This is a genomic window from Nocardia amikacinitolerans NBRC 108937, assembly GCF_001612615.1.
GTDB classification, from domain to species: domain Bacteria; phylum Actinomycetota; class Actinomycetes; order Mycobacteriales; family Mycobacteriaceae; genus Nocardia; species Nocardia amikacinitolerans.
Genome location: NZ_BDAU01000031.1, coordinates 111,450 through 169,120 on the forward strand (window position 1 = coordinate 111,450; position 57,671 = coordinate 169,120).

Here is a 57,671-nt window from a genome sequence, read left to right on the forward strand (position 1 = left end):
CGGCGCTACTGGATCGTGCTGCCCTACCTGCGCGCCACGCTCTCCGCGGAGCTCACGTGGCTGACCGGTTTCCTCGACGAATTGGCTTGCGGCGCACTGGAGTGGGAGAAGTTCGACGCGCGCACCGGTGCGCGGCTGGCCGGATCCGAACACCCCTGGGCCGACAATCCCCCGGAGCGACCGCCCGTGCCGCGGCGCTCGGCGGGGGCCACGTCGTGACGGCGCCGAACGATCAGACTCGTCGACCCTCCTGGAGAGGAACGAAAACCGTGTCCACAGAACGCAACCCGTGGCCCGCGCTGCTGGCGCTCGTCGTCGGCTTCTTCATGATCCTGCTGGACATGACCATCGTCGCGGTCGCCAATCCGGCGATCATGCGGGATCTGCAAGCCGACATCTCCCAGGTCATCTGGGTGACCAGCGCCTACCTGCTGACCTACGCGGTGCCGCTGCTGGTGACCGGCAGGCTCGGTGATCGCTACGGTCCCAAGAACATCTACCTGATCGGGCTCGCGGTGTTCACCGCCGCGTCGCTGTGGTGCGGGCTGTCGCAGACGGTCGGCATGCTGATCGCCGCGCGCGCCGCGCAGGGTCTCGGCGCCGCGCTCATGACGCCGCAGACCATGGCGGTGATCACCCGCACCTTCGCGCCGGACAAGCGCGGCGCGGCCATGGGTCTGTGGGGCGGCGTGGCCGGCCTGGCCACCCTGGTCGGCCCGATTCTGGGCGGGGTGCTGGTCGACGGGTTGAGCTGGGAGTGGATCTTCATCGTCAACGTGCCGGTGGGCATCGTGGCCTTCGTGCTGGCGGTGTGGCTGGTGCCCGCGCTGCCGACGAGCCGGCACAAGTTCGATATTCCCGGCGTGTTGCTCAGCGGCGTCGGCATGTTCCTGCTGGTGTTCGGCATCCAGGAGGGCAACAGTTACGACTGGTCGCCGCGCATCTGGCTGACGATCGGCGCGGGTCTGGTGGTGCTCGGGATCTTCGTGGTGAACCAGGCGCGCAACACCGGCGAGCCGCTGGTGCCGCTCGCCCTGTTCCGTGACCGCAACTTCGCGCTGTCGAACGTGGCCATCGCCGCGATGGGCGCGACGGTGGTCTCGGTGATGGTGCCCGCCTACTTCTATCTGCAAGCGGTGCGGGAGTTGTCGCCGACCAGGTCGGCGCTGGTCTTCGCGCCCATGGCCATCGTGACCGGCGTCTTCGCGCCGTTCGTCGGCAAGTTCGCCGACCGGCTGCACCCGCGGATCGTGCCGACCCTCGGCTTCGCGCTGTTCGCGGTGTCGATCTTCTGGTGGTCGGTGATCATGACGCCGGACTCGAACCTCGCGTGGTTCCTGGTGGCGTCGGCGCTGGCCGGTTTCGCCAACGCCTGCATCTGGGCGCCGCTGGCCGCCACCGCCACCCACAACCTGCCCGTTCAGCAGGCCGGCGCGGGTGCGGGCATCTACAACACCACCCGCCAGGTCGGTTCGGTCCTCGGCAGCGCCGCCATCGGCGCCCTGATCGCGGCCCGCATGTCCGCCAACGGACTCTCCGGCGGCGCGCCGACCGCGGAAGGCGTCGGCCACGGCCCCATCCCCCCGCAGATCGTCGGCGAATTCAGCTCCGCCCTAAGCGAATCCATCCTCCTCCCCGCCGCCATCCTGCTGATCGGCGTCCTGGCCTCGGCCCTCTTCATCCGCCACGGCGCCGCAACCCCCACCGACGAACCCGCCAAGGTCGACACCGTCAAGGCCTGACCCTGTGCCCGGCCGTCGCATCGCCGCGCCGCGTGGGGATGCGACGGTCACCGGACGAGCCCGGAAAGACGTTCCCAATCCACCTTCAAACGCACCGGCATATCGATGACCTCGGCCCCGCCCGGCTCCAGCACGAGGTGCGGCCGGTACTGCGTCAGCGCATGGCCCAGTACGAAGACCTCGATCGAGTCGACCCGGTTGTCCGCGATCCAGACGTCGCGGACATGTGCGCCCCTTGGGATAGGCCAACTACCTGGACAGACCCTATCCGCAGGTCTCCTGCGAACTCTATTGCTTTCAGTGAACACAATTGATTTCAGTGAAGAATATTGCGTCCGATGCGGGATGGGGGCGCCGGTTCGGGTCAGCCGATGGTGAGGGTGAGGGTGGGGTGGCCGGTGGCGCCGTCGGGGATGACGTCGCGGCGGTCGGCGGTTTGAGTTTCGCCGGTGCCGTCGGTGGCGCGGGCGCGGAGGGTGTGGGTGCCGGGAGTGGCGTCCCAGTCGTAGACCCATTGGCGCCAGGTGTCGATGGACTGTTCGGTGGACAGGCGGGCGGGGCGCCAGTCGCCGTTGTCGATCTGCACCTCGACGGCGGTGATGCCGCGGTGCTGGGCCCAGGCCACGCCGGCGACGGGGATGCGGCCTGGTGGTCTGCGGACGCGCCCGCGCGGCGTGTCGATGCGGGTGCCGGTCTTGATCGGGCCGTGGGCCGACCAGCCGCGGCGGGTCCAGTAGGCGGTGGCGCGGTCGAATCGGGTGACCTCGAGTTCGGTCACCCATTTGGTGGCCGAGACGTAGCCGTAGAGGCCGGGCACCACCAGCCGGGCCGGGTAGCCGTGCGAGACCGGCAGCGGTTCGCCGTTCATGCCGACCGCGAGCAGGGCGTCGCGGCCGTCGGTGAGCACGGCCAACGGGCTGCCCGCCGTCCAGCCGTCCTTGCTGCGGGAGAGCACCATGTCGGCGTCGGGATGCGGACCGGCCTCGGCGAGCAATTCGTCGAGGCGGTAGCCGCGCCACAGGGCGTTGCCGATCAGGTCGCCGTTCACCGGATTCGACACGCAGGCCAGCGTGATCAGCCGCTCCACGACCGGCCGCTCTGCGAGATCCGCCCAGCCGATACTGATTTCGCGGTCCACCATGCCGTGGATGCGCAGCGACCAGTCCTCGATCGACACCTGCGGCAGGAACAGCGCGGTGTCGATCCGATAGAAGTCGTCGTTGGCGGTGATGTAGGGCGTCAGCCCCGGCACCCGCAGATCGGCGTCGGGCAGCAACGAGATCCCCGGCTCGGTCGGCCGCGGCAAGACCACCGCCGCCCGCTCCCCGGAAACGTCTCCGCGCCGCACTCCGAACAACCGGCCACCCACCCCGGCCGCCACCGCCAGACCCCCGGTAATCGCCAGGCCCCGCAACAGATCCCGCCGCTGCGGTTCCACCGCGGTCCGCGCGGCCGCAGCAGGACCGGTTCCAGCATCCGCGTCGGCCTGCGAATCCGCCGAAGGGGATATGGCCTCGGCGTGGGCGGCGGGCGCAGCAGGTCCTGCGGTCCCACCGATGGCAGCACCGTCCGAGTGTGGCTGCGCGCCAATGGTTTCCGGCGGAGCGGCCAGGGACTCGGCGGGGCCTTGGTGAACCTGCGGGGACGGCGGTGGAGCGGGGGTGCGGCCGGATTGTGCCTTGTCCGGCGCAGATGGTGCGGTTGTCGCGCCCTGGAACGCATCCGCGATCTGCTCGGTCAGCACGCGGAGCGCGTAAATGCCTGCGGCAACGCCGATTACGGTCGGTAGCGCGGCGAGAAAACCGTACCGCTCGGCGGCGAGGAAGGCGGCGATCAAGCCGAAGAAGACGAGCAGCGTGGAGCCGGTCGCCCGGTCGACGCGTTCGAGTGCGCCGGCGAGCCCCGCGACGAGAACCGCGACAATCCCCATGCAAACGAACAGCACCGTCTTGTCCGCGGTGCCGAACGTGCTGATCGCCCATTCGCGCAGGCCATCGGGAGTCCGGTCGACAACGGTCGAGCCGAGCACATACATCGGCGCGCTCTCGGACCGAATGAACGCCGCGAACAGCTCCGCCACACCCATTGCCAGCCCGGCGGACAGTATCCCGGCAGCCACCCGCCACCGCAGTACGGCCATGCCGCGAGCCTACTGCGCCCACCCCGCCCGCGCTCGGCCGTCTATTCCTTGTGCTTGCGGTAGTAGCGCGCCACGCGGACGCGGTTTCCGCAGCGGTCGGGGGAGCACCAGCGGCGTTTGGGGTGGGCGGGAGCCGAGCCGGCCCCCACGCAACGCGAAAGGCGCTGCCCGCGAGCCGAACTCGCGAACAGCGCCCTTCGGCGATCAGCCGATCAGCTGTAGATCTTCTCCACCTCGGTGGCGTACTGCTTCATCACGACGGCGCGCTTGAGCGACATCTTCGGGGTGAGCTCGCCGCCCTCCTGGGTCCAGTCGACCGCGAGGATGCGGGTCTTCTTGATCTGCTCGGCGTGCGAGACCTTCTTGTTGGTCTCGGCGATCGCGGCGTCGATCTCGGCGACCAGCTCGGCGTTCTCGATCAGCTTCTCGATCGGGGTGTCGGCGGGCAGGCCGTGCCGTTCCTTCCAGCCGGGCAGCGCCTCCGGGTCGAGGGTGATCAGCGCGCCGATGAACGGCTGACCGTCGCCGACCACCATCACCTGGCTGATCAGCGGGTGCGCCCGCAGCGAGTCCTCGAGCAGCGCGGGGGAGACGTTCTTGCCGCCCGCGGTGACGATGATTTCCTTCTTACGGCCGGTGATGGTGACGAAGCCGTCGGCGTCGATGGCGCCGAGGTCGCCGGTCTTGAACCAGCCGTCCTCGAAGGCGTCCTCGGTGGCCTCGGCGTTGCCCCAGTAGCCGCCGAACACCACCGAGCCGCGCAGCAGCAGCTCGCCGTCCTCGGCGATCTTGGCGGCGTGGCCCTCGATCGGACGGCCGACGGAGCCGACCCGGATCTGCTCGGGGGTGTTCACGGTGATGGCGGCCGTGGTCTCGGTGAGGCCGTAGCCCTCGTAGATGGTCACGCCGACGCCGCGGAAGAAGTGGCCGAGGCGCGCGCCGAGCGGGCCGCCGCCGGAGACGGCCGCCTCGCACCGACCGCCGAGCGCCGCCCGCAGCTTGCTGTAGACCAGCTTGTCGAAGACGGTGTGCTTGAGCTTGAGCACCAGGCCAGGCCCGCCGTTGTCGAGCGCCTCGCTGTAGGCGATGGCGGTGTCGGCGGCGGCGTCGAAGATCTTGCCCTTGCCGCCGTCGTGCGCCTTCTGCTTGGAGGCGTTGAACACCTTCTCGAAGACGCGCGGCACCGAGAGGATGAAGTGCGGCCGGTAGCTGCCGAACTGGTCGACAAGGGTGGACCAGTCGGAGGTGTGCGCGACGATCACCTTGGCGTCGAACGCCGTCAGCGCCACCGCGCGCGCGAACACGTGCGCGAGCGGCAGGAACATCAGGGTCTTCTTGCCCTCGGTGATGTACTTCTTCAGCGCGATCCGGTCGGACTTGGATTCCGCGTAGAGGTTCGCGTGGGTGAGCATGACGCCCTTGGGGCGGCCCGTGGTGCCCGAGGTGTAGATCAGGGTGGCGGGCGAGGCGGCGCCGACCTGCGCGCGGCGGTCGTGCACGGCCTGGTCGTCCAGCCCGGCGCCGCGGGCGATCAGCTCGTCGACGGCGCCCTTGTCGATCTGCAGGGTTTCCCGCAGCTCGGGCAGCGAGCCCGCCTCGATCTCGTCGATGGTGGCGCGGTGCTTGTCGTTGTCGACGACGAGCAGCTTGGTCGCCGAGTCCTGCAGGATCCACTTGGCCTGCTCGGCGGCCGAGCTGTCGTAGATGGCGACGGTGCAGCCACCCGCCGCCCAGATGGCGAAGTCGAGCACGGCCCACTCGTACCGCGTGGGGGCCATGATGGCGACCCGGTCGCCGAGTTCGATGCCGGAGGCGATGATGCCCTTGGCCACGCCGGTGACGGTTGTGGCGAACTCCGCCGCCGTGACGTCGCGCCACCCGCCGCTGCCGTTCGGCACATTGAACAGCACCGCGTTCGGCGTCTGCTCGGCGTGGCGGAAGACGTTGTCGGAATTGTTCGCGTCATCCGGAATGGTGTAGGAAGCCGGGACTTCGAACTCTCGCATCAGTGCCCTTCCACGTGGGTTTACTCGCCAGTAATCTACGACACCTTGTGCCGGGCTGTGTCATCGACTACCGAAAATCTCGCTGCTCGGTAATCGGTCGACACTTCCAGGACTCTTTTTGTCGTCTTATCCTAGGTCGCTCGCCGACACCGGCTGGACGGCATCGCGCAGGAAATCGGATAGTTCGCGCAGCGCGACGGCGGCGGGACGGAACAGTCCGGCCTGCAGTTGCGCGACGTGCCATAGCCCGCGGCTCTCGGTGAACCGCACGTGCACGCCGGCGCCGCGCAGCGCCGCGACCAGCGCGACGCACTGCGCGTGCAGCAGCTCGCTGACGTCGACCTGGACGTAGGTCGGCGGCAGCCCGTGCAGCACCCCGCGCAGCGGCGCGTAGCGGGGATCGTTCACGTCGCCGTCGCCGAGGTAGGCGGCGGCGCAGGCGCGCGACCACGCCTTGTTGATCACCGTGTCGCCGTCGCGATCGGGGATCTCGTTGGGATCGGTCCACGGTGCGATCAGCCCGAGCGCGGCCGGTGTCATCCCGTGCTCGGCGATCAACCGCTGGGCGGTGGCCATGCTCAGGCCGCCGCCCGCCGAATCGCCCGCGACGGCGATCCGGTCGGGGCGAAAACCCTTCTCCGACACCAGTTCCAGGAACGCGGCGACCGCGTCCTCCAGGCCCGTCGGGAACGGGTGTTCCGGCGCCATCCGGTAGTCGAGGACGTACACCGCGCTGCCGGTGTCGCGGGCCAGCCGCGCCGCCAGTGCGCGATGGGTGGCCATCGAGCCGACCGCGTAACCACCGCCGTGCAGGTAGAGCACGGCGGTGGTCGGGTTGGTCGAGTCCGCGATGTGCAGTTCGGCAGGACGAGCGCCGAGCCGCGTCTTGCGCACCGTGACGCCGGAGGGCATCAATTGCAGCGGCGCACCGAGATCCATCAGCTTGCGCTGCACCGTGAACGGCAGTCGAGCGTTCAGCATCAACCGGAACACCGGCTTCAGCAGCACGCGGCCGACGGGCAGCGGAATATCGAACTCTCGCATGGTCGTCAGGGCAGGAAGGGCCGGTTCACCGCGGCGGCGATGCGCTGGTAGCCCGAGGCCGTGACGCGCACGAACATGTCGAGCAGCTTGGCCTCCCAGCCGATCAGCACCCGGCCGTGGCCCTTGCGGACGCCCTCGGTGATGGTCTGCGCGGCCATCTCGGGGGTGTGGATGGCCAGCTTCTTGTCGAACATGGACGCGGCGGACTTGCCGTCGATGCCTTCGGCGTAGGTGGCGTTGCGGGCCACCGCGGTCTTGATGCCGCCCGGGTGCACGCAGGTGACCTTGACCGGGTGCTTGCCGACCAGCATCTCCTGGCGCAGCGACTCGGTGAAGCCGCGCACCGCGAATTTGGCCGAGTTGTAAGCGCTTTGGCCAGGCACGGCGATCAGGCCGAACAGGCTGGACACGTTGACCACGTGCCCGTCGCCGGACTCGATGAGCATCGGCAGGAACGCCTTGGTGCCGTTGACGACCCCCCAGAAGTCGACGTCCATGATCCGCTCGATGTCCTTGAACTCCGAGCGGAGGACCTCGCCGTGGAAGGCGATGCCCGCGTTGTTGTAGACCTGGTGCACCACGCCGAAGTGCGCCTTCACGGCGTCGGCGTAGAGCAGCACCGCCTCGCGCTCTGCCACGTTCAGCCGATCGGACTTGACCTTCGCGCCGAGCTGTTCGCAGCGGCGCACCGTCTCGGCGAGGCCCTCGGTGTCGATGTCGGAGAGCGCGAGCTTGGCGCCGCGCTTGGCCAGGTTCTCGGCCAGCGCGCGGCCGATGCCGGAGCCTGCTCCGGTGATGACACAGACCTTGTTCTGGAAGTAAGCGTCGTTGCTCACTGGTTCACACTGCTTTCGGTTCGGGCGGGCGCGGTTGTCGTCGCGTAGGCGGAGACATCGAATTTCTTTGTCAGCCTACGGAATTGGAAGGTGAAGTCGGGCCACAGCGTCGTATTGTTGCCGTGCTTGTCCAGGTACCAGCTCGCGCAGCCGCCGGTGTTCCACACCGTCTTGCTCAGCTTCGCCTGCAGGTCCTTGTTGTAGCTGTCCTGCACCTCGCGGCGCACCTCGACGGTGCGCAGACCAAGGCGGTCGACGGTGGCGAGCGCGTCGGCGATGTAGTTGATCTGGGATTCGATCATGTACACCATCGACGTGTGGCCGAGGCCGACGTTCGGGCCGAGCAGGAAGAACATGTTGGGGAAGTTGGCGATCGCCGAACCCTTGTAGCCCTGCTGGCCGATCTCGTCGAAGACCTCGCTCAGCGTGCGGCCGTCCTTGCCGGTGATGGTCTCGTAGGTCGGCGAGTCGGTGACATGGAAGCCGGTCGCCACGATCAGCGCGTCGATCTCGCGCTCGGTGCCGTCCTTGGTGACGATCGAGCCCGCGCGGATCTCGCGAATGCCGTCGGTGACCACGTCCACGTTGTCGCGGCTCAGCGCCGGGTAGTACTCGTTCGAGATGAGCATGCGCTTGCAGCCGATGCGGAAGTCCGGCGTGACCTTCTTGCGCAGCTCGGGGTCGCGCACCTCGTACTGCAGCTTGGCCTTGGCGAGCAGCTGGAAGCCCTGCATCAGGGCGGGGAACTTGGCGAGGCCGACGACCTGGGTCTCGCGGGCGGCGTAGATGGCCGCGCGAGAGAGTCGCTGCACGCCGGGCACGTACTTGAACGCCAGTCGCTCGGCCTTCAGGTACGGCCGGTCCATCCGGGGCAGCAGCCACGGCGCGGTCCGCTGGTAGACGTCCAGCGAGGCGACCTGCGGTGCGATCGAGGGCACGATCTGGATCGCCGAGGCGCCGGTGCCGATGATCGCGACCCGCTTGCCGGTCAGGTCGGCGTCGTGGTTCCAGCGGGCCGAGTGGAAGATCTCGCCCTCGAAGGTGTTGATGCCCTTGATGTCGGGCAGGTTCGGCTCGCAGAGCGCGCCGACCGCGGAGACGACGGTGTCGGCAGTGAAATCGCCCTTGCTCGAGGTGATTTCCCACCGCGCGGTGTCGTTGTTCCAGCGCGCGCCCGTCACGTCGCAGTCGAAGATGTGCTTGTCGAGCACGTTGTACTTCTTCGCGACGCCCTGGATGTAGGACTGGATCTCGCCCTGCCGGGAGAACGAGCGCGACCAATTCGGGTTGAGCGCAAAGGAATACGAGTACAGGTGCGAGGGGACGTCGCACGCGGCGCCGGGGTAGGTGTTGTCCCGCCAGGTGCCGCCCACATCGCTGCCGCGCTCCAAGACCAGGTAATCGTTGCGGCCCTGCTGGCTCAGCCGAATGGCGAGACCCAGACCGGCGAAACCGCTGCCGATGACGATCGTCTTGACGTGGCGGACGGGCCGGTCGCCGACAGCTTTGTCTGTAACCTTGCGACTCATGTAAGCGAGACTACGAGCTTATTGAGCGCGAGTCAACAGCTATTGAGTTTCGTTCAGTAACATGAGTCCCGTGAACAGCAAAAGCACCGGTGAGAACGGCAAGCGGACCCGGCTCAGCCCGGACGAGCGCCGTCAGCAGCTGCTCGCGCTGGGTGCCAAGATGCTCGGCGAGCGCACCATCGAGGAACTCTCGGTCAGCGAGATCGCGGCCCAGGCGGGGATCTCGCGGGGTCTGCTGTTCCACTACTTCCCGACCAAGCAGGATTTCCAGCGCGAGGTGGTCCGGCACGCCAACGCCGAGCTGCTCGAGCGGGTGGCGCCGGACCGGTCGCTGAGCATCTTCGACATGCTGCGCGATTCGATCGAGCGCTACGTCGACTACGTCAGCGAGAACCGCACGTCCTACCTCGCGCTGCTGCGCGGCCCGACCAGCGTCAGCCCCGACCTGGTCCCGCTGGTCGACCAGACCCGCGACGCCATCATCGGCATCATCCTCGCCGAGGCCCCGACCCCCATCGACCCCGCCGACCACCCCCGGCTGATGCTCGGCATGCGCGGATGGATCGCGTTCGTCGAGGAAACCACCCTCACCTGGTTGCGCACCGAACCCATCAGCCGCGAGGAACTCGTCGAACTCCTGGTGGAATCCCTCCTCACCCTGGCCCTGGCGTTGAGCCCCGAACTGGCCGCCGCGCTACAGGGGTGAGGGACTCGGTTCCGCTGGCTGCGCTGATCACGATCTGGGCCGTTTTTGGCGCGTCCGTTCGAGTGAGCGAGCTCAGGTGGTCGCCGGGTTGTGTTGCGTCAGCGCCTCGCGCAGGATCGATTCGATGTCCCAGGTCGGGTGCCAGTCGAGTTCCCTTGCGGCGCGGGAGTTGTCGCAGATGAGAGTTGGGGGTTCCTGGGCGGCGGGGTGGTGGTCGACCGGGATGGGGTGGCCGGTGAGGTGGGCGGTGCGGTCGATCAGGTCGTTGATGCTGGTTCCGGTTCCGCTGCCGATGTTGTAGCGGCGGCAGGCGCCAGGGGCGGGGAGGTGGGTGAGGGCGGCGGTGAACGCGCGGGCGGCGTCCTCGATGTGGAGGTAGTCGCGGGTCGCGGTGCCATCGCCGTTGACCGGGAGGCGGGGGCTGGTCCCGGCCGCGACGGCTCGTAGGCGGGGGAGGAGGCGGGTGGGGTCGGTGTCGGCGCCGCCGACGATGTTGGACATGCGCAGGACGATCGCGGCGAGGCGGCCGGTCGCGGCCTGGGCGGCGATGGCGGATTCGGCCGCTTGCTTGCTCGCGGCGTACGGGTGGGGCGGTGCGTCGGGGAGGTCCTCGGTCATCGGCTGGTTGTCGGTGGCGTAGATCGCGACGGTCGACGCGAAGACCATGTTCTCGACGCCCGCACGTGCCATCGCCTCGAGCAGCGCCACGGTGCCGCCGACGTTGACGTGGAAGTACGGCAGCGGGTCGGCGACCGATTCCCTGGCGCGGGTGAGTCCGGCAAGGTGGCAGACGGCGTCGACATCGCGGACGGCCGCGGTAAGCGATTCCGGCGCACGAAGATCGGCGAACCGGAGCGGCAGTTCGGCTGGGAGGCGGTCGCTTTCGCGACGCACCAGCCCGACGACCTCGTGCCCGTCGCGCTGGAGGCGCTCTGCGACCGCGCTGCCGAGATAGCCGCCGGCGCCCGTGACCAGGATTCGCAACGACTTCAGACGAGGAAAGGTGCGAGTTGCGGCACCGCCTCGACCGGATGCTCGGCCTGAATCTCCTCGTCGATCGAGCGGAACTCCCAACCCTGTTGGGTGCGAACGAGTTTGCCCGCGAGGAAGCCGGTGTGCGCGTGGATCTTGCTCAGGTCGTAGCGGGCGATCTCGGTCTCGGTCATGCCATCGATCACCCGGCAGAAGGCGTTCTCGATCTGCTCGAAGGTCTGGCCGGTGTAGCAGGTCACCAAGAAGATCACCGTGGTGACCTGCGGGGTGATGCGTGTCAGGTCGACCGTGATGAGTTCGTTGTCGCCGTCGCCCTCGCCGGTCGTGCTGTCGCCGAGGTGGCGGACCGACCCGTCCTGCGACATCAGCTGCTCGTGGTACACCACGTCGAGGATCGCGTCGTTCGCGAACAGCAATGCCGCCGCGTTGAGATCGATGTCCGCCGCCTTTCCCGGCAGCCACCGCCGTTTGGCCGCCGGATCCCATCCGACGCCCATCGTCACGAGAGTCAGGGAACCCCCACCCGCATTGGGAACCACGCTCCACCAATCCCTTCCGTCGCGCGACGCGCCCATCACGCCACGTCCCCACCCTATGGTCCGCCGCGCCATCCCGCCGGTAGATCCACCCGCGCCACGCCCGTTTCCGCTCGCGGACGGTGCACACCGCCGCAACCGTCACCTACCCATCGACCACCATTCGACTACCGAACTCTGCCCGGCCGCCGCGCGTCGGCCGGGAGCGCACGTGTCAGCTCGGGACACAGCAGCGCGGGCCGCCAACGCACACCAACTACGGACCCGGAAACGGCGAACGCCGGGGCGAAACCGACTGATGGGCCAGTGGTTTCGCGCCCGGCGCTCGGGACAGCTAGAAATTAGCTGGTGGGGGCGAACGCCTCCGCGACGATCTCCGCCTGCTCGACGGCGTGCACCTTCGACGAACCCGAGGACGGGGCCGACATGGCGCGGCGGGAGATGCGGCGGAGTTTGCCGAGGCGCTCGGGGAGCAGCTCGGGGAGGTTGAGGCCGAAGAAGGGCCAGGCGCCCTGGTTGGCCGGTTCCTCCTGCACCCACGCGATGTCGGTCGCGTTCGGGTACCCCTCGAGGGCTTCGTTCAGGCGGAACTTGGGCAGCGGGTAGAGCTGCTCGATCCGCACGATGGCGATGTCCTCGCGCTTCTGCTTGGTCTTCTCGGCGACCAGCTCGTAGTAGAGCTTGCCGCTGGTCATCAGCACGCGCTTCACCTTGCCGCGGTCGCCGATGCCCTGCTCGTAGGTGGGCTCGTCGAACACGGAGTGGAACTTGGACTCGGTGAAGTCCTTGAGGTCCGACACCACGGCCTTGTTGCGCAGCATCGACTTCGGGGTGAAGACGATCAGCGGACGACGGATGCCGTCGTGCGCGTGGCGGCGCAGCAGGTGGAAGTAGTTCGCCGGGGTGGACGGCACCGCGACGGTCATCGAGCCCTCGGCGCACAGCTGCAGGAAGCGCTCGATGCGGCCGGAGGTGTGGTCCGGACCCTGACCCTCGTGGCCGTGCGGCAGCAGCAGCACGACGTCGGAGAGCTGGCCCCACTTGGCCTCACCGGAGGAGATGAACTCGTCGATGATGGACTGTGCGCCGTTGACGAAGTCACCGAACTGCGCCTCCCAGAGCACCAGCGCGTTCGGGTTGCCCAGCGAGTAGCCGTATTCGAAGCCGACGGCGGCGAATTCGCTCAGCGCCGAGTCGTGCACCGCGAACCAACCCGGGTTCTCGCTGCCGATGTTGTGCAGCGGGGTGTACTCGTCGGCGGTCTTGCGGTCGATGATCACCGCGTGCCGCTGGGTGAAGGTGCCGCGGCGCGAGTCCTGACCGGTCAGGCGCACCGCGCGGCCCTCGTCGATCAGCGTGCCGAAGGCCATCAGCTCGGCGAAGGCCCAGTCGACCTTGCCCTCGTAGGCCATCTCGCGGCGCTTCTCCAGCACCGGCTTGACGCGCGGGTGCACGTTGAAGCCGTCGGGCACATTGAGGAAGGCGTCGCCGATGCGCTGCAGCACGGCCTTGTCGACCGCGGTCTGCACGGTCGCGGGCACCTTCTGGTCGTCCTCGACCGACTCGCTCGGACCCGGCGGGAACTTCTCCAGTTCGCGGACCTCGTTGAACACGCGCTCCAGTTGGCCCTGGTAGTCGCGTAGCGCGTCCTCGGCCTCTTTCATGGAGATGTCGCCACGGCCGATCAGGCTCTCGGTGTAGCTCTTGCGCACCGAGCGCTTGGTGTCGATGACGTCGTACATGTACGGCTGGGTCATCGACGGGTCGTCGCCCTCGTTGTGGCCGCGCCGGCGGTAGCAGATCAGGTCGATGACCACGTCCTTGCGGAACTTCTGGCGGAAGTCGACCGCCAGACGCGCCACCCAGTCGCAGGCCTCCGGGTCGTCGCCGTTCACGTGGAAGATCGGCGCGCCGATGAACTTGGCGATGTCGGTGGAGTATTCGGTGGAGCGGCTGTTCTCCGGCGCGGTGGTGAAGCCGATCTGGTTGTTCACCACGATGTGGATGGTGCCGCCGACCCGGTAGCCGCGCAGACCCGAGAGGTTCAGCGTCTCGGCGACAACGCCCTGGCCCGCGAACGCGGCGTCACCGTGCAGCATCAGCGGCATGACGGAGAAGCCCTCGGGGCCGTCGCCCTTGTCGAGCAGGTCCTGCTTGGCGCGGACCAGACCCTCGAGCACGGGGTCGACCGCCTCCAGGTGCGAGGGGTTGGCGGTCAGCGAGACCTCGATCTCGTTGTCGCCGAACATCTGCAGGTAGGTGCCGCGCGCACCGAGGTGGTACTTCACGTCGCCGGAGCCGTGCGTGGCCGCCGGGTTCATGTTGCCCTCGAACTCGGTGAAGATCTTCGAGTACGGCTTTCCGACGATGTTGGCCAGCACGTTGAGGCGGCCGCGGTGCGGCATGCCGATGACGACCTCGTCGAGCGAGTGCTCGGCGCACTGGTCGATGACCGCGTCCATCATCGGGATGACCGCCTCGGCGCCCTCCAGCGAGAAGCGCTTCTGACCGACGTACTTGGTCTGCAGGAAGGTCTCGAAGGCCTCGGCCGCGTTCAGCCGGTTCAGGATGTACTTCTGCTGCGCGACGGTCGGCTTGACGTGCTTCTGCTCGACGCGCTCCTGGATCCACTGCAACTGGTCGGTTTCCAGGATGTGCATGTACTCCACGCCGATGTGGCGGCAGTACGCGTCGCGCAGCACCGAGAGCACGTCGCGCAGCTTCATCCGCTCCTGGCCGTGGAAGCCCGCGACGTTGAACTCGCGGTCCAGGTCCCACAGGGTGAGGCCGTGCTGGGTGACGTCCAGGTCCGGGTGGCTGCGGAACTTGTCCTTGATCAGGCGCAGCGGGTCGGTGTCGGCCATCAGGTGGCCGCGGTTGCGGTAGGCGGCGATCAGCTCGAGCACGCGCGAGCTCTTGTCGACGCCGCGCTCCTTGACGTCCTTGCGCCAGCGCACCGGCTCGTACGGCACGCCGAGGCCGTGGAAGATCTCGTCGTAGAACTCGTCGGAGATCAGCAGCTGGTGGATGGTGCGCAGGAAGTCGCCGGACTCCGCGCCCTGGATGATGCGGTGGTCGTAGGTGGAGGTCAGCGTCATCAGCTTGCCGACGCCCAGGTCGGCGACGCGCTCGTCGCTCATGCCCTGGAACTCGGCCGGGTACTCCATGGCGCCGGCGCCGATGATCGCGCCCTGACCGTTCATCAGTCGGGGCACCGAGTGCACGGTGCCGATGGTGCCCGGGTTGGTCAGCGAGATGGTGACGCCGGAGAAGTCCTCGGCGGTCAGCTTGCCGTCGCGGGCGCGTCGGACGACGTCCTCGTAGGCGGTGTGGAACTGCCCGAAGGTCATCTCCTCGGTGCCCTTGATGGCCGCGACGACCAGCGAGCGGTTGCCGTCCTTGCCGGGAAGGTCGATGGCTAGGCCGAGGTTGGTGTGCGCGGGGGTGACCGCGTTCGGCTTGCCGTCGATCTCGGCGTAGTGCCGGTTCATGTTCGGGAACGCCTTCACCGCCTGCACGATGGCGTAGCCGAGCAGGTGGGTGAAGGAGATCTTGCCGCCGCGCGTGCGGGCGAGGTGGTTGTTGATGACCAGACGGTTGTCGATCATCAGCTTGGCCGGAATAGCGCGGACCGAGGTCGCGGTCGGGATGGCCAGCGACGCGGACATGTTCTTCGCGACGGCGGCCGCGGCGCCGCGTAGCACCTTCGCCTCGTCGGCGGCCTCGGTCGGCTTGGGGCCGCCGGAGGTCGGCGCGGCGTTGGAGGTCGGCGCCGGGGTGGTCTGGGGTGCGCGCGCGGCGGTGGCCTTCGCCGCGGTCGCGGGCTTGGCGGCGGGCGCGGGAGCCGGAGCGGGCTTGGCGGCGGCCGGGGCGGGCTTCGCGGCCGGCGCGGGCGCGGAGTTCTTGGTCGGCGCGGCGGTCCGAGTCGGCGCAGTCTGGGTCGGCGCGGCGTTCTGGGTCGGCGCGGCGTTCTGGGTCGGCGCAGTGGTCTGAGTCGGCGCAGGGGTCTGAGTCGGCGCAGTGGGCTGCGAGTTGGTGGCGTCGCCGCTCGCTTCGGGGGTGTAGTCGGCGAGGAACTCGTGCCAACTCTCATCGACGGATGATGGATCCTGTTTGTACTTCTGATACATCTCGTCGACTAGCCACTGGTTCTGTCCGAACTGGGAAGTTGAGCTGCTCACAGCAGGTGTTCGCCTCATTTCGTTCTTCGCGCTGCGACGTTTGTGACGTGCCCGGCATGGGGATCAGCGGATGCGCGCCGATGGACCCTCTGTCGAGGATATGCCCAGCGGCAAATCGACGAAGCTACCCACCACCGGACAGACCCAAACTCTTCTGTGCAGACTCGTCCGGGTCCGAGAATATTCCTCCCGTTTCGCGGGCCGCCGCCCAGAGGAGGGTATAGGTTCCGCCCGCCGCGACCAGGTCGGCGTGCGTCCCGAATTCCGTGATCCGTCCCCGCTCGACGACCGCGATCCGATCGGCGCGCGCGGCCGTGCCGAGCCGGTGCGCGACGACGACCGTGGTGCGGCCACGGGCCAGCGATCTGCTCGCTACCAGCACCGACGACTCGGTTTCCGGGTCGAGCGTCGCGGTGGCCTCGTCAAGCAGCAACAGGTCTGGACGGACCAGTTCGGCACGGGCGAGGGCGATCAACTGACGTTGGCCTGCCGACAATCCGCGGCCGCGTTCGCCGACCGGTTGCCGCAGTCCGAGGGGTAGCGCGGCGATCATGTCGGCCGCACCGACCGCTGCCGCCGCGTCGCGGATCTGTTCCGGTGTTGCGGATGGTTGTCCGAATGCAATGTTGCTGGCGACGTCGCCGGTGAAGAGGTGAGCTTCTTGGGGGACGATGCCGAGCCGGGAACGGTAGTCGGCGAGGCGGTAATCGCGGAGGTCTACACCGTCGACGACGATCGCTCCGGTGTAGACCTCGCCCGCGCCGGACTTCGCGCGGACCGGCTCGGCGTCGCTCGGCTCGGCGTCCGCGCCGTCGGCGGGCGAGTCGGCGTCGAGAGGTGCGCGCGGTAGGTCGTAGAGCCGGGCGAGCAGCTTGACGATCGTCGACTTGCCCGCGCCCGTCGGCCCGACCAGCGCCAGCGTCGACCCGGCCGGAATGCGCAGCTCGACATCGTCCAGTGCCGGAGTCTCGGTTCCCGGATAGCGGAAGCGCACGTGATCGAGCGCGACCTCGCCGCGCAGCCCGTCGGGGATCGCCACGGCGTCCGGCGGATCCGCGGCGATCGAGGACGGCGTGCGCAGCAGCTCGCCGATGCGGCGCAGCCCGACCCTTGCCTGCTGGTAGCCGTCGAAGACCTGGGACAACTGCATGATCGGACCGAACAGCAGCTCGAGATACAGCACGAAGGCGACAAGCGTGCCCGCGCTGGTCGCGCCGACGGCGACCTCCCGCGCGCCGACGAAAACCACCGCGGCCAGCGCAAGGTCGGCCCAGGCGATGACGAAGGCGAAGTACAGCGCGATCGCCCGCTGCGCCCGCATCCTGGAGTTGCGGTAGCGCTCCGAGTATTCGGCGAACCGCCGCGCCGCGCGGGGTTCGTGCCGGTTGGCCTGCACCGCGCGCAGGCCCGTGACGTTCTCCTGGAAGTCGGCGTTCACCGTGGACACGCGTTCCCGCGAGACCGTATAGGCCGTCGAGGAGAAGCGCCGGAAGACCACCGTGGCCACGACCAGCGGCGGCAGGGCGAGCAGCGCGACCACCGCGAGGGAGAGATCGATGACCAGCAGCGCGACCGCGATGCCGAGCAAGGTGAGCGCGCCGATGAGGGTGGTCGCCACGCCGGTCTGCAGGAAGCTCGACAGCGCGTCCACGTCGGTGGTCATCCTGGTCATGATCCGGCCCGACAGTTCCCGCTCGTAGTAGTCAAGGCCGAGCCGTTGTAGATGCGCGTAACTGCGCACGCGAAGGCCGTAGAGGACGCGTTCGCCGGTGCGCGCGGTGAGCACGATGGTCGCCGCGCCGACCGCGAAGCCCGCCGCGAGCAGCGCGACGCCGAGCGCAGCGGCCCGCAGGAGCGCGTCGGACTGTCCGGCGGTGACGCCCGAATCGATGGCATAGCGCACCAGCGCGGGGAAGGCCACGCCGACGAGCGCGTCCAGCGCGAGCAGGCTCACCACCGTCAGCACCAGCCACCGCACCGGGCGCATCAGTCGCGTCAGCCGGAAGCCGGGGTCGGGTTCGCGCAGCGCGCGGTCGTCGAGACCCGGTTCCTCGGTGGCGGGCGGAAGTTCCTCGATGGTCCGGCGCAGCTCGGGTGTTTCGGCCAGGTCCGCGGCCGCCGCGCCGAAGCCGCCCGCCCGGCCGGTGGCGCGCGGTGTTCGCGTCGGCTCCTCGGGTTCGATCGTCGCGGACACCGGCCGGTGGGCGGGCGCGGGCAGTCGGACGACCCGGTCGGCGTGGGCCAGCGTCGACTCGCGGTGCGCCAGGATGATCGTGGTGCGGCCGCCGCGGTCGGGCAAGGTGTCGAAGATGGCGGCCTCGGTGACCGCGTCCACCGCGGAGGTGGCGTCGTCCAGCACCAGGATGCGCGGACGGGCCAGCAGCACCCTGGCCAGCGCGATGCGCTGCCGCTGACCGCCGGAGAGGGTGAGCCCGCGCTCGCCGACGACGGTGTCGTATCCATCGGGCAGTTCGCCGATGAAGTCGTCGGCGGCGGCCAGCTTGGCGGCCTGCCTGATCTCCGCGTCGGTGGCGTCCGGGCTGCCGAGGGCGATGTTGGCGGCGATGGTGTCGGAGAACAGGAACGGATCGTCGAACACCACGCCGACGGCGGCGCGCAGGTCGGCGGCGGCCACGTCGGCGATGTCGACCGGTTTCCCGGCGTCGGGTCCGTTGCCGAAGAGCCGGATGCGCCCGGAGTCGGGCGCGTAGAAGCGCGGCAGCAGCAGCGAGAGCGTCGTCTTGCCCGACCCTGCGGGTCCGATGATCGCGACCGTCTCGCCGGGGCGCACGGTGAGGTCGAGATCGCGCAGGATCGGCAGGTCCGGATCGAAACCGAAAGTGAGCGAATCGATCTCGACACCGAGCGGGCCTTCCGGCAGCGCGGCGGGCACCGGCGGATCGGCGATCACCGGCGCGGAGTCGATGACCTGGAAGACGCGCTCGGCGGCGGCGCGGGTCAGCTGCGCGAGGATGACCACCGACGACATGGCGCGGGTCGCCGATGTCATGGTCGCCACGTAGGCGGCGAAGGCGAGGAAGGTGCCGAGCCCGATGGAGCCACGCAGCGCCAGCCAGCCGCCGAACGCGATCACCCCGACCAGCCCGGCCTGCGGTATCGCCGCGACCACCGGCGCGAAGCGGGAGTCCACCCTGGCCGCACGCATGCGTTCGGCGAAGAGCCTGCGGGCGTGCCCTTCCAGCACGTCGACCATCCGGGCCTCCTGCCCGAAGCCCTTGACCACCCGCACCCCGGTGACCGTCTCCTCGACGTGCTGGGCCAGATCGGCGGCCCGCTGCTGCGCCGACCAGGTCGCCGCGAACAGACGCGGCCGCATTCGATAGACCACGGCGGCGATGCCGGGCACGACGAGCAGCGCGACCACCGCCAGCGGCGGCGAGAGCCACAGCATCACCCCGGCCGCGAGCAGGAATTGCAACAGCGCCATACCGGAGAGCGGCACCATCGCCAGCAGACCCTGCACCAGCTGCAAGTCCGTGATCGAGCGGGAGACCACCTGACCGGTGCGCAGCGCGTCCTGACCAGCGCCGTCCAGTCGCTGCAGCGAACCGAGCAACCGCACCCGCAGGCCGTGCTGGACGTCGAGCGAGAGACGGCCCGCGAGCAGCCGCCTGCCGAACGCGGCGGCGAACCGCCCGGCGGCGAGCAAGGCGAGCAGCGCGGCGATCACGCCGATCACCTCGGTGTCGCCGACACCGGCCGCGTCGACGGCGCGCTTGGTCAGCAGCGGCGCGGCCACCTCCACCAGCGCACCCGCCAGCACCGCCGCCGCGACGCCCGCGATGGTGCCGGGATGCGACCGGCTCTCGGCCCACAGCCGCCGTATCCAGCCCCGCCCCGTCGTGCTCTGCTCAGTCAATTGCGCTGTTCACCGTCCGTTCCTCATCTCCCCGAAATTCTGCGCGCGGCCCCGGAGGTGCGCATTGGCGCTGCCGAACACAGTCCGCTCTATGCCGCGCGTGGCCGCAGCGCAGGCGAAGGTACGCCTTGTTGGCGCTGCTGGACGCAGTCCATCCATAGCCCGCGCATGGCCCGGAGCGAATGCGGAGGTACGCCCTCGACGGTAATGACGCGCGGCGACACACCGCTTGTTCCCGGAGTCTGCCGATCGGCCTTGGCGTGTCCTCGCGCGCGGATCTAATCTCGCCGCCATGACAACGCAGGGGGATTTCTCACGACGCTTTCACCAGCTCCGGCACGACGTCGACGATGTCTACGAACAGGTCGGCGAACTGCAACGCCAGGTGCACCACGGATTCCGCAAGGTCGACAAGCGATTCGGCAAGATCGAGACCCGGCTCGACGGGATCGATACGCGGCTGGATGGAATGGATTCGCGGTTCGACGGAATGGATTCGCGGTTCGACGGAATGGATTCGCGGTTCGACGGGATCGATGCGCGGCTGGACGGAATGGATTCCCGGTTCGACGGGATCGATGCGCGGCTGGACGGAATGGATTCGCGGTTCGACGGGATGGATTCGCGACTGCACCAGATCGAGCACGGCGTCGGGGAGATTCTCCGGATGCTGCGCGGCGGGCGCGGTGTCGCGCCCTCGGGTGACGGCCGGGTCTCACATATCCCGGCTGCGCAGCTGCCACCAGCCCGCGCCGGCGATGCCGATCGTCCACAGCAGTAGGACGACGAAGGCGGCCGGGGTCGGGGCCAGGATGTCGCTGTCGGGGAAGGAGCCGACCGCCACGGTGGCGACGGTCGCCGACCCCGGCAGCAGGGTGACCACGCCACCGAGCCCGATCCCGTTGGCCACCAACCAGATCAGCGGTTCGACGACGAGCAGCCAGCCGAGGATCAGCGCGACCGCGCCGGTGGATTGGCGCAGCAGCAGCCCGAGTCCGGCGCCGAGCAGCGACCAGCAGACCGCGGCGAGCAGACCGGTGCCCAAGACCGCGAGCAATCGGGTGCCGAATTCGAACTTGCCCCGGCCGAACGCCACCAGGCAGGCGAACGCGCAGACCTCGACCAGCACCGTGACCGCCAGTGTGGACGCGCCGGTGACCAGCAGCTTGGCCGCCGCGAGCCGATCGCGGTCCGCGGTGAACAGCGAGGTCACCGGCATGCTCCGATAGCGGAACTCGCCGCCCGCCCCCGCGGCGCCGAACACGGCGGCGGCCAGGATCGTCGCGGCCAACGCGAGATACAGCCCGATGGTCGCGGCCCCGGTGGCGAGCGCGGATTTCGGGTCCGCGGGCCCGGCCATCAGCGCGGTCACCGTCGCGGCGACCAGCGCGACGGCGGGCAGCGTCACCCCGAGCGCCAGGCACCAGCGCAGCGTGTAGACCTTGCGGACCTCGGAGTTGACCGGCGGCACCAGGTCCGGTGGCAGAGTGATCATCGCGGAATCCCGTAGGGCGTCGGCTGCGGATGGGGTGCGTGCGCCGCGGGCGGCGGGAACATCGGCGCCGCGGTCTTGCTCGGTTTCGTCAGAGAGGCGAGGACCCGGTCGGGGTGGATCGGATCGGGTGTGACGTTGTCCAGCCGCACACCGGCGGCCTTGGCCGCGTCGGCGATCTCGGCCTCGCTCGCCTCGGCCACCGCGAGCCGCCCGTCCGGGCGGATGACCGCGTCGGTGTAGCCGCGCGCGGCGAGCATCGTGGCCAGCGCCACCGGGGTGGACGCGGCGACCACCAGCCGGTCGGGGTGGTTGCGGCGCAGTTTCGCGGGCGTGCCCTGGTAGACCACCGAACCCTCGCTCACCACGATCAGCTGATCGGCCATCGCCACCACGGAGGCGAGGCTCGCGCTGGACAGCAGCACCGTGCCGCCGCGGCGGGTGTGCCTGCGCAGGAAGTCGTGCAGCCAGCCGCGTTCGGCGGGATCGAGTCCCTCGGTGGGCTCGTCCAGGATCAGCACCGCCGGATCGGTGAGCAACGCGGTGGCCAGCGCCAGCCTGGTCTGCTGACCGATCGAGAGCGCGCCCGCCTTGACGCGCGCCGCCTCCTTCATAGCGACCGCCTCGAGCACCGCGTCGACCCGCGCGTCCGGAACTCCGGCCGCGGCCGCGTACACCAGCAGGTGGTCGCGGGCGGCGCGCCGCGGATGCAGTCCGCGCGGCGCGAGCATCCCGCCCACCGGCGACGCGGTGATCTCCGCGCTACCCGAGGACGGTTCGAGCAGACCGAGCAGGATCCGCAGAATGGTGGTCTTGCCCGAGCCCGCCGGACCGACCAGCGCCGCGGTGCTCCCTGCGGAAACGCTGAAGCCGACGTTCTCGACGGCCGAACCGAGCTCGTACCGCTTGCTCAGGCCGCGAACGACCAAAGACGTTGTGGCTTGGGTCATTTCGGGTCGGCGGGGAAGCGCGGCGGGGTGGCGTCGAGCGCGGGCAGCGGATCGGCCTCGACGACGAGCTGCCGGTTGATCGGCCAGAAGGCCGGCGCGGGCCCGAAGGCCTTCTGCGCGTTGTGCACCGTGGTCTTGCCGAGGGCCCTGTTGCCGACGCCGCCGATCACCGCGCCGATGCCCATCGGGATCACCTTGCCCGCCATCAGGGCCATCCGCTTGGTGAGGAACCGCACGATGAACCGCTTCATCAGCGTGTCGTTCATGCCGGACAGGCCGGGCACGCGGTTGGCGAGCAGGGTGCCCCAGTTCTTGGCCGACCGCCCGACCGAGCGCTCCACGATCTCCATGCCGGAATCGCCGAGCACCACGGCCAGCACCAGTGCCCTGCGCTGCTCTTTGGCCTCCGGCGCGACGCCGTGCACCGCGGCGATCGCCAGCGTGTACAGCGCCGAGGCCTCCAGGAAGAACGCCGTCTCCGCGGTGATGGTGGCCAGCGAGGCGACCGTGCCGACGCCTGGCATGGCCGCGGTCGCGCCCGCCGCGGTGCCGCTGCTGGTCACCGCGAGCAGGTACTGGCGCTCGATCCTGGCGAGGATCTGCGCCGGGGTCTCGTCGGGGTGCGCGCGCCTGATCCGATCGATGTACTTCTCGACCGCGGGCGCCTGCAGCTTCGACCCGTTCTCGAGCAAGGCGACCACGGTCTTCTCGAACCCGCTGTGCCGCATCGGCAACACCCCTTAAGTCTCAGCCTTCGCTGCCAGAACTCTATGGCACCGAACCATCGTCGGCCCAACACGACAACGAACCGGCTCGTGTTCCGGGTTCCCGTGGCGCGCCACCCGAAACGACGGCCTCGGCGTCCGCCCTCGCTCCGGCCACGTGCGGGTTCCGGGACGGGCTCCGGCCTAGGCCGGGCCGCGCAGGGCGGGCACCCGCTCCGACAGCGGCGGCGGTGGCGGCGGGGTGCCCTCGCCGAACGGCCTGCCGCCCAGCTCGTCGCGGCCGTGCGGGGTCAGCCAATTGATCGGGTCGGGCCCCTTCGGGACCACCTTCGTCGGGTTGATGTCGGTGTGCACCACGTAGTAGTGCGTCTTGATCTGGGCGAAGTCGATGGTGTCGCCGAAACCGGGGGTTTGGTACAGGTCGCGGGCATAGGCCCACAGCACCGGCATCTCGCTCAGCTTCTGCCTGTTGCACTTGAAGTGTCCGTGGTAGACGGCGTCGAAGCGGACCAGCGTGGTGAACAGCCGCACGTCCGCCTCGGTGATGGTGTCGCCGACCAGGAAGCGTTGTTCGGCAAGGCGATCCGAGAGCCAGTCCAGCCGCGCGAAGAGCCGGTCGTAGGCCGCCTCGTAGGCGTCCTGGGCGCCTGCGAAGCCGCAGCGGTAGACGCCGTTGTTCACGTCGCGGAAGACGACGTCGTTGACCTCGTCGATCTCGGCGCGCAGCGACTCGGGGTACAGCTGGGGCGCGCCTTCCCGGTGGAACTTGGTCCATTCGGTGGAGAAGTCCAGCGTGATCCTGGCGTAGTCGTTGGTGACCACCTGACCGGTCGGAATGTCGACCAGCGCCGGGACGGTGATGCCGCGCGGGTAGTCGGGGAACCGGGCCAGGTACGCGTCGCGCAGCCGCGGGATACCGAGCACCGGGTCCACGCCGCCGGGATCGAGATCGAAGGTCCAACTCAGCTTGTCGTGAGTGGGACCGCACAGGCCGAGCGAAAGCACGTCCTCCAGGCCGAGCAGCCTGCGCACGATGAGCGTGCGATTGGCCCACGGGCACGCGCGCGCCGCGACCAGCCGATACCGGCCCGGCTCCACCGGATAACCGTCGCGTCCGTCGGCCGTGACGCGGGTGGTGATGTAGTTGGTGTCCCGCTTGAACTCACCAGGCTCGACGTACGAACCGCTTTCCGATGCCGCCTTGGTCACCTGCTCAGTCTGGCAGATTCAGGACTTAGGCTGACCCAATGAGCGAACGAAGTGAGCGAATCATGTTTCAGCGTGCATCGCGCATGCCGGAGCCGAGCGCTAGCGAGGCGCAGGCATGAGTGATACGAAGCCCACTCGGCTGGAACGGGAAAGCACCGACGGCGGCGCGGAGGTCGCCGTCCTGACGCTGGCCCATCCGCCGCTGAACCTCTTCGACCAGGCGATGTTCGACGCGCTGGTGCAGGACATCGCCGACCTGAGCGCGAATCCGCCGCGCGCGCTGTTGCTGCGCGCGGAGGGCAAGGTGGTCTCCGGCGGCGTCGACGTGCACGTCTTCGAGGGTCTGACCACCGAGCAGGGCGCCGAGCTGTGGCGCTCGCTGTTCGCGCGGATCATCCATCCGCTGGAAGCGTTGCCTTGTCCTGTGCTGTTCGCCGCGCACGGCCTCACCCTGACCGCCGCCTTCGAGATCGCGCTGGCCTGCGACATCATCCTGGCCGCGCCGAAGGCGAAGTTCGGCCTGGTGGAGACGGTGGTCGGGCTGACACCCTCGATGGGCGGCCCGCAGCGGCTCGCCGAGCGCGCCGGGTCGGGTCGGGCGCGGGAATTCGTGATGACCGGCGATCTCTACGACGCGGCGACCATGGCCGAGTGGGGCGTGGTCAACGGCGTGCACGAGGACGTGGACGGTGCGGCGCGGGAGCTCGCGCACCGGCTGGCGCAGGGCCCGACCAAGGCGCACGCGGCGACCAAGCGGATCGTCGAGGCCTGGCGCTCCGGCGGTGTGGCGCACGCCGATTCGGTGACCCCCGAGGTGTCCGGCGAACTCTTCGCCACCGACGATCTGCGCGGCGCGGTGCGTAGCTTCCTCGAGGTCGGACCGGGCAAGGCGACGTACACCGGCCGGTGACGGCGGGGACACGGTAATTCGACTATTCCCGCGAGATTGTGATCCGCGTCATATAGTCGCAGGTGCCTGGCAGCTAAAGGCATCGCGCGGAGGACAAATGTCGCAGCTCTTGGTCGAATACCCCCTGACGAACTCGCCCGCGTGTGGAAACCCGCTGGCCCGCGGCGCGGACGGCGTGCTGCGCTACGGCAACCTCACCCCGGCGCTCACCGAGCTGCTCGATCTACAGGTGCACGCCTTCGCGGCGCGCGAGGCGGTCGTCGAGCTCGGTGGGCCCCGGCTCACCTACCGGGAGCTGTGGCACTCGGCCTCGCGCATCGCGGGCGGCCTGCAGGAGCACGGCGTCGGCTACGGCGACCGGGTCGCCATCCACATGCCAGCGGGCGCGCGCTGGGTGCAGGCGTTCCTCGGGGCGCTGCTCAGCGGCGCGGTGCCGGTGCTGGTGCACGACGGGCTTCCCGCGAAGGTGGCCGAGCAGGTGATCGCCGACAGCAAGGCGGATTTCGTATTCGGTCGCGGCGCCCGCGGCGGTGATGTGGAGCTGCCCGACGGCGCCGCGTTCATCGATGACGGCGCGGCGCTCAACGATCTCGCCCTGCTCTGCTACACCAGCGGCACCCGCAAGGGCGTCGAACTGACCAACGAGAACCTGCTCTCGGCGGTCCGCTCGGTGGTCGCCGCGCTGGACCTGCCCACCGACGGTGTGCGCAATCTGGTGCTTCCGCCGCTGGCGCACGCCAGCGGATGCGTCGACCAGCTGCTGCCCACCTTCGCCGTCGGCGGCACCGTGGTGCTCGCCCCGGACGGCCGCGACCTCGCCGAAGCCATTGTGGCCGAACGGATCGACATGGTCTCGGGCACGCCGCGCATCTTCGCGGGCCTGCTTCCCGAGCTTGCCGCGCTACGCGCCGACGGCGTGCCCACCGAGGGCATCAGCCGGGTCAGCAGCGCGGGGCATCGCGCCGAACGGACCGCGAGCGGTCTGGCCGCCGCGCTGCGCGACGCGTTCCCCTCGGCCAGGCACTGGTCGGTGTGGGGCGCCACCGAGACGAGCGGCATCGGACTCGCCGTGGACGACACCGAGACTCCCGCCGACGCGGGCCGAGTCCTCGGATTCCCGTTCGGCGGTACCGAATTGGCGCTCTGGGGTCCGCAGGCCGGAGCCGGACATGGCGAATTGCTCTGTCGCGGACCGAATGTCACCCGGCGGTACTGGAACGACCCGGAGACCACGGCGCACCGGTTCACGGGCAGCTGGTTCCACACCGGCGACCAGGTGTCGATCGACGCGCACGGCCTCGTCCGGCGCGAAATCGCCTGAGCCGTGGGCTGGTTCGACCGGGCCGGGGACTATTCCAGCATCCGGTCGCGCAACCGCGCGCGCAGCTCGGACGTCAGCCCGACGACGTCGAGGTAGCGGTCGAAGTCACCGTGCAGTTGCCGTACCGATTCCAGCGACTCGCCCAGGTATTCCTCGCGCACGCCGAGCAGGTCTTCGGAGAAGCTCGCGCCCGGCGGCAGGGTGGGCTCGATCAACGCGCGCAGCGGCTCGACGGCCTCGTTGCTGAGCAAGTAGTCGGCGAGCACGTCCTCCTCGACGACGCCCACCGCGCGCAGCAGCGTCGCCACCGCCCAGCCGGTGCGGTCCTTGCCCGCCGCGCAGTGCACCAGTACCGCGCCGTCCCCGCGCACGATGGACTCCGCGATCGAGACGATCGCCGAGTTCGCCTCCGGCAGCGCGGGGAACTCGCGGTAGACCTCGAGCATGTGGTCGAACGCGGAGCCGGTGCGCGACTCGTGCGGCGGGGCCTCGCCCATCCGCGAGTCGAAAGGCGTCACGCTGCGCCGCACGCCGTCGGGCAGGTTGTCGTGGCCCATGTGGTCGATCTCCCGCACACCGCGCAGGTCGAAGACCTCGCTGACGCCGAGTTCGCGCAGCGTGCGGTGGCCGTCCGCGTCGAGGCCGCTGAGCTGCGCCGAACGAAGCAGCACGCCCGGGCGCACCTTGGCGCCGTCGGCCGTGCGCAGGCCGCCGGTGTCGCGGAAGTTGAACGTGCCGGAGAGGAAGAACTGATCGGCGGGAGGCGGGAGAGTCACCGATCCAGGCTATCGGCCGCCTGTAGAGCGGCGGTGTCGTTCCCGGATCGAAAGCCGAACACCCGGATGAACCGGTTCCACGGCGCTATTGTGCGCTTTGCCACAGTGACGGCAGGTGCGGCGCCGCGGACCGTAAGGTGGAACATTGTGTGTCTTCCGGCCGCGAGGGTCCGGAAGTCGCCCAGGAACGCCGATCGGTGGGGACACTGCAGCGTTGCAGAGTCATTCCGTTTGGGTAACAAAACATTCTTTCAGTCTGGAATACCCGCTGAACCCGTTCTCAAACCCCGAAAACCCTCTACCATTGATGAACGTTGGACCGGGCAGCCTGGGGATTTCTGGCAGCTCGCCAAAGTTCAGCGAGTCGCGCCATCGGAGGTGCGCGAGTTCTTTCGCCGAGGGAGTCGTCGTTGAGCGCACGTGGAGAAACAGTGGAGAGTCGGTTGCGGCCGACGATCTGCGAGGCCGTGGAGAAAGCGGCCGCCTCGCTCGATATCACCGGAGTGCGGGCACTGCGGGTGCTGTTGCACGCCGGTGTCACCGCGTACTGGCCGCTGGTCAAGGCGGCGCCGACCAAACAGATCCGTGCCTACGAGGCGACCGTGCAGACGCTGCGCGAGCACTGGGAGGTCCGGCCCGAACCCGAACCCGATCCAATCGCCGCGGCCATGTTCCGCGAGATGGACGCCGAGGTCGGCAACTTCCTGCGCCTCTGCGCCGATCGCTCCGGGACCCAGTGGCTGGAACCGGTGGACGACATCGCCACCTACGTGGTGTCGGTCCTGCAGGGCGCCGTGCTGCGCTGGCTGGCCGACTGCAACGACGAGACGACCCTGGTGGTATCGGACGACCTGGTGAGCGGGTTGGCCACCCGGGCCGCCGAAGTCTGACTCGACCAATACTGGACGTGTGACCAGTTTGGTGGTTGAGTTGTCCGGGTGAGCGAGATATCGCCGATCGCCGGACTGCACGCCGCCACCGCCGACCTCGACCCGCCGCTGGCCGCGCTCGATCTGACCGCGCTGCGCGCCAATGCCGCCGATCTGGTCCGCCGCGCGAACGGCGTCCCGATCCGGGTCGCCAGCAAATCCGTGCGCTGCCGCGCCGTACTGGAAGCCGTACTCGGCGGTGATCTGACCGCCGCCGACGGCTTCGCGGGCATCATGTCCTACTCCCTGCGCGAGGCGCTCTGGCTGGCCGGTCTCGGCGCCCGCGACATCCTGCTCGGCTACCCGACAGTGGACCGCGCTGCCCTCGCCGAACTGGCCGCCGACGACACCCTGCTCGGCGCGATCACCCTCATGATCGACGACGTCGACCAGCTCGACCTGATCCGCGCTGCCGTCGGCACCGACCGGGTACGGCCACGCGTCTGCCTGGACGTGGACGCCTCGCTACGGATCGGACCGCTGCACCTAGGCGTGCGCCGCTCACCGATCCGCACCCCCGAACAAGCCGCCGCGCTGGCCAGTGCCGCGCTCGACCGCGGCTTCGACGTGGTCGGCGTGATGACTTACGAGGCGCAGATCGCCGGACTGCCCGACAGCAATGTCGCGGTGCGGCTGGTCAAGCGGGCCTCGGCCGCCGAGATCGCCAAGCGCAGGGCGCGGGTGCTCGAGGCGGTGCGCTCGGTGGTCGGCAAGCTGGAGATCGTCAACAGCGGCGGCACCGGTTCCATCGAGGTCAGCATCGCCGATCCGGATGTCACCGAGGTGACCGCGGGTTCGGGGCTCTACGTGCCGACGCTGTTCGATCACTACCGCGCCTTCACCCCGCGGCCCGCCCTGTTCTTCGCGACCCCGGTGCTGCGCAAGCCGACGCCGTCCATCGCGACGGTGTTCGCGGGCGGCTACATCGCCTCCGGTCCGACCGGCGCGTCCCGGGTGCCGAAACCGGTGTGGCCCAGCGGGTTACGTCTGATCGGCACCGAGGGTGCCGGCGAGGTGCAGACGCCGCTGTCGGCCGCGTCCGAACTGAGCATCGGCGACCGGGTGTGGTTCCGGCACGCCAAGGCCGGTGAACTGTGCGAGCGGTTCGATCGGGTGCACCTCGTCGAGGCGGACGGCAGTCGCCGTAGCGTGCCCACCTACCGCGGCGAAGGCAAGAACTTCGGCTGAGCCCGAGCGCGTTTCAGCTCAATTGCAGGAACCGCGCCAGGTCGGGTAGGTCGTCCGGCGCGGCGGGCAGGTACTGGGTGAGCAGCGGCGAGCGGATGATCACCGCGCGCCACATGGCCCGCGACACGGCCGCGCGAACCAGGTTGGGCGACAACAGGAACGACATGCCGTGCGGGGCGTCGGCCGGGCTCGAGGTGGTCATCGACAGCAGCACCACCGCGGCCTCCCTGCCGCGGAAACGGTCGACGGTGCCGACGAGCACGTCCTCGATCTTGGCGCGCGCCAGCATCGTTCGGATCCGGCCGACCTGCGCGCCGTACGGTGCGACGACGAAGATGTCGTGCGGGTGCAGCCGCCGCGTGGTCGCGCCCATCGTCCACGGTAGGCCGAGCAGGGCGCGCACCTGGCGCACCACCTCGCGTGCCTCGGCCGCCGATTCGGTGGCATCGCCGTAGTGATCGACGAGGACGGTGCCGATCCCCGGCTCGGCGCCATCGAGTTGCCTTGCCAGCGTGACGGTTTCGTTGGAGCGCAGCCTGCCGTCGTAGAACAGCCGGGAGATCGGCTCGCACACACGGGGATGCATCCGCCAGGTGCGGTCCAGCAGGTACCCGCGCTCGGGCGGGACGGTGTGGCGGCCGGCGAGCAACCAGCCGAGGACCGATTCGCCCACCGGCCCGGGATGCGCGCTGCGCGCGACGGTGGGCTGCGGATCGCCGAGCAGCAGCAGATTGCGCGCACTGCCCGCCACCGTCGCGGTCTCCGCCAACGGGAACCGGCCCGCGTCCGCGATCACAAGCAGGTCCAGGCTGTCCGCGGGAACCACGGCGTCGTCGGCGAAATCGGCGGAGAGCCCGCCGATGACACACCCGTTCACGGCGTTGTCCAGGAACCGCGGATAGCGGGCCCCGTCGATCACCGCCCACTCCGGCGCCACCGCCTCGGCGTCCTTCTTCGCCACCAACTCCGGAAGCACACCGACCGCGACGATCGCGTCCAGCAGGCTCTCCACCGTCGAATGCGCTTGCGCCACAACGCCGATACGCCACTTGTTCCGGACGACGAGCCGTTCCAGCACCCGCGCGACGGTGGAGTTCTTCCCGGTCCCCGACGGGCTCTGCACCACCAGGTAGGACTCGTCCAATTCGCGGGTGGCCGCGGTGATGGCGGCGGCGTGGTCGCCGTGCACCTCGGGCAGCGACGCGTCCCCACGCAGCCGCGGCGCGCGCCGGGCGAGGATGTCGAACAGCGCGCAGTCGGGGATCTCCGGCAGCGTCACCAGCAGCCGCTGCGCGGCCGATTCCATGGCGGCCTCGGCGTTCTCGTCCCAGGCGGGAAGTCCCGGCGCGATGGCGATGGGTAGGTCGTCGTAGGGTTCGCAGCCGTCCGGTAGGAGTTCCTCCAGCCGGACCGTGTCGTCGAAGTCGGCGTCCACCGCGCAGCCGAGCACCGTCGCCGTCGCGGTGCCGCGCTTGCCGACCGCGGTGCGCATGCCCGCGGCTACCGGGTGGTCGTAGTAGGTGTACACGGTCGCGCCCGGCGCGAGCGCCGCCGCGCCGCCGCCGTCGCGACCGGTGCCGATCCGGCCGGTCAGCGTCAGATACCTGCGCATGGACGGGCGATTGGGGCTGTGGTGCCACTTGGTGTCCACGGTGCCCCAGTCGGCGATCAGCACGCCGGACGCGTCCGGCCATTCGTGCACGGGGTGGCTGAGGCGGTCGGCGTGCGAGTACCACAGCGGCTGACGTTCGCGCCGGTGGTAGCCGAGCGCCGCCGCCATCAGCGCCGCGGGATGGTCCGGATTCCCCTGGGCCGCGGCGTATTCCGCGAGCGCGGCCTCCACCGAGGACGGGCCGGACATGGGCGCCAGCTGTGTCGGTTCCGGCGTCGGATACCGGTCGGCGCGCGCCATGGGATCGGTGTGCTCGTCGGCCAGTTCCAGCAGCCAGTCGCGTAGCCGAAGCACCGTGACGCAGGCGGGTTCCGGCGCGCCCGCATCGGGCAGCAGGCGCCGCAGCCGATCCAGCCCGTACGAGTCCTCGCCGACCAGCAGCGCGTTGCGCACGATCGGATACAGGTCGACCAGCACACCGTCGCGCAGCAAATCGTCGGCGATCTCCTCGCCGACGCCCGACTCCCCGGTCCAGCGCAGCAGCGCCGAACGCACCTCCGAGGTGTAGTGGTAGACGCGCATGTCCGGGAACGTCCGTCGCCGGTGCGCGAGCAGATCGAGCACCCGGCTCAGCGCGTCCCGCCACGCCGCGTCCTCGTCGGCGAACGGCGCGCGCAAGGACAGGTGCACGGCGCCAGGCTCGCCGATCTCGATCGCCGCGAGGCGGCCCCGGTCGTCGGCGTCGACGGTCAGCGAGAGATCGCCCGGTGTCGCGGGCGGCAGCCCGGCGAGCGCGAGCGCGTCGACGAGCGTGTGCGCGGGACGACCCGAATCCTCGCTGCGCCGTTGGATTTCCGCCTGCCTGCGCAGCGTGGTCACGGTGCGCGGCGGCAGTCCGTGCACCGCGCCGTCCAGCCCGCCGAGCCGGTCGATGGTGCTCACCCCTGCCTCGCGCAGCCTGGCGCGCGCGGCGGGGGACATACCCGCGACGAGGAGCAGATCGCGCGCCGCGGTCAGCTCGGCCGTGCAGGTGGGGCAGCGGCCGCAGGCCAGATACCGCGGATCGCCCCACTGGACGGGCAGCAGCTCGCCGAGCTTGTCCTCCACGATCCGTTCGACGCGCCGCCGTCGTGCGAGATAGACCGGAACCAGATCGGTGAGCGGATGGTCGGCGCTGTCCGCGCCTAGATGCAGCCGGGCCGTGGGTGCGGCGAGGCCACCGCTCGCGTCCAAAGCCACGGCGCAGGCGGCCGATTCGAGCGCCGTGCCCACCAGGGCCCACGGTGTCGCGGCGGCGCCGTGCACGGTGTAGCGCACCCGATGACTCGCGCGGACGAGGTACTCGCACGAGCACGCGAACCCGCCGTCGAAGAAGGTGGCGTTGTGCACCACCGCCACGCCTTCGCGCAGCGCGGCAAGGGTCTGCTCGTGCGCGTCCCGCAGCGCCGCGACCCGCCCCGCTGGATCGTCCGGATTCTGTGGCGGCTGGCGGATCTCGACCATGCCGCTGCCGTAGCGGTCGCGGAAGTCGGCGAGCCTGCGCTCGCGGGAATCGTCGACGCGGTGCGGCTCGGCCGCGAAAGTGCGCGCGGCAGCGGCCTCGATGTCGTCCGGAAGCGCGCCCAGTTCGGTGTCGAGGGCACGCAGCAACGCGAATTCACAGCGCGCCGCGCGCACGAGATCAGCGGCGGCGCATACGACACGATCACCGAACACGAACAAACGCGCCCCTCCTGTGTCTTCGCCGGGACACCCGCACCGGGCGCGCTGGCGTGCGCGCCGGTCGGCAACACCTTAGCTAGCCCCGCGTGACCTCGGCGTACCCGCCCGGCTCAGGAGCGTGGCTTGCGGCGCTCCGGGCGCTTGCCCGCGTCGCGGTCGCGACGCGGACCCCGGGTGAACGAGCGGTGCGATGGCGGGCCCTGGTCCAGCTGCAACTGGATGAGCACGCCGCTGATCCTGGTGCGCCGCAAGGCTTCCAGTGTCTCGGCGGGCAGCTGCGCGGGCAGCTCGACCAGACTGTGGTCCGGCCGAATGCTGATATGCCCGAAGTCGCTGCGCCGCAAACCACCCTCGTTGGCGATGGCGCCGACGATCGCGCCGGGCACCACGCGGTGCCGCTTGCCGACGCTGATCCGGTAGGTGGCCAGCTCCGCGCCGGTGCCGCGGTGGTGCGACGCCGCGGGGCGCTCCTCGTCGAACCGGCGGGCGGGCCGTTCCCTCGGCACGCGCTCGCGCCGCTCGGGCTCGGGTTCCGGCTCCATGAAGAAGTTGTCGCCGTCGTAGGAGCCGACCGCCAAAGCCGCGGCGATGTCGACGAGCGGGATGTTGTGCTCGCGCTCGTAGTCCTCGATCAGCTTGCGGAACAGCGGCAGATTCGCCGAGGACAGGTTCTCGGTGATCGCGTCGCCGAACTTCGCCACGCGCTGCGCGTTCACGTCCTCGACGCTTGGCAGCTGCATCTCCTCGAGCGGGTGGCGCGTGGCGCGCTCGATCGCCTTGAGCAGATGACGTTCTCGCGGCGCGACGAACAGCAGCGCCTGTCCGCTGCGGCCCGCGCGGCCGGTGCGGCCGATGCGGTGGACGTAGGACTCGGTGTCGTGCGGGATGTCGTAGTTGACCACGTGCGAGATGCGGTCCACGTCCAGGCCGCGCGCGGCGACGTCGGTGGCCACCAGGATGTCCAGCGCGCCGGACTTGAGCTGGCCGATGGTGCGCTCGCGCTGGTTCTGCGCGATGTCGCCGTTGATCGCCGCGGCGGAGAAACCGCGGGCGCGCAGCTTCTCGGCGAGCTCCTCGGTGCCCTGCTTGGTGCGCACGAAGATGATCATCGCCTCGAAGGACTCGACCTCGAGGACCCTGGTCAGCGCGTCCAGCTTGCGCTGGTGCGAGACCTGCACCCAGCGCTGGGTGATGTTGGTGTTGGTCTGGGTCTTGGCCTTGACCGTGATCTCGACCGGGTCGTGCAGGTACTGCTTGGAGATCTTGCGGATCGCCGAGGGCATGGTGGCCGAGAACAGCGCGACCTGCTTGTCGGTTGGCGTCTCGGCGAGAATCCGCTCGACGTCCTCCTGGAAGCCCATCTTGAGCATCTCGTCGGCCTCGTCCAGCACCAGGTACTGGAGCTGGGAGAGGTCGAGCGTGCCCTTCTCCAGGTGATCGATGACACGGCCCGGCGTGCCGACGACGACGTGCGCGCCCCGGCGCAGACCGGACAGCTGCACGCCGTAGCTCTGACCGCCGTAGATCGGCAGCACGTGCAGGCCCGGCATGTGCGCGGCGTAGCGGCCGAACGCCTCGGCGACCTGGATGGCCAGCTCGCGGGTCGGCGCGAGGACGAGCGCGCGCGGCTGCTTGCCCTCGATCTTCAAGCCCATCAGGATCGGGATCGCGAATGCGGCGGTTTTGCCGGTGCCGGTCTGGGCGAGGCCGACCACGTCGGCGCCCTCCAGCAGCGGCGGAATGGTCGCCGATTGGATCGGCGATGGCGATTCGTAACCCACGTCGGCGATGGCCCGCAGAATGCGGTCATCGATACCCAAGTCGGCGAAGGAGGGGCCGGCAGCCGGGGAAGACGCTTCGCTCCCAGCCGGGTCCCTGTCGTTGTCGCCAGGAACGCTGTCGACCTCATTGGTGTTCATTGACCAGCAGTTTACCGCCTGGCGGTGGCCGTCCCTGCCACCGGGCCAATACGGTGAGACCTATGCAACTGAACGACGCGCCCGAACATCAGGATCAGCCCGCTGCTTCCGTGGAGGTCGCGGTCGTCCAGTTCGCCCCGGGAAAGGACCCCGCGGCCAACCTCGCCGCGCTGCGCGAGCACGTCGGGACCGCCGCGAGCAGGGGCGCCCGGTTGGTGGTCGCGCCCGAATACTCGATGTTTGCCGTGACCCGGCTCGACGAACGGGTCGTGGCCGTGGCCGAGCCGCTGACCGGCCCGTTCGCCACCGCGCTCGGCGCGATCGCCAGGGAATTCGCGGTGAATCTGGTGGCGGGCATGGTCGAGCAGGTGGCTCCCGGCGCGGACCGCATCCGTAACACCCTGCTGGTGTTCGGGCCCGACGGCGAACTCGTCACGCGTTATCGGAAGGTGCACCTCTACGACGCCTTCGGCTACCTGGAATCGAACGTGGTCGAGCCAGGCGCGATCGAGGAGCCGCCGATCTTCGCGGTCGACGGCGTGCGCTTCGGCGTGCAAACCTGTTTCGATCTGCGCTTCCCCGAGGGCTTCCGGCGCATCGCCGCCGCGGGCGCACAGGCGCTGGTATTGCCCGCGCAGTGGATCCCCGGCCCGGCCAAGGTGGACCAGTGGACGACGCTGCTGCGGGCAAGGGCCATCGAGAACACGGTGTACGTGCTCGCCGCAGACCAGTGCGCGCCGCGCGGCGCGGGCGCGTCGATGATCGTCGATCCGACCGGCAGCGTGCTCGCCGAACTCGGCGACGAACCCGGCGTGCTCACCGCGGACATCGACCTCGCGCATTTGGCGACGGTGCGGACCGCCAACCCGAGCCTGGCGTTGCGCCGATTCGCGATCACCGAGCGCGCACCGGAGTAGCGTTCGAATCGATGATCTACGCCGATCGGACCGCCGCCGGTCGCGCGCTGGGTGCCCAGCTCGAACACCTGCGCGCGTCGAAGCCGCTGGTGCTCGGTCTGCCCCGCGGCGGTGTCCCGGTCGCCGCTGCGGTGCGCGAGATCATCGGGGGCGATCTGGACATCCTGCTGGTGCGCAAGCTCGGTGTGCCGTGGCAGCCGGAGCTGGCCATGGGCGCCATCGGCGAGGACGGGGTCCGGGTGCTCAACTCGGACGTGCTCGCGCACACCGGCGTCACCCAGCGCAGGCTCGCGGCCATCGAGGAGGCCGAGCGCGAGGAACTGGAGCGGCGCAGGGAGGTGCTGCGCGGCGACGCGAAACCGGTGCCGATCGCCGGGCGCACCGTGGTGATCGTCGACGACGGGATGGCGACCGGCGCGACCGTGGTGGTCGCCTGCCGGGTCGCGCGCCTGCACCAGCCGACGCGCGTCGTCGTCGGCGTGCCGGTGTCATCCATCGAGGCGATCCGCCGGGTGGAGGCCGAGGCCGACGAGGTGGTGTGTCCGCTGGTGCCGCGCAGCCTCGGCGGCGTCGGCGTCGCCTATCGGGACTTCCACCAGCTCGCCGACCACGAGGTCACCGATCTGCTGAACAACTGAGCCTGGTCGGACCGAGCGGAGTCCTCGCGCTGGTCCGAGTCGTCGAACCGAGCCTGGTTGTTCGGACTGGGCCGGGTCGTCGGACCGAGCGGAGACCTTGCGCTGGGCTGGGTCGTCGACCGAGCCGTTGTTCGAACTGAGCCGAGGTGCGGAACCGATCAGCCGATTTCGCTGATGCCCTTGCGGTGCCGCTGCGCGAGTTCGGCGTAGAACCCCGGGTTCAACTGCACCCACATCTGCGCCTGGGTGCCCTCGATCGGGCGCTTCACCTCCGCGGGGGAGCCGGCCGCGAGCACCCCGTCGGGGATCTCGGTGCCCGGCGCCACCAGCGAATGCGCCGCGATCATGCTGCCCGCGCCGATCTTGGCGAGGTCGAGCACCGTGGTGCCGTTGCCGACGATCGCCTCCGCGCCGACGGACGCGCCGTGGAAGACCACGCTGTGCGCGATGGTCGCGCCGGGACCGATCTCCATCGGCACGTCCGGCGGAACGTGCAGCACGGCGTTGTCCTGGATGTTGGCGCGTTCCCGGATGGTGATCGGGGCGAGGTCGGCGCGCAGCACCGCGCCGTACCAGATCGAGGCGCCCGCCTCGACCCGCACGTCACCGATCAGCGTCGCGGTCGGCGCGACGAACGCGGTCGGATCGACCTGCGGCCGCTTGCCTTCGAATTCGTAGAGTGGCACGGCTAAAGGTCTACCAGCGCAATGCCGCTACCACCGCTCGGATCGCGCGGTGGTCTTCTCGGCGGCGGCCAGCATCGGGCGCAGATGGGCGGCGAAGGTCTCCGCGTTCACCGGCGCAATGTGCACGTCGGCGCCGGTACGGACCGCGTAACGACCGTCCTCGGCGACGTCGATCCAGCACAGCACCCCGAACGGCTTCAGCCCTTCGTCGCGGCGCACCGACACCACGATCTGGCCGATGCCGTCGCGCGGACTGGCGAGCAGGCGGCGGATCCGCGCGGGCGCGGACGGACCCGAGACCGGAACGGTCACCAGGTCGCGGCTGTCCTCCTTGACCCGCGACAGCGGCGAACTGAGCCGGGCGGCGGTGCCGGGCGGATTCTCCGGAAGCATCGAGATCACCCGGGCGGGCAAACTTTTCGGGCTGCCGACGAACAGGCGGATGTCACCGCCGCGGTCGGGTGTCGGCCCCGGGCGTTGCGCGGCGACGACGGCGACGTTGCCCGAGGCGACGCCGAGGACGCGCACGGGGCGCACGGCGCCGGTGGCCGGTGCGCCGTAAGTGCGGTCGAACCCAGCGCCGGAGGTGCGGTCGAACCCAGCGCCGGAGGTGCGGTCGAACCCAGCGCCGGAGGTGCGGTCGGAACCGGTGTGGGAGGGGCCATTCGACCCGATGCCGAAAGGGCCACCGAACTCTGCGTCGGAGGGACGGTAGGACCCGGTGCCGGAACGGCCATCGAACCCCGCGCCCATGGAGCCGCCGAACCTGGCTTCGGTGGTACTGCCGAACTCGGCGCCGGAGGTACCGGTGAACTCGGCCGAGGAGCCACCGGACCCGGCACCGCCATGGCGTCCCGAGGCGGAGTCGCCCGCGGAATCGGGGTAGGCGGCCGTCGACGGTCCCGCGGACATACCGATGGCGAATTCGGCGGTGTCCGTGAGTTGTTCGCCGTCCGGGGCGGCGGCGCGGTTGGTCGGTCGGTGCTCGCCGAAGACCTCGATGCGCACCGTCGGCCGGGTCAGCAACCGCAGCGCGGCTTCCAGATCGGCGTCCAGCGTCCGCTCGCACCACGCGTGCAGGGCGGGCAGTTGGGCCGCCCGCTCCACCGAGTCGCGCGCCGAGAGCCGGACGGCCAGCGGGTACGGGATACGGTCACCGTCGGTGCGCTCCCAGGCCATGGCGAACTGGTCCGGTGTCAGCGTCCAGTTCACTCCAGATCGGTCCATTCGCCGACGACCGGTGGTGTGGTCGGATCGAGTTCGCCGATCAGCTCGCCCGTTTCGTCCGCGGGTTCGAGGAAGGTCAGCTCGTCGTCGATCCAGTGCAGCTCGTCGTCCTCTTCCTCGGCGCGGGCGGCCGCGGCCTTGGACGCGACGCTGGAACCGTGCCGGGTGGTGTCGGCCGCGGCGAGCGCGCCGCCCATGAGCCCGCCGACGGCACCCGCGCCCATACCGGTGACGGCCTCGCTGTTGGCGTCCCTGCGCCGTTCCTCGCGCTTGCGCTCGTCCTCGGCGGCCGTCGTGCCGCCGCCGGGCATGGTCGCGCCGGGCAGCGCGGCGGAGGCCGCGACCACCGGCGCCGAAAGACCTTGGCGCGGTGCGCGATCCGGCGTCGCTGCCGCGGCGGCGGTGGGCGTGTCGGTCGCGACGGTGACGGGCTTGGCCGCGGCGGGCGTCGTGTCGGTGGCGGGCGGGGCGGTGAGCGGTCCGGCGGACGCGGGGGTCACCGTCGCGGGTGTCGTGTCGGTGGCCGTGGCCTGCTCCGGTTCGGGTTCGGTCTCCCGCGCCGGTTCCGCGACCGGCACCGACGTGAGTGCCGAAACAGGTTGGGCTCCAGGGACATCCACGGTACTCACCGGAGCGCCCAGCGCGGTGCCCGGCGTGCTGCCGCCCGGGGTACTGCCCGTCGGGACGATCGGCGCGTCGTCCGGGAACGCCGGAACCCCTGAACCGCTTTGCAGAAACGCGTTGGCGTAGATGGTGTCCATGGCCCGCACGACGTCTTGGCGGTCGTGCTCGGTGGTCTTCTGGGTGGCGATGTTGCCGGTCGCCTGATTCGGATCGAGCAGTGCCGCAGCGAGATCCGGCTCGGCGCCGGACGGTGAACCGACCGCCGACCGCAGCGTCTCGGCGGCATCGCCCGCTTGGCCGAGCCGCTGCGCCACCGCCGCCATCACATCGGCGAGCTGCTGGCCGCGCTGTTCGAAATCACGCACCGCGTCGGCGGCGGTCTGCGCCGCGCCACCGCGCCAGCCGTCGGCGATGGTGGAGCGAATCTCGTTGTGCGCCTGCGCGACCGACTCGGTCAGGCCGGTCGCCGAGGTCTGCCAAGCCTGCTGACCGGCGTTGAGCACCGCCGGGTCGAGCAGCTGCACCTTGCCGTGGATCTCCTGGTGGGTCAGGTTGTCGAAGACCTCAACGCTGGGCGCGTAGGCCGGATCGACGCGGGTGTGCGGCGCGCGTTCGGTCTGGTACGGAATCTCACGCATGCGCGGCTCCCGTCGCGTCCACCCTGGCCACCGCGGCCGCGAGTTCGGTGTCGGCCTCGGTGTAGGCCGTCGCCGCGGCGCGGAAGGTCTGGGCGAGCGCCCGCGCCGAGTCGGCGTAGTCGCGCAGCCGCGCGATCGCGCCCTCGGCCTTGTCCTCGAAACCGCGCCGCAGTGCGTCACCGGAAGCGAAACCGCCGAAGCCGGGCAGCGATACGGCCGCGCTCAGCACTCCGATCTGCGCTTCGACCTCGTCGGCGAGCTGCTCGTAGCGTCGTGCGCACCGCTCGTGCGCGCCGTCGGCGACCAGCACGCCGTCGATCCAGAGCCTGCCCTCGTCGACCGCTTGATTCAGTGCCGTGACCTGCGGCACCGCGCTGTCCTGTGGTTGCACCGCCCCGTCCCCCTTGTCTCCTCATCGTGCCGCGTCGTGCGGCCGTACTCGGTTCACGCGTGCCGTGCCAACCCCACGACGACGCCCTGCATCCAGTCCGCGATGTCGACGCCGACCCGCGCGCGCACCGGCTCGTGCAGCAGATCGTGCCCGGCGTCGGCGTACTCGCGTAAATCTACCCATTCGTGGCGTGCAGTCCAGACCCGCATCGCATCGATCGGCGCGCGACGGTCCTCTGTCCCGTGCACCGCCAGGATCGGAAGATCGGACGGAAGCGGGGTGCCGGGAGCGCCGGGCAGACCGCTGCCGAGTGCGCGGCGCGGCACAGCCGAGAGCACCAGACCGGACAGCGTGCCAGGATCGATGCTCGGGACGGTCGGGAAGTTCGCCTCGACGGCATTGAGGTCGGTGGCCGTGCTCGCGTCCGGTACCGCGGCGCCGAGCATGCCGAGCACGGTGACCGCACCGAGCGAATGCCCCATCAACACCAACGGCGCGTCCGGCAGTTCGACACGCGCCAGATCCACCAGTCGGGTCGCGTCCGCGACCAGCTCGGCGAGGGTGCCGGGATGCGCGGGGTCGCCTTCGCTGAGGCCGTGGCCCGCGGTGTCCAGTCCCCACACCTCGATGTCGATCGACCGGAGGAACCGGGCGAACCGGTGGTAGTGGCCGCTGTGCTGGCCGATACCGGGCAGTAGTATCGCCACCGCCGCGGGGTGGTCGACCGTCCAGCGCCGATAGTGCAACCTGCCGCGCGTGCCGTCGAAGTAGAGCATGCACTGATAGTGCCAAACCTTCTGCACTTCAGGGGACTTCACCATCCCGGTGAAAAGGCGGTTACACTGCGCGCGTTCGCGGTGCCGATCAGGAGGTCCCAGGTGTCCGTCGTCGAGTTGCCCGCGCTCCTGCGCCGCGCGGTTCCCGCGCTCGCCGTCGCCTTGGCCTGTGCCGGAGTCGCCGCGCCGCTCGCGACCGCGGAACCAGGCTCCGCTTGCGCGCCCGCGACGTCGGCGACCGCACTGCCCGCCGCCGTCCCGGTGCTGGACTGGTCGGAGAACCTGGCCTACGACGGGCAGGGCAACCTGTGGGTTTCCCGGCTGTACCGCAACGAGGTGCAGCGCTACGACGACGCGGGACGGCTGACCGCCACGGTCCCGGTGGAGTTTCCCGGCGCGGTCCGGCTCGGACCGGACGGGCTGATGTACGTCGTCTACGGCGACGCGCCGACCAGCGTCGTGCGCCCCGGCGGCGTCGTCCGTTTCGACCCGGCCGCCGCCGCACCGCGTCCGGAGATCTTCGCGTCCGGATTCACCATGCCCAACGGCGCGGCCTTCGACGCCGACGGCACGCTCTACGTCGCCTCCGCGACCGGCGTGATCCGCATCGGCCGCGACGGCGTCGTCGACACGGGCTGGACCGAGCGGGCCAGGCTGAACGCCAACGGCATCGCCGTGCACGACGGCACGGTGTACCTGACCTCCAACGGCGGTCCGCTCGGACGGGTCCTGCGCTTCCCGGTCACCGAACCGGACCGTCGCACCGTCCTCACCGATCTCACGTCCGGGCTTCCCGGCGTCCCCGACTTCGCCGACGACTTGCTGGTGGACGATGCGGGCGCGGTCTATGTGACCGCGTTGTCCGGCCAGCTCGTCCGGATCGATCCGAACGGCCAGTCCTGCCGCATCCTCTCGGCCGAACCGATGACGTCGCTCGTCGCCGTGCCGTGCCGCCCCGGCGAACTCCTCGCCGGCACCGAACGCGGCGCGGTCCTACGCATCCAGCTCGCCCCCTAACCCACCCCGCCTCGACTCGCAGTGATCCCGCTCGACCACCATTTCTCGCCCCTCGATAGAGAAATGGATTCGACGGGAGTCGAATGGCGGTGCGACACGCCCAGATTGCCGCCATTTCTCTCCCGTCGAGACGGTCAGCCGCGGTGGTTGGGGACCCCACACGTCTGCGCCTGCCGGTATCGTCCAACGTCGACGCGGGGAACACCGGTGCGAATCCGGGGCTGTCCCGCAACTGTCACCGAGGAGCAATCCGCCGATTCATGGCCACGACCTGCCCGGGTTGGAAGGCCGGTGGTGCGCGTCGATCCGGGAGCCAGGACACCCGCGTCGGATGTATCGGGACGACTCTCCACGAGGATGGCATGGACAACTCCACAGGATCTCGACGGCCGCTGGGCCGCCGGGAGTTATTGCTGCGCGGGGCAGGGGCTGCCGGCCTCGTCGCGCTCGGCGGCATCGGTGTGCTCACCGGTTGCGGGACCGACGGATCGACCGGAGCGCCGGAGGGTCCGCCGCGCGCGGGCGGCCGGTTGCGCTCCGCGATCGCCGGGCGTGCCGCGAGCGTCGACGTGCTCGACCCGCACCGGGCGGGCAGTTCCGCGGGCGGCGCGGTCTCCAAGAATGTGTGGGACAAGCTGGTCGCCTACAACAACGACCTGACCCTGCGATACCGGCTCGCGCAATCGCTGGAACCCAACGCGGACGGCAGCGAATGGCGGATCACCCTGCGCCCCGGCGTGGTCTTCAGCGACGGCACGCCGCTGACCGCCCGGGACGTGCTGTGGAGCTTCGAGCGCATGCTCGACCCGGCCAAGCCGTCCTCCGGCGACCTCGCGGTGGTCGACATGGGCCGCACCAGGGCCGACGGTGAGCTCGGCGTCGTCGTCGCGATGAAGACGCCGATCGCGGACTTCGGCTCGGTGCTCGCGGGGTGGTACTGCTACGTCGTCAAGGACGGCAGCACGGTGTTCGACGAACGGACTCTCCCGGTCGGCACCGGCCCGTTCGCGCTGCACTCGTGGTCGCCGGGCGACCGAACGGTGTTGCGGCGCAACGAGAAATATTGGGACGGTCCGGTACACCTGGACGAGGTCGAGATCATCCAGATCGCCGAGACCGAGGCGCGGATGAACGCCTTCCTCTCCGGCGAAGTGGATCTGGTGCAGGAGATGTCGTACCTACAGGCGCGTTCGCTGGACAGCGATCCGGACGCCTACGTCGTCACCCCACCGGCCGGACTGATGGGCGCCTTCCAAATGCGCGTCGACGAACCGCCTTTCGACGACGTGCGGGTCCGCCAGGCGATGCGGTTGGCTGTCGATCGGCAGGCCATGGTCGACTCGGTGTACTACGGCTACGGCGAGGTCGGCAACGACATCTACGGCAAGGGCGCGCCTTTCTACAACGACAGCCTGCCGCAGCGGACCTACGACCCCGAGCGGGCCAGGCAGCTGCTGAAGGAGGCGGGCAAGGAGAACCTGACCGTCACCTTGCAGACCGCAGACGCGATCCCCGGGATGGTCGAATCGGCAACGCTTTTCGCCGAGCACGCCAAGGCGGCCGGTATCACGATCCGGCTGGAGACGGTCCCCGCCGACACCTACTTCTCCCGGGTGTCGGGCAAGCAGCCGCTGACCCATATCGGTTGGTGGAACTACAGTTTGGACTATTTCTACGGCCAGACCATGACCAGTGCCTCGCCGAGCAACGGCACCGGTTGGCGTCGTCCGGCGTGGGACGCCAAGTTCGCCGCGGCCCGTGCGGAGATGAACGAGCAGCGACGTCGCCAGCTGTACTTCGAACTCCAGGAAGAACTCTGGAACGAAGGCGGCTACATCCTGCACAGCTTCGCGAAGCGGCCGGACGCCGCCCGTAAACGGGTGCGCGGCGTCCGCGACGGCGTGCCTGGCACGGACGATTGGGCGAACTTCGCCACGACCTGGCTGGCGTCCTAGGCGGCGGTCGTGACCCGTTATCTGCTGCGCCGGATCGGCGGCGGCATCGGGGTGCTGTTCGTCGTCGCGCTGGTGGTGTTCGGACTGTTCGAGGCGCTCGACTCGGACGCGGCCGCCGTCGCGCTGAGCCGTGACGGCGGCCGCGATCCCTCGCCGGAACAGCTCGCCGCGGTCCGCGCCGAACTCGGCCTCGATCGTCCGGCTCCGGTTCGATTCCTGGACTGGGCGGGCGATTTCGTGCGCGGCGACCTCGGAACCTCGCTGGTTTCGGGACGTCCGGTCGGCGAGGTCCTGCTTGATCGGCTCGGCAACAGCGCGGTCTTGGCCGTGGTGACGACGGCGCTGCTGGTGCCGATCGCGCTGTGTCTCGGTCTCGCGGCGGGTGCGCGGGCGGGGTCGCGGCTGGACCGAGCCGTCAGTGCCGTGACCCTGGTCGCGGAGTCGCTGCCGTCGTTCGTGTCCGGCGTGATCCTCGTCGCCACAGTCGCTTTGACGTTTCGGCTGCTGCCCGCGGTCTCGCTGCTGCCGACCGGCGTGAGCGCGTGGCAGCGGCCGGAAGTGCTCGTCCTGCCGGTGCTGTGCCTGCTGATCGGCGCGAGTCCGCATCCGGTGCGGGTGATCCGGGCGCAGACCGCCGACGTGATGACCAGTCCGTACATCGAGACGGCGCGGCTCAACGGCGTCGGCCCGTGGCGGCTGCTTGCCAGGCACGTAGCCCCGAACGCGGTGTCCGCGTCGATCCATCCGCTCGCCGGATCTATCGTCGGACTGATCGGCGGAATCGCGGTTGTCGAAACGCTTTTCGCCTATCCCGGATTGTCCCAGGAATTGCTGCGCGCCATCTCGGCGCGCGATTTTCCGTTCGTCCAGTCGGCCGCGATGCTGATGGCGGGCGTCGGGTTGGTGGTATATCTGATCGCCGATCTGCTCACCCTCGCCGTCAGCCCGCGGGCGCGGCACGTGGTGTTGGGCGGGCAGTCGTGACCGGTCAAGCGGGTGCGGTCGTGATATTGGGGGTGCGGTCGTGATCGGCCGCGACGGAGGTGATAGCCGGCGGGCGTTCGTGATTCGCCTGCCGCGTCGGGCGATTCCGCCCGCCGTCGGTTTGGCGGTGGTCGTCGCGACGGTGGCGCTCGGACCGTTGCTCGCCCCGCATTCGCCCACGGCTCCGGTGGGCCGTCCGTTCCAAGGCCCGTCCGCGCGGTACCCGTTCGGCACCGATGTGGTTGGGCGCGACGTGCTCTCGCGGCTGCTGCACGGCGGGGTTCCGCTGGTGTCGATCGCGGCGGTCGCCCTGGTGACCGCGTACGTCATCGGGTTGGCGCTCGGACTGCTCGCCGGGTTGCGGCGGGGCGCCGATCCCTGGGTGATGCGCCCGGTCGACGCCGTGGTTGTCGTGCCGTGGTTCCTGTTGCTCGCGGTCATCGCGACCGCGATGGGGCCGGGTCCCGCGGCGATCGTGGTGACCACCGCGGCGGCCTCGGCCCCGTGGATCGCGCGGATCGTGCGCACCGCCGTGCTCGACCTCGCCGCACGGGGATACGTGGAGGCCGCGCGCGCCAGGGGCGAGCCGTGGTGGCGACTCGCGGTGGTGGAGGTACTGCCGAATCTGCGCTCGGTCGTCTTGGCGGACGCGGGAATTCGCGTCTCGGGCGCCATCGCCATGGTGGCGGTGAGCGGGTTCCTCGGCTTGGGTCTGCGTCCGCCCTCCGCGGATTGGGCGTTGATGATCACGGAGAACCGACCGGGTTTCGCGGTCGCGCCGTGGTCGGTGCTCGCGCCCGCCGGATTGGTGATGGCATTGGTCGTCTCGGTGAACCTGCTGGTGGATCGACTGCTCGGCGGGGACGAGCGGCGGGTCGAAGCGGCCATCCGGGCGCCCGGCGACGGCCTCGCGGTGCGGGGGCTCAGTGTCCGCGACGCGCACGGTCGTGCCGTGCTCGACGATGTGACGCTCGCGGTGGAGCAAGGCCGCGGACTCGCGGTCGTCGGCCCATCCGGCGCGGGCAAGACGACCTTCGCGCTGGCCGTGCTCGGCGCGCTGCCGAAGGGCATGTCCGCGACGGGCGTCATCGCGACACCCGCGGCGACCGGCCGCCGCACCGTCGGCTACGTGCCGCAAGACCCGTCCTCGGGTCTGAACCCGGCCCTGCGCATCGGCACCGCTATCCGCGAAATTGCCCGCGCCCGAGCTGGTTCCAACCAACCAGACATCGCCGCTGCCCTGCGCCGAGTGGGCCTCCCCACCGACCGCCACTTCCAACGCCGATACCCGCACCAACTCTCCGGCGGCCAGCAACAACGGGTGCTCCTCGCTATGGCGCTGCTCGGCGACCCGGCCCTGATCGTCCTCGACGAACCCACAACCGGGCTCGACCACCGAACCCGCACCGAACTTCTCGACACCTTGCACGCGATCCGCCACGAGACCGCGACGACCTTCGTCGTCATCACCCACGGCCTCCCCGCTCTGGCGTCGATCGTCGACGACGTCGCCGAGTTCGACGGCGGCCGCCTCACCCGCTTCGAGCCCCTGCACTCGGCCCCGTCGGCAACCCAGGATCTCGCCCGCCCCGACCACGGTGCCGGTCCGGTGCTGCCTGCTCTCGGATCGAACCTCGGGACAGACCGCGACGCGATCCCGGCGCTGCTGCCGGACAAGCAGATCATCGATGTCGACGCGAACCCGCTGCGGGGCAAGGGGCTGCCGGTGCAGCGCCGAAGCGGACTTCCGGTGCACGACGGACACCGCGGTCCACGTGACGGACCTCTGGCGGCAGGGGCCGTCGAAGGACCTGTGTCCGAGCGGAGCACGCTGCCGGGCGGGGCGGGGGCGCTCAGGCGCAGGCGTTCGGTACTCGAAGGGGTCGGTCGGGTCCCGGTGTTGCGCGTCGACGGGCTGACGGTCCGGCACCGCCGCAGCCGTCCCGTCCTCGACGGAGTCGGCTTCGAGTTGGGCGCGGGGGAGTGCCTCGCGCTCACCGGCCGTTCCGGAGCGGGCAAGACCACGGTGGCGCGGGTACTTGCGGGGTTGTGCGAACCCGATTCGGGCGCAATCGAACTGGCGGGCCGACGCCTGCCAGCGGGCGTGGATCGGCGCTCGACCGACGAGCGGCGAGCAATCCAGCTGGTCTTCCAGAACCCGGCGACATCGTTGAATCCCGCGTATTCCGTTGGCAGACAGGTCCGCCGCACACTCCGCCTGCTGCGCGGTATCGATGAAGCGTCCGCCGCCAACGAGGCACTGCGCCTCTTCGAATCACTGCGCCTGGATCCGAGTCTGCTGTCCCGGCGACCGTCCCAACTCTCCGGCGGTCAACAGCAGCGCGTCGCCATCGCCCGCGCCCTCGCCGCCGACCCCACGGTCCTCATCTGCGACGAGATCACCGCCTCGCTGGACAGCCGCGCCCAAACGGCCGTCCTGGATCTCCTGGATTCCCTGCGCGCCACCGGCCTTTCCATGGTCCTCATCAGCCACCAACCCGAGGTGATCGAGCGCCTGGCCGACCGGGTCCTGACCATCGCCGACAGCCACCTGACCTCCGCGCCCGCCTAGCCCCTGGCTCACCCTCGAATGATGTGTTGGCACACACCGTTCGTACGCCTCACATAGCCACTGGCTGTGTGAGGCGTGTGAATGGTCTGTGGGAGTCGGTTTTCAGGGGTTGGGGGATGGGGTTGTGGCGGAGGTGATTCGGGACGCGATGTGGCGGAGTTGTTCGGCGAGTTCGGGGGATTCGTGGATGCGGAATGGAACACCGAGGGCGAGGAGCCGGTGGGCCAGCCATTCCGGGGAGTCGTCGCGGGTGGCGGCCAGCGTGCAGGTGTTGTCGTCGACGGGCATGAGGTCGCCCGGGTCGTCACCGACGCGGCCCGCGACGCGCTCGAGTGGTGCCGAGATGGTGACGTGCACGCGGTAAGACGGTGTTCCCCAATCGGTTCGGCGGCCCGCGACGTAGTCGGCGGGGGAGGCCGCGGGTAGGGGACGCGGGGTGAAGCGAGCGCCGGTGAGTTGCGGACGTTCGATCCGATCGACGCGGAAGACCCGCCAGTCCGCGCGATCGAGGTCGTGGCCGAGGAGGTACCAGCGGCGGCGGATCGGAATGAGACCCACCGGCTCCACGTGACGACGCGAACTGCCTGAGTACCCGAAACGGGCCCGCTCCCTGTTGGTTACAGCCGCTGCCAGCGTGCTCAACACTTCGGGGTCGACGGTCGGTCCGTCGTTGGCGGGCGTCGCGGTGGCCGCACCGAGGACGCGCACGCGGCGGCGCAGCTTGGCGGGCAGGACCTGCTCCAGTTTCGCGAGCGCACGCACCGACGCCTCCTCGATGCCCGCGACCGCGGACCCGGCCGCCGCCCGCAGTCCGACCGCGATGGCGACCGCTTCGTCCTCGTCGACGAGCAGCGGCGGCATGGCCGTGCCCGCCACCAATCGGTAGCCGCCCGTCGCGCCCATGGTGGCCTGCACCGGATAGCCGAGTTCGCGCAGCCGGTCGATGTCGCGGCGCACGGTGCGGTCGGTGACGCCGAGGCGTTCGGCCAGTTCGCTGCCGGAGAATTCGCGCGGGGTCTGCAACAGCGAGAGGAGCCGGAGCAGGCGAGCCGGGGTGTCGTTCACGATTTCCAGAATCCCAGAAAACTAGGACATAGATGGTCCTATATGCCTTCTAGCGTAGTTCTCATGACCAACCCCATCCGCCCCTTCCGCATCGACATCCCGCAGGCCGAGATCGACGACCTGAACGACCGGCTCGCCCGCACCCGCTGGTCGGCCCAGTTGCCCGGCTCGGATCGCGGCGTCCAGGTCGACTACCTGCGCGAGCTCGCCGAGCACTGGCGCACCCGCTTCGACTGGCGCGCGCAGGAGAAGGCGCTCAACGAGTTCCCGCAGTTCATCACCGAAATCGAGGGTCTCGACGTGCATTTCGTGCACGTCGAATCGCCGGAGCCGGACGCGCTTCCGCTGCTGCTGACACACGGCTGGCCGAACTCGTTCGTCGAGTTCACCAAGACCATCGGTCCGCTGGCCGACCCGAGGGCGCACGGCCTCGACCCCGCGCAGGCGTTCCACGTCGTGGTGCCCTCGGTGCCGGGCTTCGCGTTCTCCGCGGCGCCGACGGACGAGATGACCACCGGCCGGGTGGCGCGGATGTGGGTGGAGCTGATGGACCGCCTCGGCTACCGGCGCTACGGCGTCCAAGGCGGCGACCTCGGCGCGTATGTCGCACCGGAAATGGCGCTGGCCGCGCCGGATCGGGTGGTCGGCGTGCACCTCGACGGCGGCATCGGTATGCCGACCGCGGCGGACGTGCCGACCATGACCGCCGAGGAACGCGCGGAATGGGATCTGATGCAGCAGTGGATGACCGGCGGCGTCGACCATCACACGCTGTTGCGCGCCGCGCCGCAGACTTTCGCGCACGCGTGGAACGATTCGCCGGTCGGGCTACTTGCCTGGCAGACGCAGAAGTTCAAGGAGTTCACGCCGCTGGTCGACCACCTCGAGGAAGCGATCGACTGCGACCACCTGCTCACCAACGTCAGCCTGTACTGGTTCACCGCCACCGCGGGCACCTCGTCCTGGCCGATGTACGACGGACTCGGCAAAGACGGCTTCGTCTGGCCCACCGGGCAGAAGCTGGTCCCGACCGGCGTCTACGGCGGCGGCTCCGCGCTCATGCGGCGACTCGCCGAACAGGACAACGACATCGCGCACTGGCCAGAGGGCAACACCGGCAACCACTTCGTGGCCATGGAGGTGCCGGACATGCACGTCGCCGACATCCGCGCGTTCTTCGCCAAGCTCACCTGACCGCTGGGCTCTCGCCTCGCGGGCCGTTCACCAACGGGACGCGAGGCGGCGCCGCGGTGTGGGCCACCCGTGCGCTCGGGCGGCTGCCAGCTGGACCTTGTTCCGCCACAGGGTCTTTCAGCGCTGCTGGAGCCGCCGGGTGCCGGTCCGCCGTCGGCATCTCCAGCAAGACGGACCTCGCCGAAGCCGAGTTGGAGGCAGCTGAGGCGGAACCGAGGCCGCGCCCTCGAGCGGATGACCGAGCGTCGATGCCTCAACGGACCGGCGCGCGGCTGATCAGCCGCAGGCGTTCCGGCTCGCGGCGACCTCCTGGCTGAACGCGTCGGAACAGCGTTCTGGGGCTACGGATTCGGCGCGACGGGCGCGGGAACCGCCGGAGCAGGCGCGGCGGGTGCAGGCGCGGGTGCAGCGGGTGGTGCGTCGGGCACCACGAAAGTCCCCACCGTCGGCGTCATCACGCAGTGCGCGCCGGGATATCCGATGATGCCCCACATCGACGCGATGACGGTGCCGGGTCCGCTGTGCACGGTCTTGGACAGCGTCGGCAGGTTGAACTCGGTGACGTCGTCGAGCGGGTCGAGGCCGCTGCGTCCGTTGTTGACGTTGACCCACGCTACGACGAGTCCGGAGGTGAGCGGGGCGCCCGAGTGCGACGGGGTGGCGCTGAAGCGCAGGGTGCCCGGCTCCGGGGTCGCGCCCTGGTGCGGGTTGACGCCCTCGGTGGTGCCCGCCGCGATGATCGTGGTGATCGGGCCGTGCGTGCCGCAGCCGAAGGTGGGCGCGGCGTAGGCGAACGGCGCCCAGTTGCCCGCGATGTCGCGCAGCTGGGCCACGTCGACGAGCTTGGTGTAATTGCCGAGCGCCTCGACGCCCGCGCGTGCGGCCTGGTCGGTTCCGGCTCGCTCGGTGAGGTGGGCGACGGCCTGGTCGACCGACGCGTCCGGCGCCGCGGCGGCGGGCCCGGCGAAGGTCAGAACCGCGCCGATGCCGAGGGAGGTCACAGTCGCGGCCGCGCGCGCGAAGGTTCTGCCGTTCACCTTGTTCTCCTCGAATACGAACCCGACCTTGGGCAGCAACGTACCAGCCGACCCTGACCGCCGCCGAGTGGGCCGAGCGAGATCTGCCCGGTCGCCGACGGGTTGCGCGGCCCCGTGGGCCGATGTCGGCGACGTCTCCTGCGTACCGGACGGCGAATGTGATCCACTCGACAGTGGCGGATCACCGAGGGGTAGGTTTGACTCGGAAGTACGAGACACAACGGGAGTTGCGTATGAAAATATCCCTGTCCCCCGACGAGGTGGCCTTCCGCGACGAGCTGCGGCAGTTCTACCGCACCCAGATCCCCGCGGAGATCCGTGAGCGCGTCAAGTACGGCCATGAGCTCTCCCGCGAAGACATCGTCACGGCCCACAAGATCCTCAACGACAACGGTCTCGCCGTGCCGAACTGGCCGGTGGAGTGGGGCGGCAAAGACTGGACGCCGATGCAGCGCCACATCTGGCAGGACGAGATGCAGCTGGCCTCGGTGCCCGAGCCGCTGACGTTCAACGCCCAGATGGTCGGACCGGTCATCGCGCACTTCGGCTCGCAGGAGATCAAGGAGCGCTTCCTCCCCGCGACCGCGGTCCTCGACATCTGGTGGTGCCAGGGCTTCTCCGAGCCGGACGCAGGTTCGGACCTGGCCTCGCTGCGCACCACCGCGGTGCGCGACGGCGACTCCTACATCGTCAACGGTCAGAAGATCTGGACCACGCTGGCCCAGTACGCCGACTGGATCTTCTGCCTGGTCCGCACCGACCCGAACGCGCCGAAGAAGCAGGCGGGCATCTCCTTCCTGCTGTTCGACGTGAAGAGCCCCGGCGTAACCATCCGCCCGATCAAGCTGATCGACGGCGGCTACGAGGTGAACGAGGTCTTCTTCGAGAACGTGCGGGTGCCCGCCGATCAGCTGGTCGGCGAGGAGAACATGGGCTGGACCTACGCCAAGTTCCTGCTCGGCAACGAGCGCACCGGCATCACCGGCGTCGGCCGCACCAAGGTCAAGCTCGGCGTCGCCAAGGACTACGCGCGCCAGATCAAGTCCGGCTCCGGCTCGCTGCTGGAGGACCCGGTGTTCGCGGCGCGGGTCGCCGAGCTGGAGAACGAACTGCTCGCGCTCGAGCTCACCCAGCTGCGGGTGGTCTCGAATTCCACGGAGGGCAAGCCGAACCCGGCCTCCTCGGTGCTCAAGATGCGCGGCTCCGAGCTACAGCAGGCCGCCACCGAGTTGCTGCTCGACATCGCGGGACCGGACGCGCTTCCGGTCGACGCGGAGGAGATCGCCTCCCCCGGCTGGGCGCAGCGCAGCGGCCCCAGCTACCTCAACTACCGCAAGACAACCATCTACGGAGGTTCGAGCGAGGTGCAGCGCACCATCATCGCCTCCACGATCCTCGGATTGTGAGGCTTGGCCATGGAATTCGAACTCACCGATGAACAGGTCATGCTGCGCGACACCGTGCGCGACGTGCTGGCCCGCAACTACGACCCGGAGTCCCGGCTGAAGGTGACCGACACCGAGCTGGGCTGGAGCCGCGACGTGTGGCGCCAGCTCGCCGAACTCGGCGTGCTCGGCCTCGGTTTCGCCGAGGAGGACGGCGGCGTCGGCGCGGGTCCGGTGGAGACCATGGTCGTGCTGGAGGAGATCGGCCGTCGCCTCGCGCCGGAGCCGCTGCTCGACGCGGTCCTGCTGCCGGGTGCGTTGATCGGTCTGGTCGGCAGCGCCGAACAGCGGCAGCGGGTCCTGCCCGACGTCGCTGCCGGCGAGAAGCTGCTCGCCTTCGCGCACGCGGAGCCCGGTGTGCGCTGGCCGTCCACCGATCTCGCGACCAGCGCCGCCGCCGAGGGCGACGGCTACCTGCTGACCGGCGTGAAGAACCCGGTGGCGCACGGCGATTGCGCCGACGAGCTGGTGGTCAGCGCGGTGCTGCCGGGCGGCGGCGTCGGGCTGTTCCTGGTCGCCGCCGACGGCGAAGGAGTGTCCCGCAAGACCTTCCGCACCGTCGACGGCCAGCGCGGCGCGCAGATCACCTTCGACAAGGCCCGCGCCGAACTGCTCGGTGACACGCTCGACGCGGCCGAGGCGGTGCAGATCGCACTGGGCCACGCGCACGCCGGTCTGTGCGCCGAATCCATCGGCGCGATGGAGGAGTCGCTGCGGCTCACCACCGAATACCTGAAGACGCGCAAGCAGTTCGGCGTCACGCTGTCGAAGTTCCAGACGCTGACCCAGCGCGCGGCGAACATGTACGTCTCGCTGGAACTGGCCCGCAGCATGAGCCTGTACGTCACCGCGTCGCTGGCCGACGGCCACAACGATCCGGTGGTCGCCTCGCGCGCCCGCCTTCAGGTCGGACGCGCGGCACGGCACGTCGGACAGGAGGCCATCCAGATGCACGGCGGCATCGGTGTCACCGCGGAGTACCCGGTCGGCCACTACGTCGCGCGGCTCACCGCAATCGGCCGGACGCTCGGCGGCGATCTCGACCACCTGAAGGTGCTCAGCGCCCGGGTCGGCGACTACGACCTGCCGGAGCTGTAAGACCGCTGGGATCGGGGCGGCGGTGCGGGCGAAAGCTCCGTGCCGCCGCCTTATTCGTCTTCGTCCCCGGTGGAGTTCGACCGCGGTGTGGCGGTCGGGCGGCGGGTCGTCGGTTCCTCGTCCTCGGTCGGCGGCGGTGTCGTGGCCGACAGTGTTCGCCGCGTGGTCGTCGGTTCCTCGGTCTCCCTTGGCGTTTCGGGTGCGGCGGTGCGCGGCGTCGTGGTTCGCTCGGATGAGGTGCCGTCGATCTGCGATTGTTCTTCCGGCGGAACGGTCATCGTGCTGTATCCGGCGGGCCTGCGCGGCGGCCCGGCGGGCGCCATCTGCCAGGTCGGCGAGGGCGGAATGACGATGCGCGGCACCGTGGCGCTGGAACCGTCGTCGTGGACCACGGCCGCGGCGGCCGGGCCGTCCTTGAGCGGTGGTGGCGGGACGTAGGTGTCCTCGCCGCCGAGCCCGCAGGAGCCGATGAGGACCAGACCGACCGAGACCGCCCCCGCTGCGATCGCCGGACCCGCGATCTTGGCCCTGCTGCTCTCCATCCGGGACACTCCTCGTCAGTTTCGAGTGGCCTCACCATAATCCAGGTGTGCCGGCCGGGCCAGACGGGCGGGTCGGTGTCGGCGCGCCTCGGCGGCACTTTTAAACATTGATAATTCAGATATCGAATTGATCTCGTCGGCGTGTCGCGGGCACGTGTCGCGGCACAACGACGTCTACGGGCCGTAGCGTATGTGATCGAAGTTACGCGTGAGACGCCTATACCAGGATGAGAGACGCGCTGGTCGAGCTGCGCGAGGGCAACACTCTGATCGGCGTCACCGAGGAGAAGATGATGGGAGCATACTCGACCTCTCCGCTACCGGCGGCCGACGCGACCGCCGAAACGGCAGAACCTGCGAAGCAGGAAGTGTCGAAATCGCCCGCAGGCGCCGTGTCCACGATCGTGGCGCGGGCATTGGGCTGGCTGTTCTTCCTCGGCGGTGTCGTCGGGGCAGTACTCGGCATTGCGGGGTTACACGTCGAGATCACCGTCGCCGGACTGATTCTGGCGTGCACCGCGGGGCTCGTGCTGCTGAAGATCCGCGCCGACAGCGGGAGCCGAAGCGGGGCGGACTGATTCGGACCCGTACGCCGAATGCGGATCGAGATCACCGAAGACGCGGTCGCCTACCGTGCCGCGACCGAGTCCTTCCTGAGCCGTGATCTGCTGCGGCACACCGTGATCGCCACGGGGGTCGCCAACCACGTCGAACGTCGGCAGGCGGCCGGCGTGCGGTCGCGCTTCCTCTCCGTGCGCGCCGCGGACGGTGCGGTCGTCGGCGTCGCCATGCGGGCCGGCGGCCGCGAGGTCTACCTCGGCGAGCTACCCACCCCGAGCCTGCGTCCGGTCGCCGAGGCGTTCGCCGCCGCGGCTCCGGACAACAGCGGCGTCGAAGGGATCGTCGCCGACGCGGAGGCTTTCGCCGAGCATTGGTGCGCGCTGCGCGGGACCGAGCGCCGTGAGCTGTTCCGCACCAGGCTTTTCCGACTCGGCGAGCTGCGTTTCCCCGCGGCCGTCGAGGGCGGGCCGCGCCGGGCGATGGGCCGCGATGTCGCGCTGTGCGTCGAATGGTCCGAGGCCATGCACATCGAAAGCGCTCTGCCGCCGCCGTTTCCGAGCCCGAGCGTCGTTCGAGGACGCGTCGCGGCGGGACGCTGGTGGTTGTGGGAGGTCGGCGGGCGTCCGGTGAGCCTTGTCGCGCACCAGGTTCCGGTGGGCGGCTTGGCCCGTATCGGTCCGGTCTACACACCGCCCGCCGAGCGCGGCCGCGGTTACGCGTCCGCGCTCACCGCGCATGTCTCACACACCCTGCGCCGCAACGGCCTCGACGTCTGCCTGTTCGCCGATCTGGCGAATCCCACCTCGAACAAGATCTACCGCGCGATCGGCTACGAGGCCGTCCACGAATTCGCGAACTACGTGTTCGAGTAGCCGACGACCCATTCGAAGGCCGCCGCTTTGGAACGCGCCCCCTCGGCGGTGCGGGAGCGGTTCGGTTCGCCGAGCTCGGTGAGCAGGCTCTCGGTCAGCTCGACGAGCGCGGCCAAGGTGGCGGGGGCGAACCAGTCCGGGCGGGTGGCGAACAGGATGTCCTCGCTGGAGGTGTTGCCGCTCGCGCCGGGCGCGAACGGGCAGCCGCCGAGTCCGCCGAGCGAACCGTCGACCATGCCCGCACCCGCGCCGACCGCGGCCAGCGTGTTGGCAACGCCCATACCCCAGGTGTCGTGGCCGTGGAACACGATGCGGCGCTGCGGAGTTCGCTCGCGAACCGCCGAGATCAGCGCGGCCACCTGGGCCGGATGGGCTTGGCCGAGGGTGTCGGCGAGGACGATGTCGCCCGTGCCCTCGGTGCGCGGGTCGTTCGCGATCGCGAGCACCCGCTCCGGATCCACCGGGCCGTCGAACGGGCAGGTGAAGCTGGTCGCCAAGCACAGCTGAATGGCGCCGCCGACCTCGTGGGCCAAGCGCACCGCCTCCGGCAGCACGGCCATGCTGTCCTCGGTGGGGCGGCCGATGTTGGCCTGGTTGTGGGCGTCGGAGACCGAGAAGCAGTACTGGAAGTTGCGCACGCCCGCCGCCGCGGCCTTGGCGACGTGACGCGGCGTGGCCACCCAGACCCAGCAGCGCTCCAGCTCCTCCGGGCTCAGTGCCGCGACGAGGTCCATGGTGTTGGCCATGGGCGGCACCAGATCGGGCCGCGCCATGGAACCGATCTCCAGCGCGGGCACGCCGAGCGCGAGCAGGCCGCGCACGATCTCGACCTTCCGCTCCACCGGCAGCGTCTTGCCGGTCAGCTGGAGGCCGTCGCGCAGAGTCACATCGCGCAACACCACGTCGTCGGTCATCGTCGGTCCTCCCGCGCCTGCGGCGGCACGCACATCACGCCCGCCCACGGCTTCTGGTTCGCGCCCGCCGGATTCGGGTGCACCGTCGGCCGCACGTGTCCCGGCGCCCGCAGCTCCCACGACTTGCGGCCCGTCGGCCTGCGCCGACCACGCCTGCGGCTCATGCCAGCACCTCGCCCTCGCCATACCCCGCCGCGGCCGCGATCTCGGCTTCGCTCATGCCGAGTAGGCCCGAGAGCACCTCGCGGGTGTGTTCGCCCAGGTCGGGGCCGACGTTGCGGATGAGAAGCGACTGGCCGCCGATGACCGGCACGATGCCGGGGAAACCGACCGTCTTCGGCTCCGGTTCGCCGACGTCCACCGGGAAGGGCTGAATCATGTTGCGGGCCTTGTACTGTTCGTCGGCGACGATGTCGGCGGCGGTGTAGATCGGGCCGCACGGAATGCCCGCGTCATCCAGGATCTTCAGCGCCTCGTCCCTGGTGTACTTGATCGTCCATTCGCCGATCGAGGCGTCCAGCCGCTCGCGGTGGCGCCAGCGGCCCGCGTTGTCCTGGAGCTCCGGATCGGTCGCCAGGTCGGGCCTGCCGATCACCCGCATGTAGCGCTGGAAGATGGCGTCGCCGTTGCCGCCGATGATGATGCTGAAACCGTCCCGGCAGGGGTAGGCGTTGCTCGGCGCGATGCCTTCCATCCGCCCGCCGACGCGTTCCCGGTTGATGCCGTAGGCCAGGTAGTCGGGGACCAGCGATTCCATCACCGAGAGGATCGCCTCGTTCAGCGCGACGTCGATCACCCGTTCGGTCAGCGGCACGCCGTTGGTGCGCTCGCGCTGGAACAGCGCCATCACGGTGCCGAAGGCGGCGTAGATGCCCGCGATGGAATCACCGATGGAGACGCCCACCCGGACCGGGGGACGGTCCGGGTCGCCGACCAGTTCGCGCAGCCCGCCGACGGCCTCGGCGACCGCGGCGAAACCGGGCCGCGACGACATCGGCCCGGTCTGCCCGTAGGCGGAGATCCTGGTGATCACCAGGTCGGGGTTGGCCTCGTTCAGCGCCTCGGGCCCGAGTCCCCATTTCTCCAGCATGCCCGGCCGGAAGTTCTCCAGCAGCACGTGGCAGTGCTTCACCAGGTCGAGCACCACCGCGCGGCCCTCGTCGGTGCGCAGATCCAGGGTGATCGACTTCTTGTTCCGGTTGACGGTGCGGTACAGCATCGAGGTGTCGCCGCCGTAGAGCCGCCAGTTGCGCAACTCGTCGCCGGCCTTCGGCCGTTCCACCTTGATGACCTCGGCGCCGAAGTCGCCGAGTATGCGCCCGGCGGTCGGCGCCGCGATGTAATTGCCGAGCTCGAGGACGCGAACTCCGTCCAACGGCCGAATACTCATGGCCAATAGTGTGGACTAATCGGGCTCCCGACCTCGGCCCGCCCTCGGTCTCGCGCCGTGCGCGCGTATCGCGGACCGGGGGCGGGCTTCGGCGCATTTCGCCAATCAGGCGGCGCGGGAGACCTCTTCGACGATCGAGTAGTGCTCGGCGTTGCCCGCGACGACGGTGCTCGGTGCGCCGTCCACGCCGACCGGGACGTCACCGGCCAGCGTGATGCGGGTCAGCTTGCGGGGCTGGTCGTCGTAGTCGTCGACGGCGTAGTGCTGGGTGGCACGGTTGTCCCAGATCGCCACGTCACCGAGCTGCCAGTTCCAGCGGACGGTGTTCTCCAGGCGGGTCACCCGATCTTGGAACAGCCGGAACAGCGCCTGGGACTCGGCGCCGGACAGGCCGACGAAGTTCTTCACGAAGTGCCCGACCAGCAGCGCCCGCTCGCCGGTCTCGGGGTGCACCCGCACCACCGGGTGCTCGGTCTCGAAGTAGGTCGACTCGAACTCGGCGCGGTACTCGGCGGTGTTCGGCCGGGCCTTGCTCCCGTGCGCGGCCGCGTAGTCGTACACGTTGGTATGCACCGCGCGCAGGTTCTCGGCAAGCAACTTCAGCGGCTCGGGCAGCGACTCGTAGGCGGCAACGGTGGAAGCCCAGGTGGTGGACCCGTCGTATGTCGGCAGCGTCACCGCGCGCAGGATCGAGGCCTTCGGAATGCGATCGACGAACGTGACGTCGGTGTGCCAGCTGTTGGCTCTGCCGTACTCGGAGTCGATGGCCAGGCTCTTCACAC

General features: G+C 69.8%; 48 protein-coding genes and 1 riboswitch (2 of these 49 cut by a window edge). Of the genes, 19 read left to right on the forward strand and 29 right to left on the reverse strand.

Translation table 11 applies throughout. The annotated features are described in order from the left end of the window. Together NAM01S_RS23080 and NAM01S_RS23085 are read left to right on the forward strand one after the other, a co-directional pair. Positions 1–219, forward strand: partial view of a PadR family transcriptional regulator gene (locus NAM01S_RS23080; RefSeq protein WP_067788509.1) — the 3' portion only. 459 nt of this gene lie to the left of the window's left edge; 219 of the gene's 678 nt are visible here — the last part of the coding sequence; the start codon falls outside the window, past its left edge; it ends in the stop codon at positions 217–219. A gap of 50 nt (positions 220–269) precedes the next feature. Beyond that, complete coding sequence (locus tag NAM01S_RS23085) at positions 270–1,742, forward strand: MFS transporter (protein ID WP_067788511.1); 1,473 nt, start codon at positions 270–272, stop codon at positions 1,740–1,742. A gap of 364 nt (positions 1,743–2,106) precedes the next feature. Here the strand turns inward: NAM01S_RS23085 and NAM01S_RS23095 are convergent, their stop codons facing one another. From NAM01S_RS23095 to NAM01S_RS23115, 6 genes are all read right to left on the reverse strand, one after another. Next, positions 2,107–3,882, reverse strand: a complete 1,776-nt coding sequence (locus NAM01S_RS23095; protein WP_067788516.1) for a molybdopterin-dependent oxidoreductase — start codon at positions 3,880–3,882, stop codon at positions 2,107–2,109. 41 nt (positions 3,883–3,923) lie between these two features. Continuing rightward, the gene (locus NAM01S_RS36200) at positions 3,924–4,031 is read right to left on the reverse strand and encodes a CGNR zinc finger domain-containing protein (RefSeq protein ID WP_253798373.1); all 108 of its coding nucleotides are present in this window, start codon (positions 4,029–4,031) and stop codon (positions 3,924–3,926) included. A gap of 63 nt (positions 4,032–4,094) precedes the next feature. Beyond that, the gene (locus NAM01S_RS23100) at positions 4,095–5,888 is read right to left on the reverse strand and encodes an AMP-dependent synthetase/ligase (RefSeq protein ID WP_067788518.1); all 1,794 of its coding nucleotides are present in this window, start codon (positions 5,886–5,888) and stop codon (positions 4,095–4,097) included. 126 nt (positions 5,889–6,014) lie between these two features. Then, the gene (locus NAM01S_RS23105; protein ID WP_067788520.1) at positions 6,015–6,932 is read right to left on the reverse strand and encodes an alpha/beta hydrolase; all 918 of its coding nucleotides are present in this window, start codon (positions 6,930–6,932) and stop codon (positions 6,015–6,017) included. 5 nt (positions 6,933–6,937) lie between these two features. Next, the gene (locus NAM01S_RS23110) at positions 6,938–7,768 is read right to left on the reverse strand and encodes an SDR family NAD(P)-dependent oxidoreductase (RefSeq protein ID WP_067788522.1); all 831 of its coding nucleotides are present in this window, start codon (positions 7,766–7,768) and stop codon (positions 6,938–6,940) included. Next, positions 7,765–9,297, reverse strand: a complete 1,533-nt coding sequence (locus NAM01S_RS23115) for a flavin-containing monooxygenase (protein ID WP_067788524.1) — start codon at positions 9,295–9,297, stop codon at positions 7,765–7,767. Before NAM01S_RS23115 ends, NAM01S_RS23110 begins: the two co-directional genes overlap by 4 nt. A 61-nt stretch (positions 9,298–9,358) precedes the next feature. On the opposite strand from NAM01S_RS23115, the gene NAM01S_RS23120 reads away from it, so the two are divergent. Next, positions 9,359–10,003, forward strand: a complete 645-nt coding sequence (locus NAM01S_RS23120; protein ID WP_067788526.1) for a TetR/AcrR family transcriptional regulator — start codon at positions 9,359–9,361, stop codon at positions 10,001–10,003. A 72-nt stretch (positions 10,004–10,075) separates the two neighbouring features. On the opposite strand, the gene NAM01S_RS23125 is transcribed toward NAM01S_RS23120, so the two are convergent. The 4 genes from NAM01S_RS23125 to NAM01S_RS23140 form a co-directional block, all read right to left on the reverse strand. Then, positions 10,076–10,987, reverse strand: coding sequence for an NAD-dependent epimerase/dehydratase family protein (locus NAM01S_RS23125; protein ID WP_067788528.1), 912 nt, complete (start codon positions 10,985–10,987; stop codon positions 10,076–10,078). Positions 10,988–10,992: 5 nt separating this feature from the next. Beyond that, positions 10,993–11,607 (reverse strand): TerD family protein, encoded by a 615-nt coding sequence (locus NAM01S_RS23130; RefSeq protein ID WP_084483202.1) that lies wholly within the window; start codon positions 11,605–11,607, stop codon positions 10,993–10,995. A 266-nt stretch (positions 11,608–11,873) separates the two neighbouring features. After that, a complete protein-coding gene (locus tag NAM01S_RS23135) occupies positions 11,874–15,731 on the reverse strand; it encodes a multifunctional oxoglutarate decarboxylase/oxoglutarate dehydrogenase thiamine pyrophosphate-binding subunit/dihydrolipoyllysine-residue succinyltransferase subunit (protein ID WP_174554850.1) in 3,858 nt (1,285 codons plus the stop codon). Between the two features lie 106 nt (positions 15,732–15,837). After that, positions 15,838–19,593 (reverse strand): ABC transporter ATP-binding protein, encoded by a 3,756-nt coding sequence (locus NAM01S_RS23140; RefSeq protein WP_067788534.1) that lies wholly within the window; start codon positions 19,591–19,593, stop codon positions 15,838–15,840. Positions 19,594–19,885: 292 nt separating this feature from the next. Here NAM01S_RS23140 and NAM01S_RS23145 point away from each other — a divergent pair, with 292 nt between their 5' ends. Continuing rightward, positions 19,886–20,374 carry a hypothetical protein gene (locus NAM01S_RS23145; RefSeq protein WP_157107861.1) on the forward strand — a complete coding sequence of 163 codons (489 nt, stop codon included), beginning with the start codon at positions 19,886–19,888 and terminating at the stop codon, positions 20,372–20,374. On the opposite strand, the gene NAM01S_RS23150 is transcribed toward NAM01S_RS23145, so the two are convergent. The 4 genes from NAM01S_RS23150 to NAM01S_RS23165 form a co-directional block, all read right to left on the reverse strand. Then, positions 20,309–21,088, reverse strand: a complete 780-nt coding sequence (locus tag NAM01S_RS23150; protein WP_067788538.1) for an ABC transporter permease — start codon at positions 21,086–21,088, stop codon at positions 20,309–20,311. The two genes, NAM01S_RS23145 and NAM01S_RS23150, sit on opposite strands and share 66 nt — an antisense overlap. Beyond that, positions 21,085–22,035, reverse strand: a complete 951-nt coding sequence (locus NAM01S_RS23155) for an ABC transporter ATP-binding protein (protein WP_067788539.1) — start codon at positions 22,033–22,035, stop codon at positions 21,085–21,087. The genes NAM01S_RS23150 and NAM01S_RS23155 overlap by 4 nt, the downstream gene beginning before the upstream one ends. Continuing rightward, a complete protein-coding gene (locus NAM01S_RS23160) occupies positions 22,032–22,763 on the reverse strand; it encodes a hypothetical protein (protein WP_067788629.1) in 732 nt (243 codons plus the stop codon). Before NAM01S_RS23160 ends, NAM01S_RS23155 begins: the two co-directional genes overlap by 4 nt. A 180-nt stretch (positions 22,764–22,943) precedes the next feature. Further along, positions 22,944–23,969: a glutathione S-transferase family protein gene (locus NAM01S_RS23165; protein ID WP_157107862.1), complete on the reverse strand. Its 1,026-nt coding sequence runs from the start codon at positions 23,967–23,969 to the stop codon at positions 22,944–22,946. Positions 23,970–24,084: 115 nt separating this feature from the next. Here NAM01S_RS23165 and NAM01S_RS23170 point away from each other — a divergent pair, with 115 nt between their 5' ends. Continuing rightward, on the forward strand, positions 24,085–24,879 hold the full coding sequence (locus NAM01S_RS23170) for an enoyl-CoA hydratase/isomerase family protein (protein WP_067788542.1): 795 nt from the start codon (positions 24,085–24,087) through the stop codon (positions 24,877–24,879). A 97-nt stretch (positions 24,880–24,976) separates the two neighbouring features. Further along, on the forward strand, positions 24,977–26,200 hold the full coding sequence (locus tag NAM01S_RS23175; protein ID WP_067788544.1) for a class I adenylate-forming enzyme family protein: 1,224 nt from the start codon (positions 24,977–24,979) through the stop codon (positions 26,198–26,200). A gap of 29 nt (positions 26,201–26,229) precedes the next feature. Here NAM01S_RS23175 and NAM01S_RS23180 read toward each other — a convergent pair whose 3' ends face one another. Further along, positions 26,230–26,976, reverse strand: a complete 747-nt coding sequence (locus tag NAM01S_RS23180; protein WP_067788546.1) for a tyrosine-protein phosphatase — start codon at positions 26,974–26,976, stop codon at positions 26,230–26,232. Positions 26,977–27,386: 410 nt separating this feature from the next. Here NAM01S_RS23180 and NAM01S_RS23185 point away from each other — a divergent pair, with 410 nt between their 5' ends. Both NAM01S_RS23185 and NAM01S_RS23190 read left to right on the forward strand, forming a co-directional pair. Then, positions 27,387–27,866, forward strand: a complete 480-nt coding sequence (locus NAM01S_RS23185; protein ID WP_253798370.1) for a TetR family transcriptional regulator — start codon at positions 27,387–27,389, stop codon at positions 27,864–27,866. A 57-nt stretch (positions 27,867–27,923) separates the two neighbouring features. Continuing rightward, entirely contained in the window at positions 27,924–29,093 is a 1,170-nt protein-coding gene (locus NAM01S_RS23190; RefSeq protein ID WP_067788633.1) for an amino acid deaminase/aldolase, read from the forward strand. A 13-nt stretch (positions 29,094–29,106) separates the two neighbouring features. On the opposite strand, the gene NAM01S_RS23195 is transcribed toward NAM01S_RS23190, so the two are convergent. Together NAM01S_RS23195 and NAM01S_RS23200 are read right to left on the reverse strand one after the other, a co-directional pair. After that, a complete protein-coding gene (locus NAM01S_RS23195; RefSeq protein ID WP_253798367.1) occupies positions 29,107–32,421 on the reverse strand; it encodes an AAA domain-containing protein in 3,315 nt (1,104 codons plus the stop codon). A gap of 116 nt (positions 32,422–32,537) precedes the next feature. After that, the gene (locus NAM01S_RS23200) at positions 32,538–34,346 is read right to left on the reverse strand and encodes a DEAD/DEAH box helicase (RefSeq protein ID WP_084483205.1); all 1,809 of its coding nucleotides are present in this window, start codon (positions 34,344–34,346) and stop codon (positions 32,538–32,540) included. A gap of 62 nt (positions 34,347–34,408) precedes the next feature. Between NAM01S_RS23200 and NAM01S_RS23205 the strand changes: the two genes are divergently transcribed. After that, complete coding sequence (locus NAM01S_RS23205) at positions 34,409–35,263, forward strand: carbon-nitrogen hydrolase family protein (protein WP_067788553.1); 855 nt, start codon at positions 34,409–34,411, stop codon at positions 35,261–35,263. Positions 35,264–35,274: 11 nt separating this feature from the next. Next, on the forward strand, positions 35,275–35,901 hold the full coding sequence (locus NAM01S_RS23210; RefSeq protein ID WP_067788554.1) for a phosphoribosyltransferase: 627 nt from the start codon (positions 35,275–35,277) through the stop codon (positions 35,899–35,901). Between the two features lie 158 nt (positions 35,902–36,059). Here the strand turns inward: NAM01S_RS23210 and NAM01S_RS23215 are convergent, their stop codons facing one another. From NAM01S_RS23215 to NAM01S_RS23235, 5 genes are read right to left on the reverse strand one after another with little or no spacing between them, the layout of a single operon-like run. Further along, on the reverse strand, positions 36,060–36,587 hold the full coding sequence (locus NAM01S_RS23215) for a gamma carbonic anhydrase family protein (RefSeq protein WP_067788555.1): 528 nt from the start codon (positions 36,585–36,587) through the stop codon (positions 36,060–36,062). Between the two features lie 27 nt (positions 36,588–36,614). Further along, a complete protein-coding gene (locus tag NAM01S_RS36730) occupies positions 36,615–37,814 on the reverse strand; it encodes an ESX secretion-associated protein EspG (RefSeq protein ID WP_253798364.1) in 1,200 nt (399 codons plus the stop codon). Then, positions 37,796–39,076 (reverse strand): WXG100 family type VII secretion target, encoded by a 1,281-nt coding sequence (locus NAM01S_RS23225; protein WP_067788557.1) that lies wholly within the window; start codon positions 39,074–39,076, stop codon positions 37,796–37,798. Before NAM01S_RS23225 ends, NAM01S_RS36730 begins: the two co-directional genes overlap by 19 nt. Beyond that, entirely contained in the window at positions 39,069–39,467 is a 399-nt protein-coding gene (locus NAM01S_RS23230) for a hypothetical protein (protein WP_067788559.1), read from the reverse strand. Before NAM01S_RS23230 ends, NAM01S_RS23225 begins: the two co-directional genes overlap by 8 nt. Before the next feature lie 53 nt (positions 39,468–39,520). Continuing rightward, positions 39,521–40,243, reverse strand: coding sequence for an alpha/beta hydrolase (locus tag NAM01S_RS23235; RefSeq protein WP_067788635.1), 723 nt, complete (start codon positions 40,241–40,243; stop codon positions 39,521–39,523). A 102-nt stretch (positions 40,244–40,345) separates the two neighbouring features. Between NAM01S_RS23235 and NAM01S_RS23240 the strand changes: the two genes are divergently transcribed. The 4 genes from NAM01S_RS23240 (at position 40,346) to NAM01S_RS23255 (ending at position 46,771) form a co-directional block, all read left to right on the forward strand. Beyond that, entirely contained in the window at positions 40,346–41,260 is a 915-nt protein-coding gene (locus tag NAM01S_RS23240; RefSeq protein ID WP_084483206.1) for an SMP-30/gluconolactonase/LRE family protein, read from the forward strand. A gap of 169 nt (positions 41,261–41,429) precedes the next feature. Beyond that, positions 41,430–41,604: riboswitch (cobalamin riboswitch) on the forward strand. Between the two features lie 18 nt (positions 41,605–41,622). After that, positions 41,623–43,215, forward strand: coding sequence for an ABC transporter substrate-binding protein (locus NAM01S_RS23245; RefSeq protein WP_067788560.1), 1,593 nt, complete (start codon positions 41,623–41,625; stop codon positions 43,213–43,215). 9 nt (positions 43,216–43,224) lie between these two features. Next, the gene (locus tag NAM01S_RS23250) at positions 43,225–44,199 is read left to right on the forward strand and encodes an ABC transporter permease (protein WP_067788562.1); all 975 of its coding nucleotides are present in this window, start codon (positions 43,225–43,227) and stop codon (positions 44,197–44,199) included. 40 nt (positions 44,200–44,239) lie between these two features. Then, entirely contained in the window at positions 44,240–46,771 is a 2,532-nt protein-coding gene (locus tag NAM01S_RS23255) for an ABC transporter ATP-binding protein/permease (RefSeq protein WP_084483207.1), read from the forward strand. 102 nt (positions 46,772–46,873) lie between these two features. On the opposite strand, the gene NAM01S_RS23260 is transcribed toward NAM01S_RS23255, so the two are convergent. After that, complete coding sequence (locus tag NAM01S_RS23260; protein ID WP_067788566.1) at positions 46,874–47,836, reverse strand: helix-turn-helix transcriptional regulator; 963 nt, start codon at positions 47,834–47,836, stop codon at positions 46,874–46,876. A 63-nt stretch (positions 47,837–47,899) separates the two neighbouring features. Between NAM01S_RS23260 and NAM01S_RS23265 the strand changes: the two genes are divergently transcribed. Next, entirely contained in the window at positions 47,900–49,030 is a 1,131-nt protein-coding gene (locus NAM01S_RS23265; RefSeq protein ID WP_067788568.1) for an epoxide hydrolase family protein, read from the forward strand. A gap of 341 nt (positions 49,031–49,371) precedes the next feature. Here the strand turns inward: NAM01S_RS23265 and NAM01S_RS23270 are convergent, their stop codons facing one another. Then, positions 49,372–50,067, reverse strand: a complete 696-nt coding sequence (locus NAM01S_RS23270) for a hypothetical protein (protein WP_067788639.1) — start codon at positions 50,065–50,067, stop codon at positions 49,372–49,374. A gap of 233 nt (positions 50,068–50,300) precedes the next feature. Between NAM01S_RS23270 and NAM01S_RS23275 the strand changes: the two genes are divergently transcribed. Both NAM01S_RS23275 and NAM01S_RS23280 read left to right on the forward strand, forming a co-directional pair. Beyond that, the gene (locus NAM01S_RS23275; RefSeq protein ID WP_067788569.1) at positions 50,301–51,473 is read left to right on the forward strand and encodes an acyl-CoA dehydrogenase family protein; all 1,173 of its coding nucleotides are present in this window, start codon (positions 50,301–50,303) and stop codon (positions 51,471–51,473) included. A 9-nt stretch (positions 51,474–51,482) separates the two neighbouring features. Next, complete coding sequence (locus NAM01S_RS23280; protein WP_067788571.1) at positions 51,483–52,610, forward strand: acyl-CoA dehydrogenase family protein; 1,128 nt, start codon at positions 51,483–51,485, stop codon at positions 52,608–52,610. A 50-nt stretch (positions 52,611–52,660) separates the two neighbouring features. On the opposite strand, the gene NAM01S_RS23285 is transcribed toward NAM01S_RS23280, so the two are convergent. Further along, positions 52,661–53,152 (reverse strand): hypothetical protein, encoded by a 492-nt coding sequence (locus NAM01S_RS23285; RefSeq protein ID WP_067788573.1) that lies wholly within the window; start codon positions 53,150–53,152, stop codon positions 52,661–52,663. A 227-nt stretch (positions 53,153–53,379) separates the two neighbouring features. Between NAM01S_RS23285 and NAM01S_RS34270 the strand changes: the two genes are divergently transcribed. Both NAM01S_RS34270 and NAM01S_RS23295 read left to right on the forward strand, forming a co-directional pair. After that, a complete protein-coding gene (locus NAM01S_RS34270; protein WP_084483208.1) occupies positions 53,380–53,730 on the forward strand; it encodes a hypothetical protein in 351 nt (116 codons plus the stop codon). An 18-nt stretch (positions 53,731–53,748) separates the two neighbouring features. After that, positions 53,749–54,585 (forward strand): GNAT family N-acetyltransferase, encoded by an 837-nt coding sequence (locus NAM01S_RS23295; protein WP_067788575.1) that lies wholly within the window; start codon positions 53,749–53,751, stop codon positions 54,583–54,585. Here the strand turns inward: NAM01S_RS23295 and NAM01S_RS23300 are convergent. The 4 genes from NAM01S_RS23300 to NAM01S_RS23310 form a co-directional block, all read right to left on the reverse strand. After that, positions 54,570–55,499 carry a hydroxymethylglutaryl-CoA lyase-like TIM-barrel protein gene (locus NAM01S_RS23300; RefSeq protein WP_067788577.1) on the reverse strand — a complete coding sequence of 310 codons (930 nt, stop codon included), beginning with the start codon at positions 55,497–55,499 and terminating at the stop codon, positions 54,570–54,572. The genes NAM01S_RS23295 and NAM01S_RS23300 overlap by 16 nt on opposite strands. Then, on the reverse strand, positions 55,496–55,663 hold the full coding sequence (locus NAM01S_RS35240; RefSeq protein WP_157107863.1) for a hypothetical protein: 168 nt from the start codon (positions 55,661–55,663) through the stop codon (positions 55,496–55,498). The genes NAM01S_RS23300 and NAM01S_RS35240 overlap by 4 nt, the downstream gene beginning before the upstream one ends. Next, entirely contained in the window at positions 55,660–56,889 is a 1,230-nt protein-coding gene (locus NAM01S_RS23305) for a CaiB/BaiF CoA transferase family protein (protein ID WP_067788579.1), read from the reverse strand. The genes NAM01S_RS35240 and NAM01S_RS23305 overlap by 4 nt, the downstream gene beginning before the upstream one ends. A 105-nt stretch (positions 56,890–56,994) precedes the next feature. Continuing rightward, positions 56,995–57,671 carry the 3' portion of a TauD/TfdA dioxygenase family protein gene (locus tag NAM01S_RS23310; RefSeq protein ID WP_067788582.1) on the reverse strand. Its footprint extends 247 nt past the window's final position, so the window shows 677 of its 924 coding nt (coding positions 248–924); its start codon lies beyond the right edge, outside the window; its stop codon occupies positions 56,995–56,997.

Coding starts and splice junctions, on each gene's coding strand:
- NAM01S_RS23095 (WP_067788516.1), bottom strand. CDS start 3,882: ATGGCCGTACTGCGGTGGCGGGTGGCTGCCGGGATACTGTCCGCCGGG.
- NAM01S_RS23100 (WP_067788518.1), bottom strand. CDS start 5,888: ATGCGAGAGTTCGAAGTCCCGGCTTCCTACACCATTCCGGATGACGCG.
- NAM01S_RS23105 (WP_067788520.1), bottom strand. CDS start 6,932: ATGCGAGAGTTCGATATTCCGCTGCCCGTCGGCCGCGTGCTGCTGAAG.
- NAM01S_RS23115 (WP_067788524.1), bottom strand. CDS start 9,297: ATGAGTCGCAAGGTTACAGACAAAGCTGTCGGCGACCGGCCCGTCCGC.
- NAM01S_RS23120 (WP_067788526.1), top strand. CDS start 9,359: ATGAGTCCCGTGAACAGCAAAAGCACCGGTGAGAACGGCAAGCGGACC.
- NAM01S_RS23130 (WP_084483202.1), bottom strand. CDS start 11,607: ATGGCGCGGCGGACCATAGGGTGGGGACGTGGCGTGATGGGCGCGTCG.
- NAM01S_RS23135 (WP_174554850.1), bottom strand. CDS start 15,731: ATGAGGCGAACACCTGCTGTGAGCAGCTCAACTTCCCAGTTCGGACAG.
- NAM01S_RS23145 (WP_157107861.1), top strand. CDS start 19,886: ATGACAACGCAGGGGGATTTCTCACGACGCTTTCACCAGCTCCGGCAC.
- NAM01S_RS23150 (WP_067788538.1), bottom strand. CDS start 21,088: ATGATCACTCTGCCACCGGACCTGGTGCCGCCGGTCAACTCCGAGGTC.
- NAM01S_RS23155 (WP_067788539.1), bottom strand. CDS start 22,035: ATGACCCAAGCCACAACGTCTTTGGTCGTTCGCGGCCTGAGCAAGCGG.
- NAM01S_RS23160 (WP_067788629.1), bottom strand. CDS start 22,763: ATGCGGCACAGCGGGTTCGAGAAGACCGTGGTCGCCTTGCTCGAGAAC.
- NAM01S_RS23170 (WP_067788542.1), top strand. CDS start 24,085: ATGAGTGATACGAAGCCCACTCGGCTGGAACGGGAAAGCACCGACGGC.
- NAM01S_RS23175 (WP_067788544.1), top strand. CDS start 24,977: ATGTCGCAGCTCTTGGTCGAATACCCCCTGACGAACTCGCCCGCGTGT.
- NAM01S_RS23200 (WP_084483205.1), bottom strand. CDS start 34,346: ATGAACACCAATGAGGTCGACAGCGTTCCTGGCGACAACGACAGGGAC.
- NAM01S_RS23205 (WP_067788553.1), top strand. CDS start 34,409: ATGCAACTGAACGACGCGCCCGAACATCAGGATCAGCCCGCTGCTTCC.
- NAM01S_RS23210 (WP_067788554.1), top strand. CDS start 35,275: ATGATCTACGCCGATCGGACCGCCGCCGGTCGCGCGCTGGGTGCCCAG.
- NAM01S_RS36730 (WP_253798364.1), bottom strand. CDS start 37,814: ATGGACCGATCTGGAGTGAACTGGACGCTGACACCGGACCAGTTCGCC.
- NAM01S_RS23225 (WP_067788557.1), bottom strand. CDS start 39,076: ATGCGTGAGATTCCGTACCAGACCGAACGCGCGCCGCACACCCGCGTC.
- NAM01S_RS23235 (WP_067788635.1), bottom strand. CDS start 40,243: ATGCTCTACTTCGACGGCACGCGCGGCAGGTTGCACTATCGGCGCTGG.
- NAM01S_RS23245 (WP_067788560.1), top strand. CDS start 41,623: ATGGACAACTCCACAGGATCTCGACGGCCGCTGGGCCGCCGGGAGTTA.
- NAM01S_RS23265 (WP_067788568.1), top strand. CDS start 47,900: ATGACCAACCCCATCCGCCCCTTCCGCATCGACATCCCGCAGGCCGAG.
- NAM01S_RS23275 (WP_067788569.1), top strand. CDS start 50,301: ATGAAAATATCCCTGTCCCCCGACGAGGTGGCCTTCCGCGACGAGCTG.
- NAM01S_RS23280 (WP_067788571.1), top strand. CDS start 51,483: ATGGAATTCGAACTCACCGATGAACAGGTCATGCTGCGCGACACCGTG.
- NAM01S_RS23285 (WP_067788573.1), bottom strand. CDS start 53,152: ATGGAGAGCAGCAGGGCCAAGATCGCGGGTCCGGCGATCGCAGCGGGG.
- NAM01S_RS34270 (WP_084483208.1), top strand. CDS start 53,380: ATGAGAGACGCGCTGGTCGAGCTGCGCGAGGGCAACACTCTGATCGGC.
- NAM01S_RS23295 (WP_067788575.1), top strand. CDS start 53,749: ATGCGGATCGAGATCACCGAAGACGCGGTCGCCTACCGTGCCGCGACC.
- NAM01S_RS23300 (WP_067788577.1), bottom strand. CDS start 55,499: ATGACCGACGACGTGGTGTTGCGCGATGTGACTCTGCGCGACGGCCTC.
- NAM01S_RS35240 (WP_157107863.1), bottom strand. CDS start 55,663: ATGAGCCGCAGGCGTGGTCGGCGCAGGCCGACGGGCCGCAAGTCGTGG.
- NAM01S_RS23305 (WP_067788579.1), bottom strand. CDS start 56,889: ATGAGTATTCGGCCGTTGGACGGAGTTCGCGTCCTCGAGCTCGGCAAT.